Source organism: Lentisalinibacter salinarum (genome assembly GCF_040706555.1).
GTDB lineage: Bacteria > Pseudomonadota > Gammaproteobacteria > Steroidobacterales > Woeseiaceae > Lentisalinibacter > Lentisalinibacter salinarum.
In genome coordinates this window covers 1-56,255 of record NZ_JAPDRH010000003.1, presented here as the reverse complement: position 1 = coordinate 56,255, position 56,255 = coordinate 1, and the positions used below count along the sequence as shown (strand labels likewise).

At 68.5% G+C, this 56,255-nt stretch carries 51 protein-coding genes and 3 tRNA genes (1 of these 54 running past the window's edge); 16 read left to right on the top strand and 38 right to left on the bottom strand.

The genetic code is table 11. The features are described 5' to 3' along the window. Both ACJMKZ_RS10715 and ACJMKZ_RS10710 read right to left on the bottom strand, forming a co-directional pair. Window positions 1–1,494: the 5' portion of an AMP-binding protein gene (locus ACJMKZ_RS10715; protein WP_405233222.1), read on the bottom strand. It extends 51 nt beyond the left edge of the window; the window shows 1,494 of its 1,545 coding nt (coding positions 1–1,494); its start codon is at window positions 1,492–1,494; its stop codon lies beyond the left edge, outside the window. Then, entirely contained in the window at window positions 1,491–2,162 is a 672-nt protein-coding gene (locus ACJMKZ_RS10710) for a thermostable hemolysin (RefSeq protein ID WP_405233221.1), read from the bottom strand. Before ACJMKZ_RS10710 ends, ACJMKZ_RS10715 begins: the two co-directional genes overlap by 4 nt. Window positions 2,163–2,369: 207 nt before the next feature. Between ACJMKZ_RS10710 and ACJMKZ_RS10705 the strand changes: the two genes are divergently transcribed. Together ACJMKZ_RS10705 and ACJMKZ_RS10700 are read left to right on the top strand one after the other, a co-directional pair. After that, window positions 2,370–2,867 (top strand): hypothetical protein, encoded by a 498-nt coding sequence (locus ACJMKZ_RS10705; RefSeq protein WP_405233220.1) that lies wholly within the window; start codon window positions 2,370–2,372, stop codon window positions 2,865–2,867. Beyond that, window positions 2,864–3,352, top strand: a complete 489-nt coding sequence (locus tag ACJMKZ_RS10700) for a hypothetical protein (protein WP_405233219.1) — start codon at window positions 2,864–2,866, stop codon at window positions 3,350–3,352. Before ACJMKZ_RS10705 ends, ACJMKZ_RS10700 begins: the two co-directional genes overlap by 4 nt. On the opposite strand, the gene ACJMKZ_RS10695 is transcribed toward ACJMKZ_RS10700, so the two are convergent. After that, entirely contained in the window at window positions 3,346–3,825 is a 480-nt protein-coding gene (locus ACJMKZ_RS10695; protein WP_405233218.1) for a Crp/Fnr family transcriptional regulator, read from the bottom strand. The two genes, ACJMKZ_RS10700 and ACJMKZ_RS10695, sit on opposite strands and share 7 nt — an antisense overlap. A gap of 155 nt (window positions 3,826–3,980) precedes the next feature. Between ACJMKZ_RS10695 and ACJMKZ_RS10690 the strand changes: the two genes are divergently transcribed. Further along, window positions 3,981–4,652 carry a YceH family protein gene (locus ACJMKZ_RS10690; RefSeq protein ID WP_405233217.1) on the top strand — a complete coding sequence of 224 codons (672 nt, stop codon included), beginning with the start codon at window positions 3,981–3,983 and terminating at the stop codon, window positions 4,650–4,652. 85 nt (window positions 4,653–4,737) lie between these two features. Here ACJMKZ_RS10690 and ACJMKZ_RS10685 read toward each other — a convergent pair. From ACJMKZ_RS10685 to aceB, 12 genes are all read right to left on the bottom strand, one after another. Beyond that, a tRNA-Leu gene (locus ACJMKZ_RS10685) sits at window positions 4,738–4,822 on the bottom strand. Between the two features lie 103 nt (window positions 4,823–4,925). Further along, window positions 4,926–5,246, bottom strand: coding sequence for a hypothetical protein (locus ACJMKZ_RS10680; protein WP_405233216.1), 321 nt, complete (start codon window positions 5,244–5,246; stop codon window positions 4,926–4,928). A gap of 120 nt (window positions 5,247–5,366) precedes the next feature. Continuing rightward, a tRNA-Cys gene (locus tag ACJMKZ_RS10675) sits at window positions 5,367–5,440 on the bottom strand. 111 nt (window positions 5,441–5,551) lie between these two features. Then, window positions 5,552–6,643, bottom strand: a complete 1,092-nt coding sequence (locus ACJMKZ_RS10670) for an AI-2E family transporter (RefSeq protein WP_405233215.1) — start codon at window positions 6,641–6,643, stop codon at window positions 5,552–5,554. A 141-nt stretch (window positions 6,644–6,784) separates the two neighbouring features. Next, a complete protein-coding gene (locus ACJMKZ_RS10665; RefSeq protein WP_405233214.1) occupies window positions 6,785–8,965 on the bottom strand; it encodes a TonB-dependent receptor in 2,181 nt (726 codons plus the stop codon). A 133-nt stretch (window positions 8,966–9,098) separates the two neighbouring features. Next, a tRNA-Gly gene (locus ACJMKZ_RS10660) sits at window positions 9,099–9,174 on the bottom strand. A gap of 58 nt (window positions 9,175–9,232) precedes the next feature. Beyond that, window positions 9,233–9,793, bottom strand: a complete 561-nt coding sequence (gene pgsA / locus ACJMKZ_RS10655) for a CDP-diacylglycerol--glycerol-3-phosphate 3-phosphatidyltransferase (protein WP_405233213.1) — start codon at window positions 9,791–9,793, stop codon at window positions 9,233–9,235. A gap of 16 nt (window positions 9,794–9,809) precedes the next feature. Next, window positions 9,810–11,660, bottom strand: a complete 1,851-nt coding sequence (gene uvrC, locus ACJMKZ_RS10650) for an excinuclease ABC subunit UvrC (RefSeq protein WP_405233212.1) — start codon at window positions 11,658–11,660, stop codon at window positions 9,810–9,812. Window positions 11,661–11,732: 72 nt separating this feature from the next. Further along, entirely contained in the window at window positions 11,733–12,392 is a 660-nt protein-coding gene (locus ACJMKZ_RS10645) for a uracil-DNA glycosylase (protein ID WP_405233211.1), read from the bottom strand. Continuing rightward, complete coding sequence (gene icd / locus ACJMKZ_RS10640) at window positions 12,392–13,738, bottom strand: NADP-dependent isocitrate dehydrogenase (protein ID WP_405233210.1); 1,347 nt, start codon at window positions 13,736–13,738, stop codon at window positions 12,392–12,394. The genes ACJMKZ_RS10645 and icd overlap by 1 nt, the downstream gene beginning before the upstream one ends. Before the next feature lie 73 nt (window positions 13,739–13,811). Further along, entirely contained in the window at window positions 13,812–15,092 is a 1,281-nt protein-coding gene (aceA, locus tag ACJMKZ_RS10635) for an isocitrate lyase (protein ID WP_405233209.1), read from the bottom strand. Between the two features lie 100 nt (window positions 15,093–15,192). Next, a complete protein-coding gene (gene aceB, locus ACJMKZ_RS10630; RefSeq protein ID WP_405233208.1) occupies window positions 15,193–16,800 on the bottom strand; it encodes a malate synthase A in 1,608 nt (535 codons plus the stop codon). A 249-nt stretch (window positions 16,801–17,049) separates the two neighbouring features. Between aceB and ACJMKZ_RS10625 the strand changes: the two genes are divergently transcribed. Further along, window positions 17,050–17,625: a pseudouridine synthase gene (locus ACJMKZ_RS10625; RefSeq protein ID WP_405233207.1), complete on the top strand. Its 576-nt coding sequence runs from the start codon at window positions 17,050–17,052 to the stop codon at window positions 17,623–17,625. A gap of 22 nt (window positions 17,626–17,647) precedes the next feature. Here ACJMKZ_RS10625 and ACJMKZ_RS10620 read toward each other — a convergent pair whose 3' ends face one another. Beyond that, window positions 17,648–19,018: a 3-deoxy-7-phosphoheptulonate synthase class II gene (locus ACJMKZ_RS10620; protein WP_405233206.1), complete on the bottom strand. Its 1,371-nt coding sequence runs from the start codon at window positions 19,016–19,018 to the stop codon at window positions 17,648–17,650. Window positions 19,019–19,284: 266 nt separating this feature from the next. Here ACJMKZ_RS10620 and amaB point away from each other — a divergent pair, with 266 nt between their 5' ends. Continuing rightward, window positions 19,285–20,802 (top strand): L-piperidine-6-carboxylate dehydrogenase, encoded by a 1,518-nt coding sequence (amaB, locus tag ACJMKZ_RS10615; RefSeq protein ID WP_405233205.1) that lies wholly within the window; start codon window positions 19,285–19,287, stop codon window positions 20,800–20,802. 48 nt (window positions 20,803–20,850) lie between these two features. Here the strand turns inward: amaB and ACJMKZ_RS10610 are convergent, their stop codons facing one another. Next, the gene (locus ACJMKZ_RS10610; RefSeq protein WP_405233204.1) at window positions 20,851–21,777 is read right to left on the bottom strand and encodes an MBL fold metallo-hydrolase; all 927 of its coding nucleotides are present in this window, start codon (window positions 21,775–21,777) and stop codon (window positions 20,851–20,853) included. Between the two features lie 13 nt (window positions 21,778–21,790). Further along, window positions 21,791–22,291, bottom strand: coding sequence for an asparaginase domain-containing protein (locus ACJMKZ_RS10605; protein ID WP_405233203.1), 501 nt, complete (start codon window positions 22,289–22,291; stop codon window positions 21,791–21,793). Between the two features lie 99 nt (window positions 22,292–22,390). On the opposite strand from ACJMKZ_RS10605, the gene ACJMKZ_RS10600 reads away from it, so the two are divergent. Both ACJMKZ_RS10600 and ACJMKZ_RS10595 read left to right on the top strand, forming a co-directional pair. Then, window positions 22,391–23,881, top strand: coding sequence for an NfeD family protein (locus tag ACJMKZ_RS10600; RefSeq protein WP_405233202.1), 1,491 nt, complete (start codon window positions 22,391–22,393; stop codon window positions 23,879–23,881). Between the two features lie 24 nt (window positions 23,882–23,905). Then, entirely contained in the window at window positions 23,906–24,676 is a 771-nt protein-coding gene (locus ACJMKZ_RS10595; RefSeq protein WP_405220368.1) for a slipin family protein, read from the top strand. A 181-nt stretch (window positions 24,677–24,857) separates the two neighbouring features. Here ACJMKZ_RS10595 and hrpA read toward each other — a convergent pair whose 3' ends face one another. The 8 genes from hrpA to ACJMKZ_RS10555 form a co-directional block, all read right to left on the bottom strand. Then, window positions 24,858–28,613: an ATP-dependent RNA helicase HrpA gene (gene hrpA / locus ACJMKZ_RS10590; protein ID WP_405233201.1), complete on the bottom strand. Its 3,756-nt coding sequence runs from the start codon at window positions 28,611–28,613 to the stop codon at window positions 24,858–24,860. Continuing rightward, a complete protein-coding gene (locus ACJMKZ_RS10585; RefSeq protein ID WP_405233200.1) occupies window positions 28,610–29,941 on the bottom strand; it encodes an ATP-binding protein in 1,332 nt (443 codons plus the stop codon). The genes hrpA and ACJMKZ_RS10585 overlap by 4 nt, the downstream gene beginning before the upstream one ends. Window positions 29,942–29,999: 58 nt before the next feature. Then, on the bottom strand, window positions 30,000–30,704 hold the full coding sequence (locus ACJMKZ_RS10580) for a response regulator transcription factor (protein WP_405233199.1): 705 nt from the start codon (window positions 30,702–30,704) through the stop codon (window positions 30,000–30,002). 37 nt (window positions 30,705–30,741) lie between these two features. Continuing rightward, window positions 30,742–31,047 (bottom strand): PepSY domain-containing protein, encoded by a 306-nt coding sequence (locus ACJMKZ_RS10575; RefSeq protein ID WP_405233198.1) that lies wholly within the window; start codon window positions 31,045–31,047, stop codon window positions 30,742–30,744. 131 nt (window positions 31,048–31,178) lie between these two features. Continuing rightward, the gene (locus ACJMKZ_RS10570; RefSeq protein WP_405233197.1) at window positions 31,179–31,856 is read right to left on the bottom strand and encodes a glycine zipper 2TM domain-containing protein; all 678 of its coding nucleotides are present in this window, start codon (window positions 31,854–31,856) and stop codon (window positions 31,179–31,181) included. A 182-nt stretch (window positions 31,857–32,038) separates the two neighbouring features. Beyond that, a complete protein-coding gene (gene mazG / locus ACJMKZ_RS10565; RefSeq protein WP_405233196.1) occupies window positions 32,039–32,839 on the bottom strand; it encodes a nucleoside triphosphate pyrophosphohydrolase in 801 nt (266 codons plus the stop codon). Between the two features lie 3 nt (window positions 32,840–32,842). Further along, a complete protein-coding gene (locus ACJMKZ_RS10560; protein ID WP_405233195.1) occupies window positions 32,843–33,484 on the bottom strand; it encodes an NUDIX hydrolase in 642 nt (213 codons plus the stop codon). A 4-nt stretch (window positions 33,485–33,488) separates the two neighbouring features. Then, a complete protein-coding gene (locus ACJMKZ_RS10555; protein ID WP_405233194.1) occupies window positions 33,489–34,877 on the bottom strand; it encodes a class II fumarate hydratase in 1,389 nt (462 codons plus the stop codon). Between the two features lie 149 nt (window positions 34,878–35,026). On the opposite strand from ACJMKZ_RS10555, the gene purB reads away from it, so the two are divergent. From purB to ACJMKZ_RS10515, 8 genes are all read left to right on the top strand, one after another. Then, window positions 35,027–36,394: an adenylosuccinate lyase gene (gene purB / locus ACJMKZ_RS10550; RefSeq protein ID WP_405233193.1), complete on the top strand. Its 1,368-nt coding sequence runs from the start codon at window positions 35,027–35,029 to the stop codon at window positions 36,392–36,394. A 10-nt stretch (window positions 36,395–36,404) separates the two neighbouring features. Then, window positions 36,405–37,562 carry a cupin domain-containing protein gene (locus ACJMKZ_RS10545; RefSeq protein WP_405233192.1) on the top strand — a complete coding sequence of 386 codons (1,158 nt, stop codon included), beginning with the start codon at window positions 36,405–36,407 and terminating at the stop codon, window positions 37,560–37,562. A 128-nt stretch (window positions 37,563–37,690) separates the two neighbouring features. Further along, window positions 37,691–38,191, top strand: a complete 501-nt coding sequence (locus ACJMKZ_RS10540) for a DUF7931 domain-containing protein (RefSeq protein WP_405233191.1) — start codon at window positions 37,691–37,693, stop codon at window positions 38,189–38,191. A 1-nt stretch (window position 38,192) separates the two neighbouring features. Then, entirely contained in the window at window positions 38,193–38,702 is a 510-nt protein-coding gene (locus ACJMKZ_RS10535; protein WP_405233190.1) for an NUDIX hydrolase, read from the top strand. 44 nt (window positions 38,703–38,746) lie between these two features. Continuing rightward, window positions 38,747–39,931 (top strand): tRNA 2-thiouridine(34) synthase MnmA, encoded by a 1,185-nt coding sequence (gene mnmA / locus ACJMKZ_RS10530; RefSeq protein ID WP_405233189.1) that lies wholly within the window; start codon window positions 38,747–38,749, stop codon window positions 39,929–39,931. Between the two features lie 83 nt (window positions 39,932–40,014). Continuing rightward, a complete protein-coding gene (gene acnA / locus ACJMKZ_RS10525; RefSeq protein ID WP_405233188.1) occupies window positions 40,015–42,699 on the top strand; it encodes an aconitate hydratase AcnA in 2,685 nt (894 codons plus the stop codon). An 80-nt stretch (window positions 42,700–42,779) separates the two neighbouring features. Further along, a complete protein-coding gene (locus ACJMKZ_RS10520; protein ID WP_405233187.1) occupies window positions 42,780–43,499 on the top strand; it encodes an SIR2 family NAD-dependent protein deacylase in 720 nt (239 codons plus the stop codon). 19 nt (window positions 43,500–43,518) lie between these two features. Further along, complete coding sequence (locus ACJMKZ_RS10515; protein ID WP_405233186.1) at window positions 43,519–44,520, top strand: DUF2333 family protein; 1,002 nt, start codon at window positions 43,519–43,521, stop codon at window positions 44,518–44,520. On the opposite strand, the gene ACJMKZ_RS10510 is transcribed toward ACJMKZ_RS10515, so the two are convergent. The 4 genes from ACJMKZ_RS10510 to ACJMKZ_RS10495 all read right to left on the bottom strand — a co-directional run bounded on the left by ACJMKZ_RS10510 (window position 44,511) and on the right by ACJMKZ_RS10495 (window position 47,619). Further along, window positions 44,511–45,317 (bottom strand): SGNH/GDSL hydrolase family protein, encoded by an 807-nt coding sequence (locus ACJMKZ_RS10510; RefSeq protein ID WP_405233185.1) that lies wholly within the window; start codon window positions 45,315–45,317, stop codon window positions 44,511–44,513. The genes ACJMKZ_RS10515 and ACJMKZ_RS10510 overlap by 10 nt on opposite strands. After that, complete coding sequence (locus ACJMKZ_RS10505; RefSeq protein ID WP_405233184.1) at window positions 45,314–46,060, bottom strand: M48 family metallopeptidase; 747 nt, start codon at window positions 46,058–46,060, stop codon at window positions 45,314–45,316. Before ACJMKZ_RS10505 ends, ACJMKZ_RS10510 begins: the two co-directional genes overlap by 4 nt. Further along, entirely contained in the window at window positions 46,057–46,782 is a 726-nt protein-coding gene (locus ACJMKZ_RS10500) for a DUF4097 family beta strand repeat-containing protein (RefSeq protein WP_405233183.1), read from the bottom strand. Before ACJMKZ_RS10500 ends, ACJMKZ_RS10505 begins: the two co-directional genes overlap by 4 nt. A 93-nt stretch (window positions 46,783–46,875) precedes the next feature. Next, window positions 46,876–47,619: a hypothetical protein gene (locus tag ACJMKZ_RS10495; RefSeq protein WP_405233182.1), complete on the bottom strand. Its 744-nt coding sequence runs from the start codon at window positions 47,617–47,619 to the stop codon at window positions 46,876–46,878. A 209-nt stretch (window positions 47,620–47,828) separates the two neighbouring features. Here ACJMKZ_RS10495 and ACJMKZ_RS10490 point away from each other — a divergent pair, with 209 nt between their 5' ends. Continuing rightward, a complete protein-coding gene (locus ACJMKZ_RS10490) occupies window positions 47,829–48,638 on the top strand; it encodes a TatD family hydrolase (RefSeq protein ID WP_405233181.1) in 810 nt (269 codons plus the stop codon). Between the two features lie 45 nt (window positions 48,639–48,683). Here ACJMKZ_RS10490 and ACJMKZ_RS10485 read toward each other — a convergent pair whose 3' ends face one another. The 8 genes from ACJMKZ_RS10485 to ACJMKZ_RS10450 all read right to left on the bottom strand — a co-directional run. Next, a complete protein-coding gene (locus ACJMKZ_RS10485; protein WP_405233180.1) occupies window positions 48,684–49,283 on the bottom strand; it encodes a nuclease-related domain-containing protein in 600 nt (199 codons plus the stop codon). Further along, a complete protein-coding gene (thrC, locus tag ACJMKZ_RS10480) occupies window positions 49,280–50,593 on the bottom strand; it encodes a threonine synthase (protein WP_405233179.1) in 1,314 nt (437 codons plus the stop codon). The genes ACJMKZ_RS10485 and thrC overlap by 4 nt, the downstream gene beginning before the upstream one ends. After that, on the bottom strand, window positions 50,590–51,549 hold the full coding sequence (locus ACJMKZ_RS10475) for a homoserine kinase (protein ID WP_405233178.1): 960 nt from the start codon (window positions 51,547–51,549) through the stop codon (window positions 50,590–50,592). Before ACJMKZ_RS10475 ends, thrC begins: the two co-directional genes overlap by 4 nt. Further along, window positions 51,546–54,023 (bottom strand): bifunctional aspartate kinase/homoserine dehydrogenase I, encoded by a 2,478-nt coding sequence (thrA, locus tag ACJMKZ_RS10470; protein ID WP_405233177.1) that lies wholly within the window; start codon window positions 54,021–54,023, stop codon window positions 51,546–51,548. Before thrA ends, ACJMKZ_RS10475 begins: the two co-directional genes overlap by 4 nt. A gap of 162 nt (window positions 54,024–54,185) precedes the next feature. Then, window positions 54,186–54,407: a hypothetical protein gene (locus ACJMKZ_RS10465; RefSeq protein WP_405233176.1), complete on the bottom strand. Its 222-nt coding sequence runs from the start codon at window positions 54,405–54,407 to the stop codon at window positions 54,186–54,188. Window positions 54,408–54,542: 135 nt separating this feature from the next. Then, a complete protein-coding gene (locus ACJMKZ_RS10460) occupies window positions 54,543–55,007 on the bottom strand; it encodes a nuclear transport factor 2 family protein (RefSeq protein WP_405233175.1) in 465 nt (154 codons plus the stop codon). A 28-nt stretch (window positions 55,008–55,035) separates the two neighbouring features. Further along, window positions 55,036–55,548, bottom strand: coding sequence for a C40 family peptidase (locus ACJMKZ_RS10455; protein WP_405233174.1), 513 nt, complete (start codon window positions 55,546–55,548; stop codon window positions 55,036–55,038). Between the two features lie 449 nt (window positions 55,549–55,997). After that, on the bottom strand, window positions 55,998–56,255 hold a 258-nt coding region (locus ACJMKZ_RS10450), incomplete at its 5' end, for a hypothetical protein (protein WP_405233173.1).

Below are 56,255 nucleotides of genomic sequence, written 5' to 3'. Positions count from 1 at the left end.
GGTTAGCCGGCCGCCGTAGCGCCGGATGAGTGCGTCCCTGCGGAGCCGGCCGTTGGCCGTCAGTTCGCCCGTGTCCGGCCGGAACGGTGCGTCGGCCGGCAGCCAGGCCGAGACGCGCGCGTAATCGGGCAGCCGCCGATTCGCGGCATCGATGGCGGCCTGCACGCCCTCGGCGCTCACGGGACCGGCGGGCACGATCACGGCCGCATTGCGGGGCAGCGCTTCGCCCCAGACCAGTGCCTGCGCGATCGCAGGCTCGTGCACCAGTTCGCTCTCGACCCACTCGGGCGAGACGTTGCGGCCGAAGGCGGTGATGAACAGGTTCTTCTTGCGGCCCTGCACGTGCAGGAAGCCCTGGTCGTCCAGCCTGCCCAGATCTCCGGTGGCAATCTCGCCAGTGGCGACCTCGCCGCTGGCGATCGCGGGCTCTTCGTGCCCCGGCGCATCCAGATAGCCCGCCATCACGGCACCCGACACCATGATCTCGCCGTCGGCTGCGATCCTGACCCGCGCATGGGGCAGCGGGCGTCCAGCGCTGCCCGGGCGGCTGTCGCCCGGCGTGTTCAGCGACACCACGGAATGGCACTCGGAGAGGCCGTAACCCTCGTAGGCGGGCAGCCCGTGTGCATGGGCCTGCTCGAGTTCCGCAGGCGCCACACGGCCGCCGCCCACGGCGGCGAAGCGCAGGGGGCAGTCGGTCCAGGGGTCGACCTCGGCCGTCCGGTTCAGTGCGGCCAGCATCTGCGGCAGCAGGATCACGCTCTCGGCGCCGCTCTCGCCGATCGCGCGACGCAAGCGCAGCGGATCGAGACCGCTGGAGCCGCTGAGGCCCACATGCGCCAGCCCCGGCGCATGAATGGCGGCGCCGAGCAGCAGCGGCACGTAGACCCCCGCGATATTCTCGAGCAGGGTCGCCAGCGGCATGACGCAAAGGTGGCGCCGTACCCCAATCTCCCGCAGGCGGCCGGCCAGACTCGATGCGACCGCCTCCATGCCGGACCGGCCGAGGCACACGCCGCGCGGGCTGCCCGTGCTGCCCGAGGTATAGGTCACCTTGGCGATGTCGGTACGGCCGTTCAGGGCCGTATCGCGGCGAATCGAGCGGCGCAGCAGCATCAGGCTACCGGCACCGGCCAGAGGCCGCCGCCGGAAACCGTGCCGGTCGTCGGGCAACCCCTCTCCGCCGGCAGCCAGGACCGCATCGACGCCGGCATCGGTCAGCAGATGGTCCCGCTGAGTCCGCGTAAAGAAGAGCGGGACGGGCACGGCCGTAATTCCGGCCGCCGCCATCGCGAGATCGGCCACGATCCAGTCCGGGCCGTTGTCCGCCATCAGGGCGCAACGCCGGATTCGCGCCGCCCGCAGCTGGGAGGCGAGCGCCGTCACGCGCGCCTCCAGCGCCGCATAGCCCAGCACGCCACCCTCGGAGACCACGGCGGCGGCCAGCGGGCGCTCGGCGGCATGGCGGCCCAGGGCGGCCAGCACCGCGCTCATGCACCGGCCCCTGCGGTGCGGCACGCGGCGTCGACCGGAGTGCACCTGAATCCGGACGGCCGCTGCAGGTCGCCGACGATCACCCGCGGGTCGTGACGATAGTAATCGCCCCACGCGTCCTGGCGCCCGGTCACGCAGGCTTCCCTCGCGGCCGCGAGCTCGCAGCCGGCGAGACCGGCCTTCGCCAGCAGCGAACGCACCGGCCCGGTGGCCGTAAAGCACACCCAGCCGAAACCCTGCTGCAGCAGGAACGGCACCAGCTCTCGAAACAGCGGCACCACCACGTGCCGGCTTTCGACGGCCAGTTGCCCGATCTCCACCACGGCGGTTCGTGGCACCGGATGGCCTGCCACGGCCGCGATGGCCTCCTCCACGGGCCGGGAGAGATAGTCCTCCAGGTACAGCCGCTCCCGCGACGCCGGCCGTAGCCCGATGACGCCCCGGGCACCGTCTTCCCGGCAGGTCACCCGCAGCAGCCAGGGCATGAACTCCTCCACGCGGGCGCCGAAGTGATGAGCGTAGCAATCCCGTATCTCGGCCTCCAGTGCGCCCCTGCCGGGACTGGAAGCGCCGAGCAGATCGAGGCTCACGCCGGAGCGCAGCAGCCGGCCGGCCATCGGCGGCAAAACGTCGCGCATGTCGGTAAGGGGGTGGATCGGTGTCTTCACGCGGCCTCCTCTGCCAGTCGCATCCGTCGGCGTGATGCCGCCGGCTCGGACCGTTAGAGGCCGCGGCGGAGACAAATCCTTCGCACTTTTCGCAAGCTGCTGTCGCAGATGGGATTTTCCGTTCACTGGAAGGCCCTGCGGCGGCCTCGTGCCTGCAGTAAACTGCGTCCTCGGCTTCGGACGTCCCCGACCCAGGGAGGAACACTGATGACGACAGCGAAACGCATCGCCGGCCTCGCTCGCGTGCTGGCTCTCACAGTGCCGGCGGCGGCCGCGATGGCGGCCCCCCAGTCGTGGATGCGCAGCGACAACCCTCAGGGCCTGTACGTGCTGCTCTCCGTCGGGGAGGAATGCGCGATACGGCGCACGGAGGCGGACCTGGCGGTACAGACGGCATTCACCCGTCTCGAGGTGCCCCGGGCGTCCGGCTGGGCTCCCGGCGAGCTGTTCCTGACGGCGGAGGTGGACTGCACCCAGACCACGAATTACCCGGACATCTATCTCTATGTCACCCGCGTGGGCTTCGCCGTGAATTACCAGGAGCAGCCGGCCTACATGATGCAGTACGTCAGGGCCCGGTATGAGAGCTTCGGCATTGACAGCCTCGGCAACATCGACCAGATCCTCACCCAGAGCGTGGAGGCGGCGCTGACGGACTACAAGGCGGCCAACGCCGGACCCGGCGCCAGGGACGAAAGCGGGTGAGCCGCCGGGGCCCGTTCGGGCCGGTTCCGGGGGCTGCGCTGGCCCTGATGCTGGCGGCAGCCGGCGTCGCCGCTGCGCCGTTCGACTACATGCGCAAGAACGAGCCGAACGCCCTGTACTGCATGGCCAGCGTCGGCGACAACTGCCCCCTGGACGACGCCGCGGTACAGGCACTCATCGACGACGTCACGCGCCGCTTCAGCCTCACCCGTCTCGGAACGTCGAGCGACCACGAACCGCTGTTCTACGTCGAACTCTATTGCCACCGGCGGGAGGGCAGCGAGACGGCCTACTCAGTGGAGACGGGATTCGCCGAGTGGGTGGGCGACGACCGCCAGCACCTCATGAAATACGCCTACTACCCCTATCGCTCCGTGGGCTATGGCGGCGCCGTGGATATCAGCGAAACCCTGCGGCGGCGCATCGAGGACGCGCTGGAGGACTACCTCGCGGCCAATTTCCCCGCCGCCGGCGAGACTCAGTAGCGGCCGTGCTGCTTGAAGATGTAGTTGCTGAGTTCGATGAACTCGTAATTCATCCGGCTGAGGGTCTTGTGGGCCGAGCGCACGATGGCGCGCATCACCTTGTAGACGATCCCCGGATGCTCGTCCACGAGGCCCTCGAAAGCGTCGCGTTTCAGACTGAACACGCGGCTGTCGCAGAGCGCACGCAGTCCTACGGTGTGCGGGGCGCCGTCGATGAAACTGAGCTCTCCCGCCTGTTCCCCCTCGCGGAGGATGCCCAGCGTGGCCGTCTCGCCCGCGCCGGCCTGCTTCACCACCTCGAGCTTGCCCTCCAGAAGCACGTGCAGCGAGTCGTCGGTGGCGCCCTCGGTCGTGAGATACTCGCCGTCCCCGAGACTGCGCATCTCCATCAGCGAGGCGAGCGTACTGGCTTCCTCGTCCGTCAGCTCGGCACCCAGCGATGAGTCGAGAATCAGTCTGGCGGCGTTCTCCATCTTTTTTCCTTGCTTGTCCGGTGCGCCCGGGGATGATACGTAATGCGTCGGCGTCTGCGCAGACCCGTACACGATCGCAAAGGCATGCAACCACAGATCAGGCCGGGCGCCTATCCGCGTAAACCGCGACCGGCCACCGGGAGGAACCCGTCACCATGGAAGCCCTGTTCGATACCGTCGAGGCCCGCGTCGTCGGCGCCCTGATGGAGAAAGAGATAACGACGCCGGATCACTATCCGCTGTCGCTGAACGCGCTGACGAATGCCTGCAACCAGAAGAGCAACCGGGACCCGGTGATGAATCTCACCGAGACCGAGGTGCAGGAAGCGCTGGATTCGCTCCATCGCAAGCACCTGGTGCTGGACCGCAGCGGCTTCGGCAGCCGGGTGGTGAAGTTCAAGCAGCGGTTCTGCAACACCGAGTTCAGCGACCTGCACTTCACGCCCGGCGAGACCGCCATCGTCTGCCTCCTGCTCCTGCGTGGGCCGCAGACACCCGGCGAACTGCGTTCCCGCAGCGGACGGCTGCACACCTTCGGCAGTCTCGGCGAGGTCCAGCAATGCCTCGAGTCCCTCGCCGGCCGCGAGGAAGGCGCGCTGGTCGCCGCCCTGCCCCGGGAACCCGGCCGCCGGGAGATCCGCTGGACGCACCTGTTCTGCGGGGAGCCCGCCGCTGCCGAAACCCGGGCTGCCGCTCCGGTGACGCCGTCGCAGCCGGCCGCGGAGAAGGCGGATGCCACGCTGGAACGGATTGAGGCGCTGGAGGAACGGGTGGCCGATCTCGTGGAGCGGCTGGCTCGGCTGGAGCGCCGGGGCGTGGACGACTGACGGTTCTGGATATCCGGAAGGACCCGCGACAAAGCCGGCCCCGATGTGAGACCAGCTCGAGAAAGGCGCTATAACTTATTGTTTCTGGTGCCCGGGGCGAGACTCGAACTCGCACGACCGAAGTCAGCGGATTTTAAGTCCGCAGCGTCTACCAATTCCGCCACCCGGGCGCACCGGCATCAAGAAAGGGCCCGCCGGCAGCACCGCCGGCGGGCACCCGAAAAATTCCAGAGATTCCGGGACCCGGCGTTCAGCCGTTCATCCCGGGTGGCATCAGCCCCCGCCGGGCGGGCTCTGCGCGTCCTGGTAAGCCGGCCTGCGCTGGATGTCCTCCGTCGCCTTCTGGCCGAACTCCGATGCGCCGTCCCAGGCTTCCTGTGTGGCGCAGACCGTCTCGGAGAAGCGCGTCCCCGTCTTGACGATTTCCTTGCAGATCAGCTTCGGCTTGTCGCCCCCGCCGCCGGCCGCCTGGGTATCGCCGGCGGCGGGGTTGTCGGCCTGCGCGACCGTCGCGGCATCGCCACCACCGTTGGCGGCACAGCCTGCCAGCAGCAACGCGGTGGCCAGCGCCAATCCTGATGACTTGATATTCATGTGTTCCTCTCCCTGATGCCGGAGGATGATGTATTCGCACGCACCCTTTTGGAGCATGCTAGCCGAGCCAAACGCAGGTGGCAAACGGACGGAAGGTTTCAGGGAGGAAAGGAAAGTGGGTGGAGGCTAGGGTCGGAATCGAACCGGCGTACACGGCTTTGCAGGCCGCTGCATAACCACTCTGCCACCTAGCCACCGCTTGCCCACGGCCCCGGCGGCGCCGGGGACCCGGACCATACCACACAAGGCCCCGCACGGGCACTGGTTTCTCGGGCCGCGCAGGACCCCGGTCCGCACCCCCGATATTAGGAAATCTCCGCCTCCGCGTGAACAGCCTCCGCCGGCTCTTCCTCTTCGATGACGTGCTGCGCGTCGCGCCCCGAGCCGAGCAGCACCGCCACCCAGCGGGTGTCCTCGTTGGCCTCCAGGCCGATCTTCAGGGTCATGGTGAGCGGCACCGAGAGCAGCATGCCCACCGGGCCGAACACCCAGCCCCAGAACACGATGGACAGCAGCACCACCAGTGGCGAGATGCCCACGCCGTAGCCCATCATCCGCGGCTCGATGACGTTGGCGTAGATCAGATTGATGATCAGGTATCCGATGGCGATTCCCACCGCGGGTCCGAGGCCGAACTGGAGCAGCGCCAACAGCACGGCCGGTATGGCGGCGATGATCGAGCCGATCACCGGAATATAGTTCAGCAGAAAGGCGAGCAGCCCCCAGAGCAGCGGGAAGTCGAGGCCCACGGCCCAGGTCAGGAGCCAGGCCGAGACGCCCGTGGCCACGCTGACGAGCGTCTTGATGCCGAGATAGCGCCCTAGGTTGACCAGGAAGTCGCGGAACGCCGCCATATGCTCTTCGCCGCGGCCGAAGGCGGCCGTGATCTTCACCGGGAAGGTGGAGGCCTCCAGCAGAATGAAGGTCATCGTCAGGAAGATGAGCAGCGTGTTGGTGAGGACGTCCCTGAGCGCGTTCAGCGTATTGGCGGCCATGCCCATGGCCCAGCCGGGGTCGATCATGTCGCCCAGGCTCTCGATGGGCTGGTCGCTGTCGACGCGCGCCGCGACGAATTTCAGGAACCCGTCCATCATCGCGTCCAGGCGGGCCTGGTACGTGGGCAGGGCGGCCGTGAACTCGGCAATGGACGTGCCCACGATCACGCCGAACACGGCGAGAATCAGCATCATCACGACGACGATCAGCAGCACCGCCACCACCGCGGGGATGCGCTGGCGCTGCATGAACAGCAGCGGGCGCACGCTCACCAGCGACAGGAACACGGCCAGCAGGAACGGCACGAGCAGCACCTTCGCCGCCTGCATGGCGAAGATGATGATGATGACCGCCGCCACGCTGATCAGCGTGGTCCGGCCTCTGACCAGCGGTTCACTCACAAGCGTGTCTGCCGCGATGCCCTCTGTGCCGACCGGCGCCGACCTGGGCCGAAGTTGCCCGACCGGACGGGCCGTCGATCTGCCGTCGGCCTAGTGTGCCCGCCGCTTGCGGCCGCCGCAATGCGGCCCGGAGGAAGCGGCTCAGAAACGATAGCGGGCCTCGACGCCGATCATGCGTGGCGGGCTCGGCCAGGCGATGTCCGTGCGCAGGCTCGTGAAACGGCGGGAGACGTAGTACTCGATCCACTCCTCGTCCGTGGCGTTCTCCGCGAAGGCGGTCACGCTCCAGGCGTCGCCACGCAGGCCGAGGCGCAGGTCCACGACGGTGTAGGCGCCCTCCGCGTCCCGGCCGTCGATGCTCCAATAGGTCTTGCCCCGACGGTCGATGTCGACGCGGGCGAAGCCCTGCCAGGGCCCCAGCGGCCAGACGTACTCCCCGCTCAGGTTCAGGGTGTACACGGGTGCGCCGGGCACTTCGTTGCCGATCACGTCCGATGGCGGCACGGTAAGCCCCGGTTCGGCGCCGATGGCCTCGATCTCGCTGTCCACGAAACCGTAGGCGAGCGCCAGCGTCAGGCCGTCCACGGGCCGGATCACCGCCTCCACCTCGCCGCCGAGGATGCGGCTCTCGTCCGCGTTGATCAGCGCCTGTGAGCCGAACGGGTCGAACAGGAACCACTGCTGGTTCTCGTAATCGATGTAGAACGCCGCCACGTTCAGCACGCGGCTGCCGTCGGCGCTGGCGTACTTCAGGCCCAGTTCGTAATTGTCCAGGTGCTCGGAGTCGAAGGACGGAGCGAACTGCACCGCCGGGTCGTTCGCGAGCGTATTGAAACCGCCGGGCCGGAAGCCCTCGGCATAGGTCGCGAACAGGTTCAGGTTCCCGGTTAGCGCATAAGCCAGTTGAAGTTTCGGCTGGAACTCACTGAATTCCTTAATACCATTGGCAAGCGGGTTGTTCGTATCGTTCTCCCGCCTCACGTCGTCGAAGCGCCCGGCCACGGTCAGCTCGAGCCGGTCCGTGAGGTCCATGCTCACCTGGCCGAATACGGCGCGAGTCTCGTACTGCTCGTTCAGGATGGCCGGCGCCTGGGGCACGAAGAAGGCACTCCCGGGGCTCCAGTCGCCGCCGTTCTGGAAGCCGGCGACGTTCAGGAAAGTGGCCAGCGTGCGGTCGCGCTCCTGGTCGCTGTAGTAGGCGCCGACGATCCAGCGCAGGCCTTCCTCCGCGGTCGACACCAGGCGGAGCTCCTGGCTGAACTGGCTCTGGTTGTCGTCGACATCGATGTTCAGGAATTCACGGTCCGTCTGGTCCAGGTCCTGATCGTTGCGTGACTCCAGGTCGTGCCAGCCGGTGATCGAGGTCAGGGTGAAAGCGTCGAAGCCGTAGTCCACCTTGGCGGTGTAGTCGTCGAAACTGACACTCGATACGCCGAGGATATTGGACTGGATGGTGTATGTGGTGTTGTTCAGGGGGAACGGGAATGGATCGCCCGGGAGCCGGTTCTCCTCGGTGTCGGCCGAACCCGGCATGAAGTAGCCGGAGCCGGCCTCCTGGTCCGCGTACTGGTAACGCACGTCCACGCTCAGCCGTTCGTTCGGCTCGATCAGCAGGCGGCCGCGCAGCGACGTGGAGTCCTTGAAGTCCACGTACTGGCCGAGGCCCTCGTTGAGCAACTGGCCGTCCCGGTCATTGTTGTAGACCGCGAGGCGGCCGCGCACCTTGTCGGAGAACAGCGGGCCGGAGACGGCGCCCTGCACGGTGTAGTCGTCGCCCTCGCCCACTCGGGTCTCCACGTAGGCTTCGAGATCGTCGGTGGGGCCCCGGGTGGTGATATTCACGGCCCCCGCGACGGAGTTTCGCCCGTAGAGCGCGCCCTGCGGTCCGCGCAGCACCTCGATCTGCTCCACATCGAACAGATCCTGGGTGGTAACCAGCGAGTTGTTCACGGTGACGCCGTCGACGACGAAGGCGAGCGGCGTTTCACCGATACCCCGCTGCTGTGTGACGCCGCGGATGGTGATGGTGCTCTGGCCCACCTCCTGGTCGTCGGAGAAGCGCAGATTGGGCGTCAGTGCCGCTACGTCGTTCATGCGCTGAATGGAGGCGTCCTCGATGGCCGCCTTGTCGAACACCGTGATCGCATCGGCAATGTCCTGGAGGTTCTCGCTGCGGCGGCGTGCGGTAACGATGACCTCGTCGATCGTGGCGTCGCTCGCGCTAACGCCGTCGGCCTCTTCCTGAGCGGGCAGCGGCCCGGCGGCCATCACGGCGACGAGACAGACGGCAGCGGTGCCGCCAATCCTGCGGGGCGGAGTCATTCTCGAATTGTCCTTTATTCGTCAGTGACTTGATGCGGGCGGAGCCGGCGCTGGCAGATTACCAGATCGGGCCAGCCGGGCGAACCGGCCAGCGCAACGAATCAGGGCCCCGTTGCGGGGCCCTGAAGCTGTCTGGAGCGGGAAACCGGGCTCGAACCGGCGACCTCAACCTTGGCAAGGTTGCGCTCTACCAACTGAGCTATTCCCGCCTAGTCTCGAAGGGACCGCAATTCTAGCGACTCCCGGGGGACTGTCAAGGCACCGCGATCAGCTATTCGCGTTCAGCACCGGCCAGGCCGCCTTGAGGTAGGCATACATGGACCACAGCGTCAGGCCCGCCGCCGCCAGCAGAAACAGGAACCCCGCGTCGTAGACCGGCAGACCGCCGGTATCGAGGTGCCAGACCATGAGGGTCAAGCCGATCATCTGCAGGGTGGTCTTCACCTTGCCCACCATGGAGACGGCCACCGTCGTGCGCTGGCCGAGCCCCGCCATCCACTCCCGCAGGGCGGATACGGTGATCTCGCGGCCGATGATGATGGCGGCCACGAGGGCGAGCGAGATGCGCTGATCCGTCTGCACCAGGAGCACCAGCGCGACGGCGACGATGAGCTTGTCCGCCACCGGGTCCAGGAACTCCCCGAAGGGCGTGATCTGGCCGAGCTTGCGGGCGACGTAGCCGTCCAGCCAGTCTGTGATGGCTGCCAGCATGAAGACCACCGCGGAGGCCGGGCGGCCCCACTCGTACGGCAGGTAGAACAGCACCACGAACAGCGGGATGGCGGCGATGCGTATCCAGGTCAGTGTATTCGCGGTATTCAGTTGCACGGCAGCCCCGTCACCATCAATTCGTCTGCGCCTCGCCGGCCGGTTCCTGCTCGGCGTGGAGTACAGTATAAATGCGCTCGGCCAGTACGCGGCTGATACCGGGTACTTTGGTCAGGTCGTCCATACCGGCGGCGGAAACGCCCTTCAGTCCGCCGAAGTGGCGGAGCAGATCCCTGCGCCGCTTGGGACCGAGCCCCGGAATGTCCTCGAGCACGGAGCCCCGGCGCGCTTTCGCGCGGCGCGCCCGGTGGCCGGTGATGGCGAAACGGTGCGCCTCGTCGCGGATATTCTGTATGAGCAGCAGCGCCGGCGAGCCGGACGGGAGGGTGCGTGGATAGGCCTCCTCCTCCACCCAGAGCTGCTCGCTGCCCGGCCGCCGCGCCCGGCCCTTGGCCACCGCCACCACCTTCAGGAACTCCAGATCCAGATCGGACAGGATCTCCAGTGCCTGGGTGCGCTGGCCCCGGCCGCCGTCGATCAGGACGAGGTCAGGCAGGGGTACCTCGCCCTTTTTCACGCGCTTGTAGCGCCGCTCCAGCACCTCACGCATGGCGGCGTAGTCGTCGCCGGCGGCCGTGCCCCGGATGTTGAACCGGCGATAGTCGGATTTCATCGGCCCCTCGGGCCCGAAGACCACGCAAGAGGCCACCGTGGCCTCGCCGCCGGTATGAGAGATGTCGAAGCACTCGAGGCGCTCCGGCACGTCGTCCAGTGCCAGTGTTTCGGCAAGGGCCTCCAGCTGCCGGCTTACGCCGGCATTGCCGGCGGCGCAGAGATCCGCCCCCTGGCGGGCGTTGGTCGCGGCCATCTGCAGCCAGCGCGCCCGGTCGCCGCGCACCCGGTGGCGGACTTCCACCCGGTGTCCTGCCCGACCGGTCAGGGCCTCGCCCAGCAGGTCGGCGTCCTCCACTGCCCGTTCCACCAGGATCTCCCGCGGCGGCGCCGACTCGAGGTAATACTGGCCGAGAAAGGACGACAGCACCTCGTCGTCGGGCGTATCCGGCGCCACCTTCGGATAGTGGGAGCGGCTGCCCAGCAGGCGGCCGTGGCGGACGAACAGCACGGCCACGCAGACGATGCTGCCCCGCCGGGCCAGCGCCACGGCGTCGACGTCCGTCGCGCTCTCCCGGGAGACCATCTGCTCGGCATCCACCCGCTTCAGGCGTGCGATCTGGTCGCGGAACTGCGCCGCCCGCTCGAATTCCAGTGCCTCGGCGGCCGCCTCCATGCGCTCCACCAGGCTGTCGATCACGGCCTGATTGCGCCCCTCCAGGAACGCGATCGCGTTCTGCACGTCCCGCGCGTAGTCCGCCTCGTCGATGTGGCCGACGCAGGGCGCCGAACAGCGCCGGATCTGATACTGCAGGCACGGCCGCGAGCGGTTGGCGAAGAAGGTATCGGTGCAGTTGCGCAGCAGGAAGAGCTTCTGCAGCTCCCCGAGGGTACGGCGTACGGCGCCCGCGCTGGGATAGGGCCCGAAGTAGCGCCCCCGGGCGCGCCGCGCGCCCCGGTGGAAGGCCAGCCGCGGGTAGGCATGCTCGGTCACGTGGATCCAGGGATAACTCTTGTCGTCCTTCAGGAGCACGTTGTAGCGGGGGCGCTCCCGCTTGATGAGGTTGTGCTCCAGGATGAGTGCCTCGGCCTCGGTGTTGGTGACCGTCACCTCGATATCGCGGATCTCCGCCACCAGCGCCATGGTCTTGGCGTCCTTGGCCTTGCCGCTGAAGTAGCTGCCGACCCGCTTGCGCAGATCTCTGGCCTTGCCCACATAGAGGATCGCGCCATCCCCGTCCAGCATCCGGTAGACGCCGGGCCGGTGGCTCAGGTTCGCGAGGAATCGGCGATGATCGAAGGCGGCCCCGTCCATGATGTCTAGGATAACGGACGGAGCCTGACTATGGCGGGCCGGCGGCGCCCGGGCGTCGTCTGAGCTGCCCTCTCAGCCGCCGACGAGTTCCCGCGCCCGGCCGATGACGGCATGGAACATCTCTTCGGTCAGACGCCGCGTCTGCGTGTTGTAGCGGCTGCAGTGGTAGGAATCCAGCAGGGTCAGCCCGCCCGGCAGCGCGTGTTCCGCACCATGGCCGAAGCCGTTCGCGTTCAGCTTCATGCTGAACGCCTTCAGCACCGCCCGGTGGGCGATGGAGCCCAGCGCCAGCACCACGCCGCCCTCGCCCACCGTGCCGAGTTCGGCCTGCAGATAGGGACTGCACTCGTCCACCTCGGCGGTGGTCGGCTTGTTCTGCGGCGGCAGGCACTTCACGGCGTTGGTAATACGGCAATTCGTGAGCTCCAGCCCGTCGTCGACGAAAACCGACTCGGGCCGGCTGGCGAAGCCGGCGTCGTAGAGCGCCCGGTACAGGAGGATGCCGGCGAAATCGCCGGTGAACGGCCGCCCGCTCCGGTTGGCGCCGTGCATGCCCGGGGCGAGACCCACGATCAGCAGGCTCGCCTCCGGGTCGCCGAACGGCGGCACCGGCAGGGCGTGGTAGTCGGGGCGCTTCTCGCGCACCGCGGCGAGGTGGGCGGCCAGACGCGGACAGCGGGTGCAGTCCGGGTCGTACTGGTCCCGCGATACCTCCGTCTCGGGCACGGCCATCAGTCGTCCATATGCCGAATGACGGCTTCGCCGAAGCCCTTCGTACCCACCAGCGTGGCTCCCGGAATGAGCTGATCGAGCTCCTGCTCCACGTCCTGCTTGCCGTGGGGATGGCTGCCGGCGGGACGCTTCGGTTTGCGGATCGCCTCGCGCAGCCGCGCGAGATCGAAGGTGAGCTCCTTGGCGGCGATGGTGTTCGCCACGCCCTTGATGATGAGGTCGGCCGCCTCGGTCCAGCCCAGGTAGCGGAGCATCATCTCGGCGGAGAGGATGAGCGAGCCCGGGTTCACCCGGTCCTTGCCGGCGAAACCGGGCGCCGTGCCGTGGGTGGCCTCGAACACGCCGACGCCGTCGCCGATGTTGCCCCCGGGGGCGATGCCGATGCCGCCCACCTGGGCCGCGAGGGCATCGGAGATGTAATCCCCATTCAGGTTCAGCGTGGCGATCACGTCGTATTCCTCGGGCCGCAGCAGGATCTGCTGCAGGAAATTATCGGCAATCACGTCCTTGACGATGATCTCGCGCCCGGTCCGCGGATTCGGGAAGGCGTGCCAGGGCCCGCCGTCCTTCGGCTCCGCGCCGAACTCCTCGCGGGCGACTTCGTAGCCCCACTGGCAGAACGCGCCCTCGGTGTACTTCATGATGTTGCCCTTGTGCACCAGGGTCACCGAGCCGAGATCGTTGTCGACGCAGTAGTTGATGGCCTTGCGCACGAGGCGCTCGGAGCCCTCGCGGGAGACCGGCTTGATGCCGATCCCGGAACTCGAGGGGAAGCGGATCTGGGTGGCGCCCAGTTCTTCCTGCAGAAACTTGATCAGCTTCTGCACCTCCTGGGAGCCCGTGGCGTACTCGATGCCCGCGTAGATGTCCTCGGTGTTCTCGCGGAACACCACCATATTCACCAGGTCGGATTCCTTCATCGGCGTGCTGACGCCGGGGAAGTAGCGGATGGGCCGCACGCAGGCGTACAGATCCAGCGTCTGGCGGATGGAGACGTTCAGCGAGCGGATGCCGCCGCCGATGGGCGTGGTCAGGGGGCCCTTGATGGAGACCACGTATTTCTCCAGCGCGTGCAGCGTCTCCTCGGGCAGGAAGTTGGCGCTGTCGTAGACCTCGCTGGCCTTCTTGCCCGCATAGACCTCCATCCAGGCGATGCGGCGCTCGCCGCCGTACGCGCGGCTCACCGCGGCGTCGACCACGTCCTTCATGACCGGCGTCACGTCCCTGCCGATGCCGTCGCCCTCGACGAACGGGATGACGGGCTCGTCCGGCACGTTCAGCCGGAAGTCCCGGTTCATGGTGATGACGTCGCCGCGCTCCGGGATCTGGATCTTCTCGTACTGCATCGTGTGTTCCTCTGGACCCGCAAAGAAAACGGCGCCCCCGGGGGCGCCGTTCCTAGCATACTCCAACGATGGCTCAGCTGGCCTCGTCGAACTGCTCCTCCTCGGTGGAACCGGTCAGCGCCGTGATCGAGGACTCCGCGCTCACCGCCTGAGTGACGGCGTCGAAGTAGCCGGCGCCCACTTCCCGCTGGTGGCGGGTGGCGGTGTAGCCGTCCTTCTCCGAGTCGAATTCCGCCTGCTGCAGCTCAACGTAGGCCGCCATCTGGCGTTCCCGGTAGCCCTTCGCCAGCGTGAACATGCTGTAGTTCAGCGCGTGGAAGCCCGCCAACGTGATGAACTGGAACTTGTAGCCCATGGCCGCGAGTTCCTTCTGGAACTTGGCGATGGTCTTGTCGTCCAGGTTCTTGCGCCAGTTGAACGACGGCGAGCAGTTGTATGCCAGCAGCTGGTCCGGGTACTCCTTGTGCATGGCCTCGGCGAACGCCTTCGCCTGCTCCAGGCTCGGCGTGGACGTCTCGCACCACACCAGGTCGGCGAAAGGCGCGTAAGCCAGCGCCCGGTCGATGGCCTGCTCCAGGCCCGGCTTCACCCGATAGAAGCCCTCGGCGGTGCGCTCGCCGGTGATGAAGCGCTGGTCGCGCTCGTCGATGTCCGAGGTGAGCAGGTTGGCGGCGTCGGCATCCGTGCGGGCCACCACCAGGGTGGGCACGTTGCAGACGTCGGTGGCCAGTCGGGCCGCGGCCAGCTTGCTGACGGCCTCCTGGGTGGGCACGAGTACCTTGCCGCCCATGTGGCCGCATTTCTTCGCCGAGGACAGCTGATCCTCGAAGTGCACGCCGGCCGCGCCTGCATCGATCATCGCCTTCATCAGTTCGAAGGCATTCAGCACGCCGCCGAAGCCAGCTTCGGCGTCGGCGACGATGGGCTGCATCCAGTCGATGGAGTTGTCGCCCTCGGCCTGGTGGATCTGGTCCGCACGCAGCAGCGTGTTGTTGATGCGCCGCACGACGGCCGGCACCGAGTCTGCCGGGTACAGCGACTGGTCGGGATACATCTCGCCGGCCAGGTTGGCGTCACCCGCCACCTGCCAGCCGGACAGATAGATGGCATTCAGGCCGGCCTTCACCTGCTGCATGGCCTGGTTGCCGGTCAGTGCGCCGAGCGCATTCACGAAATCTTTCTCGTGGATGTATTTCCACAGCTTCTCCGCGCCCTGGCGCGCGAGGGAGTATTCCACCTCTACCGTGCCGCGCAGCCGTACGACGTCTTCTGCACTGTAGGGTCGGGTTACGCCTTTCCACCGCGGGTCGCTGTCCCACGATTTCTGAAGCTCCTCGGCTGACATGACACTCATGATTCTCTACTCCTCGCTGACACGCCGTTAGTGGGTTTCGGATGGTACGCGATGGTCACGGCGGGACCATTGGTACTTTGGTCTAATGTAGTGAAAGGGATCAGTCGATCTCCCGGTAGGCCTCCAGCGTCAGGAAGCTCTCGAAGTCGTCCTCGCGGGTGATCTTGTCCATCAGCTCCGCGGCCCTCTCGTAGTTGCCCGCGGCGAATGCCTCCTCGCCGACCTCCTCGCGGATCTTTTCCATCTCCTCCGCCAGCACGGATTCGAACAACTCCAGGGTGACCGGCCGGCCGTCGTCGAGCACGCCGGTCTCGTGGTGCACCCACTGCCAGACCTGGGCGCGGGCGATCTCCGCCGTGGCCGCATCCTCCATGAGGTTGTACAGGGGCACGCAGCCGTTGCCGCCGAGCCACGCCGCCATGTACTGCACGCCCACCGAGATGTTGTTGCGCAGCCCCGTCTCGGTGATGCGCCCCTGGGGCACCTGCAACAGGTCCGCCGCGGTCACCTCAACGTCGTCGCGCTGGCGGTCCACCTGGTTCGGCTGCGGCATGTGGCGGTCGAAGATCTCCATGGCGATCGGCACGAGGCCGGGATGGGCCACCCAGGTGCCGTCGTGGCCGTCGGTGGCCTCGCGCTCCTTGTCGGCCCGCACCTTGGCGATGGCCTCCTCGTTCGCCTCAGGATCGTCCTTGATCGGGATCTGGGCTGCCATGCCGCCGATCGCGAAGGCGCCCCGGCGATGACAGGTCCTGATCACCAGCAGCGAATAGGAGCGCAGGAAGTGGGTGGTCATGCCCACCTCGTTGCGGTCCGGCAGCACGAATTCCGGGAACTTCCGGAATTTCTTGATGAAGCTGAAGATGTAGTCCCAGCGCCCGCAGTTCTGGCCGACGATGTAGTCCTTCAGCGCGTACAGGATCTCGTCCACCTCAAACGCCGCCAGTATCGTCTCGATGAGCACGGTGACCTTGACGGCCCCTTCGTCCACCGCGCCGGCCTTCTCGGCGAAGCGGAACACGTCGGACCAGAGCGCGGCTTCCTTGTGGCTCTCCATCTTCGGCAGATAGAAATACGGCCCGGTGCCCTGATTCTTGAGTTCTTTCGCGTTGTGGAACAGGTACAGGCCGAAGTCCACGAACGCGCCCGGCACCTCCTCGCCGTCCACCTTCAGGTGCTTCTCGAACAGATGCCAGCCACGCGGCCGGACGATCAGGGTGGCGATCTTGTCGCCCAGCTCGTAGTGCTTGCCGTTGGGCGCGTCGAAGCTGATGCTGCGCCGCGCCGCGTCGCGCAGGTTGATCTGCCCCTGGACCACGTTGTACCAGTTGGGCGTCATCGAGTCCTCGCAGTCGGCCATGAACACCTTCGCGCCCGAGTTCAGCGCATTGATGACCATCTTGCGGTCGGTCGGGCCGGTGATCTCCACCCGGCGGTCCTGCAGGTCTGCCGGCGCCTCGGTCACCTTCCATTCGGACTCACGGATCTCGCGGGTCTCCTCGAGGAAATCGGGCATCTCGCCGGCATCGATGCGGGCCTGGCGCTCGTCCCGTGCCTTCAGCAGGCCGTGGACCCGCGGCGTGAACTCCCGGTGCAGGGCGGCGACGAATTGCAGCGCTTCAGGGGTGAGTATCTCGTCGAATCCCTCGTGCATCGTTCCCAACAGTTCGATGCCTTCTCCAGGAGACGTACGCGCGGGGTTACTCATGACTCACTCCAGTCCGGTTGATCACTCAGGCCCCACAGGAATCAAGCGCTTGCGGGGGAATTCCACCCCGGCAGAACTCTGCGTGACCGATTTTATTGCGGTGCATCATGATACCGGCCGCCACCAGTCGCTGCAATCCGGGAAGCTCCCGGATCGCCCCGCTCGGGGCCTTCCCGACCGCGTTACGAGCCGAACCCGGGCCGAGCCCGTCGACTGTTCCCCGGCTCCGGCCGAGGGTATGGTCCCGGCATGCGACTCGTGCTCCTCAACAAGCCCTACCAGGTGCTCTCGGCATTCACCGACAGCCACGGCCGCGACACCCTCGCCGCCTACGTCGGCATTCCGCAGGTGTACCCCGCGGGCCGGCTCGACTACGACAGCGAGGGGCTGCTGGCCCTCACCGACGACGGCCGGCTGCAGGCGGCCATAGCCGATCCCCGCCACAAACTACCGAAGACTTACTACGCCCAGGTCGAGGGTCTGGTCGCCGCGGAGGCCCTCGCCCGCCTGCGCGGCGGGGTCGACATCCGGGGACACAAGGCACGCGCGCTGGAAGCGAGCGCTGTGGACGAACCCGAGTGGCTGTGGCCCCGCGATCCGCCGATCCGCTACCGCCAGAGCGTTCCCGACTCCTGGCTCAGGATCACCATCGACGAGGGACGCAACCGCCAGGTGCGGCGCATGGGCGCTGCAGTAGGCCTGCCGGTGCTTCGACTCATCCGGACCCGCATCGGACCCTGGGAAGTGCACGGCCTGCAGCCCGGCGAATATCGCGAGCTCCCGGCCCGCCAAGCCTGGCACACGCTCCGAAAACCCCACCGGTAGGAGGGCCTTCAGGCCCGACGCGCTAGCCGGCCTTGCGGTGGGACTCCACGGCGTCGCGGAGGCCCGCGATGAGCATCGCCACCTCCATCGCCTGCTCGTAGTTCAGTCGGGGATCCACCTGGGAGCGGTAGGCCCGATTCAGGTCGGCCTCGGCCAGGCCGCGGGCGCCGCCGATGCACTCGGTGACGTTCGCGCCGGTGAGTTCCAGATGCACGCCGCCGAGATAGCTGCCCATCTCCCGATGGATGCGGAATGCGGCCTTCAGCTCCGAGACGATGTTGTCGAAGCGCCGCGTCTTGAAGCCGCCGGACGTGCTCTCGGTGTTGCCGTGCATGGGGTCGCAGACCCAGAGCACCGGGCTGCCGGTGGCGCGGGCGGCCTGGATCAGCGGCGGCAGCCCCTCCTCCACCTGCTTGGCGCCGAGGCGATGGATCAGTGTGAGCCGGCCCGGCTCGTTGTTCGGATTGAGGATGCCGATCAGCTCCTGCAGCCATTCGGCAGTCATGCCGGGGCCGACCTTCACGCCGAGCGGATTCGTGACACCGCGGAAGTACTCGACGTGAGCGCCGTCCACGTTGGCGGTGCGCATGCCGATCCAGGGGAAATGAGTGGTGAGGTCGTACCAGCGGTCCCGCCGCAGCCGGGTCTGGGCCTGCTCGTAGTGGAGGTGCAGCCCCTCGTGGCCGGCATAGATGTCCGCACGCCGGGTGTGATGGATGGGCCGGCCGGCGATGGACTCGAAGAAATCGAGCGAGTGGGAGATGGCATCGGCGATGCGCTGATACTCGGCAGCCATCGTCGAATGGCCCACCCAGTCCAGATCCCAGTTCTCCGGATGATGCAGGTCGGCGAAGCCACCATCGACGAGCGAGCGGACGAAGTTCAGGGTGAGAGCCGCCCGCTCGTAGCCGCGCAGGATCAGCTCCGGATCCGGAATCCGGTCGTCGGCCGTGAATGGACTGCGGTTGATCAGGTCGCCGCGGAAACTCGGCAGGGTCTCCCCGTCCCGGGTCTCTGTGTCGGCGGAACGGGGCTTCGCGTACTGTCCCGCCATGCGTCCGATCCGCACCACCGGCTTCTTCAGGCCGTACAGCATCACCAGCGACATCTGCAGCAGGATCTTCAGCTTCTGCACGATGCTCTCGGAGGTGCAGTCGTCGAAGGTCTCGGCGCAGTCGCCGCCCTGCAGCACGAATGCCTCGCCGCGCTGGGCGCTGGCGATGTGCTGCTTGAGATTGTCCACCTCCCAGGAGGTGACCAGCGGCGGCAGCCAACTCAGCCGGGCTACGGCGTCGTCGAGTGCGTCGCGATCGGGATAGGCCGCCTGCTGGGTCGCCTCGCGGCTCTGCCAGCTGGTGGGGTGCCAGTTCGTCTGTGCGGTGTTTCGGGACATTGCGGCAATATGCCACGGGCCTTGCTGCAAAGCAAAACTTTCAGGGATTCGAATAAGTTACGTACGAAATCGTCGAGCTTTTACTGCGCCCGGGCCGAAATGGCGCCGCAACGCGAGGACGCCCGCCAAGACGGCTCGCCATCGGGGAAACCCTCAGTGGCGGCTTATGCGGTCAGATGGGACAATGCGCCGCATCAATCCCCATCCCTTTCGTTACTTTAGCAAGCCGGCTCGCGGCCTCGCCGGGTCGGCCGGGAGTGAAAGCCATGAAAGATATCCTGAAAAGGCTCGGTCTGGAGGCCGAGAACCACGGGACCTGGTGCGGCGGCAAGGCCATCGAGAAGGACCCGGGACCTCCGATCGAGTCGATAAACCCGACCACGGGCGAGGTGCTCGGCAGCGTGCGGGCCAGCAGTGCGGGCGAATACGACCGACTGATGGTCGCCGCCCGCGAGGCATTCGCGGAGTGGCGCAATACGCCGGCGCCGGTACGCGGCGAAGCCGTGCGGCGCATCGGGCTCGCGCTGCGCGACAACAAGGATGCGCTCGGCAGCCTGGTCAGCCTGGAGAACGGCAAGATCAAGGCGGAGGGCGACGGCGAAGTGCAGGAGATGATCGACATCGCCGACTTCGCCGTGGGCCAGTCGCGCATGCTCTACGGCAAGACGATGCACTCGGAGCGGCCCTCCCACCGCATGTACGAGCAGTGGCATCCGCTGGGCGTGGTCGGGATCGTCACCGCGTTCAATTTCCCGGTGGCCGTCTGGTCCTGGAACGCCCTCATCGCGGCGGTCTGCGGCAACGTCTCGGTCTGGAAGCCTTCACCCAAGACACCGCTCGTCTCGCTGGCGGTGCAGAAGATCTGTAACGAAGTTCTCGCCGACCTCTCCCATCCGCCCATCTTCAACCTGTTCAACGACGGCGGCACCGAACGGGCCGAGGCGTTCGTGGACGACCCACGCGTGGATCTGCTCTCCTTCACCGGCTCCACCGCGGTCGGCCGCAGGGTCGGCGAACGGGTCGCCGCCCGTATGGGTCGCAGCCTGCTGGAACTCGGCGGCAACAACGCCATCATCGTCGACGAATACGCCAACATGGACCTGGCCGTGCCGGCCATCGTCTTCGGCGCCGTCGGCACCGCCGGCCAGCGTTGCACGACCACTCGCCGCGTGCTGGTCCACGACTCTCGCCGCGACGAGCTGAAGGAGCGCCTCATCCGCGCCTACGACCAGGTGCGCATCGGCGATCCGCTGGACGAGAACACGCTGATGGGCCCGCTAATCGACAATCAGGCTGTCACGAACTTCGAGCGGGCCATCGAGGACATCCTGTCCCACCACGGCAAGGTGCTCTACGGCGGCCACCGGCTGGACCGCCCCGGGTTCTACGTGGAGCCGACCTTGGTCATGGCGGAGAACCACTGGCCTATCGTGCAGGCCGAGACCTTCGCGCCCATCCTCTATCTCATCGGCTACGAGGCCCTGGACGAGGCGCTGGCGCTGCACAACGGCGTGGGCCAGGGCCTGTCTTCGGCCATCTTCACGGACAAGCTGCAGCATGCCGAGCGCTTCCTGTCCGCGGGCGGCTCGGACTGCGGCATCGCCAACGTGAATATCGGCACCTCCGGCGCCGAGATCGGTGGCGCCTTCGGCGGCGAGAAGGAGACGGGCGGCGGCCGGGAATCCGGCTCCGACGCCTGGAAGGCCTACATGCGCCGGCAGACGACCACCATCAACTGGGGCACCGAGATGCCGCTGGCACAGGGCATCCGCTTCCGCATCTAGCAGGCGCGGCAGGTCGGCAGCCGGGCGCTGCGCCCGGCTGCCCTCCCCTCATTCCGCGCCGGCGTCCTCCGCCGGGGCCAGCAGTCCGTACAGCAGCCCCACCCACTGGGCGGGTTCGAACATGCCCATCTCGTTATGCACGGCGTCGAAGTCGGCCGTTGGGTTGGCGGCCTGCACCTGCTCCAGCGTCATGCCGTCGCCAATCATCGCCTTCACGGAGTCGCGGACCGTGGCCAGCATGTCCCGGTAGGCACGCAGGTCGTCCCGGGTGGCGATAGGGCCGTGGCCCGGGATGATGACGCTGTCCTCGTCGGCCATCGCCAGCACGGCGCTGGCGGCCTCGATGACGCCGTCGACGGATCCGCCGCTGCTCGCGTCAATGAACGGATACATCTTGTGGAAGAAGGTATCGCCCATGTGGAAGACGTTCGCGCCGTCGAAATAGATGACGCTGTCGCCATCGGTGTGCGCGTGCGGCGTGTGGAACGCGCGGATGGTCTCGCCGTTCAGATGCAGGGTCACCCGGTCGTTGAAGGTGACCACCGGCAGCGCCTCCGGCGGCGAGGCCGGTACCTCCTGGTTGAAGGCCTCCAGGAACTGGTCCTCGCTCATGCGCTCGCGCACGTTGTCGTGGGCCACGATCACCGCGCCGGTCTCGCCGAAGTTCTCGTTGCCGCCGACATGGTCGAAGTGCCAGTGGGTATTGAATACGAACTTCACCGCGTCCTCGGTCAGCCCGGCGATGACCGCCTTGATCTTCGGCGTCAACGGAGCGAACTGGTCGTCGATGAGGAACGTGGCATCCTCGCCCACCGACAGGCCCATGTTGCCGCCACGGCCGGTGAGCATGTAGAGCCCGTCGCCGAGATCCGTGACGCCGATCTCCACGTCGGCCATGTCGTCCTGGGCCTGCACCGGGCCGGCGGCCACGGCAGTCGCAGCGGCGGCAGCCGCCATCATTACTCTCCACTTCATCGGTTCTCTCCTCTCAGCCGGCATCGCGCCGGGTGATGCTTTCGAAACGGTTTTTCTCCCGGTTCTTCACCACCTGGTCGGCGGCGAAGATGGTCCCGCTCATCGCGATGTAGACGCCGGGGCCAAGCGTCTGTGCAGCGGCCGTCGCCATGCCCACGTTGAACACGGCGTCGGTGCTGCGGAAGCGCGCCGGACTCAGCGCGCCGGTGAGCACGATGACCCGATCGCCGAGCCCTTCCAGGGCGAGCGCGGTCTTCACCATGGTGTCGGTGCCGTGGGTGATCACGTAACGCGCGGCCGAGTCGCGCTCGATGTAGTCGCGGATGCGGGCCCGGTCGGCTTCGTCAATATCGAGACTGTCCTTGCGCAGTAACGAGACCACTTCATAATCGATGTCGACCAGCGCCTCACGCAGGATATGCTCGACCTGGGACTCGCCCACCTCGAAGCGGCTGCTGTCGTCGAAGTAGATCTTGTCGATGGTGCCGCCGGTGGTGAGAAACTTGATGAACACGCGTGGGACCCCGTGGTCTGAACAGGAGCCGAAGGTTATAGGCGGCCGCAGCGGGGATCAACGCCGGTCCCGGACTGATATGATGGCGCGGTGAGAAATATGGCCCGAACAAGATTACTCTGGATGCTGTTTGTCGCGCTCGGGCTCGCCGGGCTGGCGGGCCCGCTGGTCTCACAGGAGCAGGGGCCGGGCGGCCGCGCGCTGCAGCTGAACCTGGAAGGCGCCATCGGCGCCGCAACGGCCGACTTCATCACCGGCGGCATCCGCCAGGCCGAGGAGGAAGCGGCCGATCTCGTGATCATCCGCATGGATACGCCGGGCGGGCTGGACAGCTCGATGCGGGACATCATCTCGGCCATCCTGAATGCCGACGTGCCGGTCGCCACCTACGTATCCCCCGCCGGCGCACGCGCCGACAGCGCGGGCACCTACATCCTGTACGCCAGCCACATCGCCGCCATGGCGCCGACCACTCACCTGGGGGCGGCGACGCCCGTGCCCCTGGCCGGCGGCGGCGGCGACCGGCCGCAGCCACCGCTGCCCGGCGGGCAACCCCTGCCGACGGACGGCGGCGACGGCGGCTCCGGGGAAACCCCGCCGGCCGATCAGTCAGCCGAAGACGGCGACGCCGGCGGCAAGGGCCCGGCGGAATCGGAAGACAGCGGGCAGGCGCCGCCGGATCAGTCCGGCGACGCCATGAGCCGCAAGATCCTGAACGACGCCGTGGCCTACATTCGCGGACTCGCGGAACGCCGGGGCCGCAACGCCGAATGGGCGGAGAAGGCAGTGCGCGACGCGGCCACACTCACCTCCAGCGAGGCACTGGAGATGAACGTGATCGACCTCCTCGCCAGCGACACCGCCGACCTGCTCGCGCAGATCGACGGCCGCGAGGTAGAGCTGCCCAGGGGCACGGTGACGCTCGCCACGGGCAACATGCGCATCGAGGCCGTGGAACCCACCTGGCGGCAGAAGCTGCTGTCGGTCATCGCCAGCCCGGAGATCGCGCTGCTGCTGCTCCTCGTCGGCATCTACGGGCTGATCTTCGAGGGCTGGAACCCGGGCGCCATCGTCCCCGGCGTGGTGGGCGCCATCTGCCTGCTGCTGGCCGCCTACGCGCTGCAGGTGATGCCGGTGAACTACGCCGGCCTCGGACTGATCCTGCTCGGCATCGTGCTCATGATCGCCGAGATATTCGTGCCCAGTTTCGGCGCGCTCGGCTTCGGCGGCATCGCCGCATTCGTCATGGGAGCCATCATGATGTTCGACACGGGTGTCCCGGGCTTCGGTATCTCGCCGTGGTTCGTCATCATCGTCGTCGGCGTCTTCGGACTGTTGCTGATGTGGGTCATCGCCTACCTGCTGCGTCTGCGGCGCAAGGGCGCCGTGAGCGGCCAGGAGCAGATCCTGAAGGAGATCGCGGTGGCCCGCGAGGACTTCGCTGATCAGGGCGAGGTCATGCTGGAGGGCGAGATCTGGACGGCGCGCACCGGCGAGCCGGTGAAGAAGGGTCAGAAACTGCGGGTCGAGCGTATCGACGGGCTCGTGCTCGACGTCTCGCCCGCCGAAAACGAACCTGCCACGGACTGAACACGCAAGAGAGGGAATACCATCATGATGCTCTATATCGGAATCGCAGTCGGCCTCGTCCTGCTGTTCCTGTTCAATGCGATCCGCATCCTGCAGGAATACGAGCGCGGCGTCGTCTTCTTCCTCGGTCGCTTCCAGACGGTGAAGGGACCGGGCCTGATCATCCTGATCCCCTTCCTGCAGACGCTGACCAAGGTCGATCTGCGAGTGGTGGTCATGGACGTGCCCACCCAGGACGTCATCTCCCGGGACAACGTCTCCGTGCGGGTGAACGCGGTCATCTATTTCCGCATCGTTGACCCCGAGAAGGCCATCATCCGAGTGGCCAACGTGTTCGAGGCGACCAGCCAGCTGGCCCAGACCACGCTCCGCTCCGTCCTCGGCCAGCACGACCTGGACGACATGCTCGCCGAACGTGACAAGCTGAACTCCGACATCCGCCTGATCCTGGACCAGCACACCGACAACTGGGGCATCAAGGTCGCCAACGTCGAGATCAAGCACGTGGACCTGGACGAGAGCATGATCCGCGCCATCGCCCAGCAGGCCGAGGCCGAGCGCGCCCGGCGCGCCAAGGTCATCAACGCCGAGGGCGAGTTCCAGGCGGCACAGAAACTGGCCGACGCGGCCAAGACTCTGGAGTCCGAACGCCTGGCGATGCAACTTCGCTATCTGCAGACCCTGCGCGAGATCGCCGGCGAGAAATCCTCCACCATCGTCTTCCCCCTGCCTCTCGACCTGATCGGGCCGTTCATGGACAAAGCGAAGGAAATGATGGCCCAGAAGAAAGAATAGGTAGGAGGGCCTTCAGGCCCGATCCGGATTTCTTCTGGCGTTGGCCCACCCGCCGACGGGCCCGTTGCCGAGAGGAATGGCACCAGTCAGAGAGCGTCGCTGACTGGCAGATCCTCCCGGCGGCCACGAGAGAAGGGGACCAGCTGGAAAGAGATCGGGCCTGAAGGCCCTCCTACGTGGGTCAGCGGGTTACGCCCGTGATGCGGTGCCAGAGTTTCTCCAGGCGCTTCGGCGAGATCTTCCCGCGGGTGCCGAGTTGCTGTGCGAACAGGGACACGCGCAGCTCCTCGATGCCCCAGCGGAATTCATCGATCAGAGCGCGCCGCTCGCCGTCGAGGGAAGCGCGGCGCTGCTCGAGTTGCGCGAGACGGCCGAGGCAGACCGCGATCTCCTGCGCATCCGCCCGGTCCCGGTCCGCGCCGGCCGGTAGTTTCGATGCCCGCAGCTCGGCCGCCCGCAGATAGCGCGGCAGACATTCCAACCGTCGTGCCGGCGTGGCGCTCAGGAATCCCGGATAGACCAGTCCTGCGAGCTGGGCGTCGATATCCGCGCGGACATCGTCCAGCCGCTCGGGGAGATCCGCGGCCGCGGCCGCGGCGAGTCGGCGCGCCTCCAGTATCTCGTCGAGCAGTGCCGCCAGCGCCTCGCCAGCGGCAACCAGTTCGCTCCGGCCGGCCTCCAGCAGTGCCTCGTAATCCCCACGGTTGCGCACCGTCGCCCTGCGCTCCCGCGGGAACGCCCGGCCGAACGCGGCTGCGACGAAATCCTCCGCCAGTTCGCCGGCGCCGCCCACGCCGGCCCAGGCGAGCTGCAGCCGGCGATCACCCGTCACCTTGCCGCGTAGCAGTTTCTCCTGCTGGGGCAGCGCGAGGCGCAGCAGCCGCAATACTCCGCCCGCATGGATCGTCGCAGCCTCGGCCTCGTCGCTCGCGTATTCCACCGTCACGCCGTTCTCACCGTCGGCCAGTGCCGGGAAGCGCTCCAGGCGCAGGCCGCCCGATACCTCCGCCTGCACGCCCGGGAGATCGCCGAAATCCCACTCACGGTGCAGCGTCGGCCGGGCCTCGTCCGACGGAGCCGCGGCCGCCGGAGCCGCATTCCCGACTTCGGCGCGCAGGGCTTGCAGATCCCGGCCGGCAGCGATCACCTCGTCGGCCTCGCCCGTGACCTCCAGGCGCAGCCTCAGATGCTCGGGTTCGTCCGCCGTCGCCGCCGGTATCTGATCGGGCGTGATACCGAATTCGCCGGCGAGGAAATCGGCCAGCGCCTGCTCCAGTTCGCCGCTGCCGGGCATTACCAGGTAGCGGGCCGCGAAGTCCGCGGCGGTGTCGGCGATGGGCTGCAGCCGCCGTCGCACCGACTTCGGCAACGAGCGCATGCGCAGCTCCGCGCGCTCCGCGACAAGGGGCGGCAGCGAGCGATCCAGCTCGGCCGGTTCCAGCTGCGCCAGCGCGGGCGCCGGCAGCCTCACCGTGGCGCCGTCGTCGGCTTCGCCGGGACGGAAGCGGTAAATGACAGGCAGCTCCTGGCCCAGCAACTCCACGGTGGCCGGCATCGCCGCGCCGCCGTCGCCCGGGTCGCGAGCGAGGTCCTGTTCCGGGAAGCAGAGTATCTCCGGCTTTCGTTTCGCGGCCTTGCGCAGCCAGCGGCGGAAGCTGCGCAGGTCGACGACCTGTTCCGGGATCTCCCGCTCGTACAGTGCCGCCATCTCTCCGTCGGGGATGAGGAGCGCCCGCCGGGCCTCGCCTTCCCTCTCCCGGATTCGCGCGATGGCCGCCTGATTGTGGCGCCAGAAGCGGTCGCGGTGATTCGCCCTGCCCTGCACCAGTGCCTCGCGGATGAAGATACGCCGCGACTCCGCCGCATCGACGGGCCCGTAATTCACCCGCCGGCCGGCCGCCAGCACCAGGCCGAACAGGGTGACGGTCTCGCCGGCCTCGACCCTGCCGCGGCGCGGGTTCCAGCGCGGCTCCTCGTAGGTGCGCTGGAGAAGGTGGGCAGCCACCTCGAGGATGTTGCCCGGCTCCGTGGCGGCCACCGTGCGGGCGAACAGACGGCTCGTACGCACCAGCTCCATGGCGAACACCCAGCCCGGCGGTTTCCCGTGCAGGCCGGAAGAAGGATGCAGGTGAAAGGCCGTACCGCGTGCGCCGTCATAGCGGGTCGCCTCGTCCCGACGGCCGATATGCCCGAGCAGGCCGGCCAGCAGCGCCTTGTGCAGGGCCTCGCGGTCACCGGCGCCGTGGGCTACCGGCATGCCCGCGTCCCTGCAGAGCCCGGTGAGCTGGGAGTGGATCTCGCCCCATTCGCGCAGCCGGCGCGGCGAGAGGTAGCGCGCCTCGGCCCAACGCTCCGCCTGCCGGCGGCTGGTGCCCCGCCGGGCCGCCCGCCAGGCACGCCACAGGTTGAACAGGGTGACGAAGTCCGAGGCCGGATCCGCGAACTCCTCCTGGGCCGCCCGAGCCTTCGCGCCCTCCTCCGGCGGAAAGAGCCGCGGATCCTGGCCGGCCAGCCCCGCCACGATCACCAGCGCGTCGCGCAGCTCGCCTCGCTCCTCGGCAGCCAGCAGCATGCGGGCGAGTCTGGGGTCCACTGGCAGGCGCGCCATGCGCCGGCCCGCCTCCGTAATCTCCCGCGCGTCATCCACCGCCTCCAGTTCGCCGAGCAGGCGATAGCCGTCCTGGACATAGCGGGCATCCGGCGGATCGATGAACGGGAAGTCTTCCATTTCCCCCAGGCGGGCAGCGGCCATCTGCAGGATGACGCTCGCGAGATTGGTCCGTCGGATCTCCGGATCGGTATACAGCGGCCGCGCGGCGTAATCCTCCTCGTCATAAAGGCGCACGCAGATGCCGGGCGCAATGCGCCCGCAACGGCCGGCCCGCTGATCGGCGCTGGCCTGGCTCACCGGCTCCACCTGCAGCCGCTGGATCTTGCTGCGATAGGAATAGCGGCTGATCCGGGCGAGGCCCGAGTCGATCACGGCCATGATGCGCGGGACGGTGAGCGAGGTCTCCGCCACATTGGTGGCCAGAACGATCCGGCGCCGGCGACCGGGCCGAAAGACCCGGCCCTGGGATGTCTCGGACAGCCGGCCGTAGAGCGGCAGGATCTCCCAGCCCGCCTCGCCCCGGCGGGAACCCAGCCGGGCCCGCTCGAGGGCTTCGGCGGCCTCGCGGATCTCGCGCTCGCCGGGCAGGAACGTGAGGATGTCGCCTTCCGGCAGCTCGCCCATCAGCCGCCGGGCCGCCTCGGTGACCGCATCGGCCAGCTCGGTGTCGCCGGCCGGCGCCTCGTAACGCACCTCCACCGGATAGCCGCGTCCCGAAACCTCGATCACCGGCGCATCGTCGAAGTGACGCGAGAACCGGTCGGGATCTATGGTGGCCGAGGTAATGATCACCTTGAGATCGGGCCGGCGGGGCAGCAGCCGCTTCAGGTAGCCCAGGATGAAGTCGATGTTCAGGCTGCGCTCGTGGGCCTCGTCGATGATCAGCGTGTCGTAGCGGCGCAGATCGCGATCGAAGCCGAGTTCGTTCAGGAGGATGCCGTCGGTCATCAGCTTGACCCGCGTGCCGGGCTCGCTGCGGTCGTCGAAGCGCACCTGGTAGCCGATGCCGCCGCCCAGCGGCAGACGGGTCTCCTCGGCGATGCGCGCGGCCACCGAACGGGCTGCCAGGCGACGCGGCTGGCTGTGGCCGATCATGCCGTCGATGCCGCGGCCGAGCTGCAGGCAGATCTTCGGCAGCTGGGTGGTCTTGCCGCTGCCGGTCTCGCCGCACACGACCACCACCGGATGCTCGCCGACGGCCTCGGCGATCGCCCCCGCCCGGGCGGAGATCGGCAGCGCGTCGGCAAATTCCAGATGGGGCTCGTGTGCCCGGCGTGCCTCCGCCTGCGCCTGTCGCCGGACTCCCCTGCGCGCCGGCCCGCTCATCCCGGCGGCAGGCGCACCGTCACCCTGGCGCCGCCCAGATCCGACCGACCGATTTCGACGCCGCCCCGGTAGGCGTCGGCGAGTTCCACGACCACGCTGAGGCCGATGCCCTGGCCGGGCTTGGTCTCGTCCAGCCGCCGGCCCCTTTCCAGCAGCGAACTCTCGCCGCCGTCGGGGATGCCGGGACCATCGTCCTCCACCGTCAGCACCAGACCCTGCCGCGGCGAGACACCGTCCGCCGCCCGGGTGGCGGTGACGCGCACCCGGCTCTCGCCCCACTTGTGGGCGTTCTCCATCAGGTTGCCGGCGAGTTCCAGCAGGTCGCCCCTGTCACCGTAGAATCTCAGCCCCGGCTCGACCTCCAGCTCGCAGCGCAGCCCGCGGTCCCGGTAGACCTTCTGCAGGCCGTCTGCGAGCTTGCCCAGCTCCGGTTCCACCGGCACCGGCTCCGTGCCCAGGGTGGCGCCGGTGCCCGCCAGAGGTTTGGCGAGCTGGTAGCGCACGATCTCCTCCATGCGGCCCACCTGCTCGGCCAGCGCGTCACGCTCGGCCTCGCCGTCCAGCAGCGAATGCATCGCCGCCAGCGGCGTCTTCAGGCTGTGGGCCAGGTCCTGCAGCGTGCGGCGGTGACGCTCGGCGCGGGCCCGTTCGCTGTCGATCAGCTGGTTGAGGTTGCGGGCCACGCCGGCGAGTTCGGCCGGGTACCCGGCGGACATCGCCGGCCGCTCGCCCGCCTCTATCTCGGTGATCTCGGATTCGATCTGCGCCAGCGGGCGCAGCAGCCAGCGCAGCAGCAACGCCAGCGAGGCCAGCAGCAGCGCCGCGACCAGTCCGAACCAGACCAGCAGCTGGCGCCGGAAGCTCGCCACCTGGGCGTTCAGGGAATCGAGACCCGCCGCCACGTGGACGATGTAGGCATGCACGGTGCCGTCCGGAAACTCCCAGTCGATACCCATGCTGAGCGCGAGCAGCGGCGTGCCGTCAGCCAGTTCGATGCGCCGGAAGCTCCGCTCGCCGGTGGCCGGGGCCGCGCCCCAGGGAATATCGATGCCGATGGCGGAGTCCGAGCGCCAGACCGACCCGTCGCCGCGCCTTACGAGGGCACCGTACAGTCCCGACCCCGGCGAACCGAACAGCGGCTCCGGCAGATCGGCAGGCAGCACCAGCGTGTTCCCATCCGCGGGTTCGGCGGCCGCGAGCAGCATGATCATCCGGCTGTCCAGCAGGTCGCGCTCCGCCTCCAGCGCCGCGCTGCGGAAGGCGGAATCCAGCACGCCGACGATGAGGCCGAAGAACACCAGCAGCAGGAGCGTGCCCGAGACGAGCACGCGGAGTCTCAGGGACTGACCGGGCGAACGCCCGGGCGTCCCGGCCGCGGACCCGGACTCAGTCACTGCCGCCGCTGGACGCCTCGCCGGCGCGCTCCAGGGCGAAGCGATAGCCCCGGCCGCGCAGGGTCTCGATCGGCTTCAGGGTATTGTCCGGATCGAGCTTGCGCCGCAGCCGGCCGACGAACACCTCGATCACGTTGCTGTCGCGCTCGAAGTCCTGATCGTAGAGGCGCTCGGTGAGCTCGGTCTTGGAGACGACCTGTCCCGCCCGCAGCATCAGGTGCTCCAGCAGCTTGTACTCGTGACCCGTGAGTTCGACCGCGCGGCCGTCCACCTTCAGCTCCTGAGCCGCGGTATCCAGGCTGATCGGGCCCGCGACCAGCTCGGAGGAAGCCCAGCCGCCGGCCCGTCTCAGCAGCGCGTTCACCCGCGCGATGATTTCCTCGACGTGGAACGGCTTGGCCACGTAGTCGTCCGCACCGGCGCCGAGTCCGTCCACCTTGTCCTGCCAGCGGTCCCGTGCGGTCAGGATCAGGATGGGGTACGCATGACCTTCCTGACGCAGCGTCGTGATGATCTCCAGGCCGCTCATCTTCGGCAGGCCGAGGTCGACCACGGCCAGGTCCACCGGATACTCCCGGGCGTAGTACAGCCCCTCCTCGCCGTCCTTCGCCGTCTCCACGCCGAAGCCGGCCGAACGCAGCCGGGCCGCGAGGGACTCGCGGATGATCTCCTCGTCCTCGATGATCAGCAGTCGCATAGGGTTTGACCCGTGTCGATGCCGCGGCGGGCCGGCCTCAGCGATCCCCGGCCGGGATCCGCACGGTGCGCACACGGCCCTCGCGGGTGAGCACCTTGATCACGTGGACCCGGCGCCCGTTCTGCTCCCGGGTCTCGGCCTCGAGGATGCGCCCGCCGTACTCCCGTTTCACCCGGGCCACTGCCTCGCTCAGGCTGACCTCGTCCCGTACGGCCGCCATGCCGACGGACTGCGGCGGCAGGACGGATCCAGGACCGACCGCATGAGCCGGCGCGGCGGAGGCCGCCACTCCGAGCACGAGGGCGAACAGGAGCGGCGGTGCGAGGCGGAGAGTCTGCTTCATAAGGTGATTTTCGGCCCTGGAGACGGGCTTTGCAACGGAACACGACACGCGTGGGAAATCCGGCCCGTCACGCCCCGCGGACCGCGGCGCCTTCCCTGGCGCCGAAGCCCGCCGTCCGATCGTGCGCCGACTCAGTAACGCACGGGCTCGACTTCCACCCGCACCCGGATGCGGTCGCCCGGATCGTAGTCCGTGTGGGTGGTGTAGGTCTGACCCCGGTAGCGGTAGGTGACCCGGTAGCCGTCGATCCGCTCTTCGGCGTCTGTGCGGTAGCGGGTCTCGCAGCGGGTGACGGGCCGCGAATGCCGCTCGTACGCACCGTAGTCGTCGTAGCGCTCGTCGTATTCGCGGCCGCGGCCGGCGCGCTCGTTACCGATCGCGGCGCCCACCAGCGTGCCCACCAGGGTCATGGCATCGCGGCCCTTGCCGTCGCCGAACTGACGGCCGATCACGCCGCCGATGATGCCGCCGGCGATGGTGGCGCCGGCTTCGCTGCGGCGCGGTCTGTCGTCGCGATCGTAACGGTCGTAGTCGTCGTAGCGGTCATAGCGCGTCTCCTCCCAGCATTCCCGCACCGGGGTGCGCACCCGCACGTGGCGGACGATGGGGTCGACGTCGACCACCCGGGCATAGTCGTAGCCGGCGCCATGGTCGCGGGCGGGGCGCCAGTCCCGGCCGGGGTCGGCCAGGGCAGGACCCGCCGACAGCAGCGCACCACCGACCAGGGCCGTCGCCATGACAGCCGCCGCGGCCGCAGCGCTGCTGCGTCGGCTGCCGCTGATCCGGCGGACTCGGTTTCGATTGAACATGGCTGACTCCTTCTGCTTCCATGAGCACCCGGGTTGGAAAACCCGTTTCTCCCGGGTGTGGGAAGAAGAATAGGCCGGCCGTGCTGAACGGGTCCTGAACGTCGCGAAACGTGACGATCGTCGCCCGGAGCCGTGCGAGGAGCCGCCCGGCGGGCACCGCGTGCCCGCTCGGTGGCGGGGCCTTACGTTTCCCGAGGTGCGGCCTCCCCGGCCTTGACCGCCTGCCAGAGGTCTTCCAACTCTGCGGCGTCCAGCGCGGCCACCGAAGCGCCCCGCGCAGCCGCCTCGGCCTCCAGCGCCCGGAAGCGCCGCTCGAACTTCCGGTTGGCCGCCGCCGCCGCCGCCTCGGCATCGATGCCCGCATGACGGGCCAGGTTCACCAGCGAGAAGAACAGGTCGCCGATCTCGTCCTCGATGCGCTCCCTCGGGCCTGCCTCGAGTTCCTGGTCCAGTTCCGCCAGTTCCTCGTCGATCTTGCGGCGCACGCCGGCGGCATCCGGCCAGTCGAAGCCGGCGCCGGCGGCCCGGCCCGCCAGCTTCTGGGCCTGTTTTAGCGCCGGCAGGGCCCTGGGAATGCCGTCCAGCAGGCTGACGGCGGCGCCGTGGCGCTCCTCCCGCTCGGCCGCCTTGATGGCCTCCCAGTTGCGCCGCACGCTGGCCTCGTCGGCGGGAGCCCCGTCTCCGAAGATGTGCGGATGGCGCCGCTCGAGCTTGGCGCTGATGGCACCGGCGACGTCCTCGAAATCGAAATCCCCTGCCTCCTCGGCCATGCGGGCGTGGAAGACCACCTGCAGCAGGAGGTCGCCGAGTTCGTCCTTCAGGCCTTCCCTGTCGCCGCGGTGGATGGCGTCGGCCACCTCGTAGGCCTCCTCGATGGTGTAGGGCGCGATCGTGGCGAAGGTCTGGCGTCGGTCCCACTCGCAACCGGTGTCCGGGTGCCGGAGCTGCGCCATGACCTCAAGTAGTTTCGAGATATTTTCCATTATCTATTGTTTTAAATGCTTTTCCAGTTTGTGATGGAGCGTGACCAGCATCGACGCCGTGGCGCCCCAGATACGGTGGCCGCCGTAGTGATACTCGTACACCGGTATCTCGGTGCCCTCGAACTCCCGCCAGGCCCGGTGCAGGTTGTGCGGGTCCATGAGGAAGTCGAGGGGTACCTCGAAGGCCTCCTCCACCTCCGCCGGATCCGGCCGGATCGTGAAGCCCTGGTGGATAAGCCCGACCACCGGCGTGACCGCATAGCCGGTGATGGTGAGATGCGGCTCCAGGTAACCGGCGATGCTGACGTGGCCGCGCGGCAGGCCCACCTCTTCTTCCGCCTCCCGCAGCGCGGCGTCGGTGACGTCCCGGTCCACCGACTCCATGCGGCCGCCGGGGAAGCTGACCTGGCCGGGATGATGGCGCAGGTCCGGTGAACGCCGCGTGAACAGCACGTGGTAGTCCGCGCCCCGGGCGAGCAGCGCGATGAGGACGCCGGCCGGCGTCTTGCGACCCGCGAAGCGCTTGCGCAGTCCCTCCGGCACGTCGCCGTAGGCCGATGGCGGGGTCGCGAGCGTCGGGTCCCGGGGCGCGGTGCTGTCCGCCAGCGCCGCCAGGATGCGCTCGCGCAGCGCGCTGATGCTCATCGCCTCAATGCTTGATGCCGCCCCGGGTCAGGTCGGCCGGGTCGAGCAGCCGGTCCAGTTCCTCGTCCGTGAGATCGGTCATCTCACGGGCCACGTCCTTCACGGGCCGGCCCTCGGCGTAGGCCTTTTTGGCGACGGCCGCGCCCTTTTCGTAGCCGATCACCGGATTCAGCGCGGTCACCAGGATGGGGTTGCGGTCCAGCGCCTCGTTCAGCCGTTCCCGGTTGACGGTGAAGCCGGCCACTGCCCGGTCGGCGAGCACGGTGGCCCCGTTCGCCAGCACCTCGATGCTCTGCAGGAGGTTGTAGGCCACCACCGGCAGCATCACGTTCAGCTGGAAATTGCCGGCCTGCCCGGCCACCGTGATGGTGGCGTCGTTGCCGATGACCTGGGCCGAGAGCATGGCCACCGCCTCCGGGATCACCGGGTTCACCTTGCCGGGCATGATGCTCGAGCCCGGCTGCAGGGCCGGCAGCGCGATCTCGCCGAGGCCGGCCAGCGGCCCGGAGTTCATCCAGCGCAGGTCGTTCGCGATCTTCATGAGGCTCACGGCGACCACCTTCAGCTGCCCCGAGAGCTCCACCGCCGTATCCTGGCAGGACAGCGCCTCGAAGCAGGAGTCGGCGGTGGTGAACGGCACGTCCGTGTGCTCGGCCAGCAACGTGGCCACCTTGGACCCGAACTTCGGATGGGCATTGATGCCGCTGCCGACGGCGGTGCCGCCCTGGGCCAGCGCGCAGAGCCGGGGCATGACGGCGCGGATACGATCGGCGCCGTGCTCCACCTGGGTCTTCCAGGCATCCAGCTCCTGGCCGAGGGTGACCGGCATGGCATCCATGAGGTGGGTGCGGCCGGTCTTCACCACGTCCGCATTCTCTTTTGCCTTGTCGCCGAGCACCTCCGCCAGGTGCTCCAGCGCCGGCAGCAGCTTCTCCGTCACGTCCAGCGCGGCACTCACGTGGATGGCGGTGGGGATGACGTCGTTGGAACTCTGGCCCATGTTGACGTCGTCGTTCGGATGGATGTCCTCCACGCCGTACTGCCGCGCCAGGCGCGAGATCACCTCGTTGGCATTCATGTTCGACGAGGTGCCCGAGCCGGTCTGGAACACGTCCACCGGGAAGTGGGCGTCGTGTTCCCCGTCCGCAACGGCCGCCGCCGCCTTCTGGATGGCCGCCGCCCGCGGGCCGGTGAGCAGGCCCAGTTCGGAGTTGGCCCCCGCCGCCGCCCACTTCACCAGTCCCAGCGCGCGGATGAAGCTGCGCGGCATGGTGAGACCGCTGATCGGGAAGTTGTCCACGGCGCGCTGGGTCTGTGCGCCCCACAGCGCGTCGGCAGGGACCTGGAGTTCGCCCATGCTGTCTTTCTCGGTGCGGAATTTGCTGTCAGTCATCGTCTGGCTCTCGCCTTTTCTGTTACGGAGTGTGTGGGTCCGGCGGCCGCCCGGGGCGGTCCCGGCCGGGTCTAGGGTGGTGTATGATTCGCGCTTTGCCGAGCCAAGTCCAGGCCGCCTCCCGGCGGACAGAAAGCGGCTGACCGAATATGGAACTGACCACGCTGCGCGCCATCTCCCCCGTCGACGGCCGCTATGCCTCGAAGGCGGCGCCGCTGCGTGACGTATTCAGCGAGTTCGGGCTGATCCGCTCCCGGGTGCTGGTGGAAGTCCGCTGGCTGCAGTTCCTGGCCGACGAACCGTCCATCGCCGAGCTGCCGCCCCTGCCCGGCCACCTGAAGGACATGCTGAACCGCATCGTCGACGGCTTTGCCGGCGAGGACGCGGCCCGCATCAAGGCCATCGAGGCCACCACCAACCACGACGTGAAAGCGGTGGAATATTTCCTCGGCGAGCGTCTCGGAGAGGGCGCCGATGCCGCCACCGTGCGGGGCTTCATCCATTTCGGCTGCACCTCCGAGGACGTGAACAACCTGGCCTACGCGCTCATGCTGCGCCACGGCCGCGACGACGTGCTGCTGCCGGCGATGCGCGAGCTCGGTGCCTCCCTCGATGCCATGGCGCGCCAGCACGCCGGCCTCGCCATGCTGTCGCGCACCCATGGCCAGACGGCCAGCCCGACGACGCTGGGCAAGGAGATCGCCAACTTCGCCGAGCGCCTGCGCCTGCAGAGACGCGGTCTGCAGCAGGTGGCGGTCCGGGGCAAGTTCAACGGTGCGGTCGGCAACTTCAACGCCCACGCGGCGGCCTATCCGGAGGCGGACTGGCCGGCGCTGTCCGCGCGCTTCGTCGAGTCGCTCGGCCTCGCGCCGAACGCCTTCACCACCCAGATCGAACCCCACGACTGGATCGCCGAGTACTGCCATGCGCTGAGCCGCTACAACACGGTGCTCACCGACCTGTGCCGGGATGTCTGGGGATACATTTCGCTCGGCTATTTCCGCCAGCGTCGCGTCGAAGGCGAAGTGGGCTCCTCGACGATGCCCCACAAGATCAATCCGATCGACTTCGAGAACGCCGAGGGCAACCTGGGTGTCGCCAACGCGCTGCTCGGCCACTTCGCGGACAAGCTGCCGATCTCCCGCTGGCAGCGGGACCTGACCGACTCCACGGTACTGCGCAACCTCGGGGTGGCGCTGGCGCACAGCCTGATCGCCATCGAGTCGGCGCGCCGGGGGCTCGGCAAGCTGCAGGCCGACCCGGATCGCATCGGCGCCGACCTGGAAGGTGCCTGGGAGGTGCTCGGCGAGGCCGTGCAGACGGTGATGCGCCGCTACGGCGTCGACGAGCCATACGAGAAGCTGAAGGCGCTGACCCGCGGACGACGCATCGACCGCGAAGCCATGGCCGCGTTCATCCGCTCGCTGGAGATCCCCGAGGCCGAGAAGGAGCGGCTGCTCGCGCTGACGCCATCGACTTACACCGGGCTCGCGGAGAGCCTCGCCCGCTCCCGCTGACGGGACAGGCATGACGGTCCCGCCGGCGCTGCAACTGCCCGGCCGCCTGACCCCGGCCAAATTCCTGTCGCGCCATTGGCAGAAGCGTCCGCTGTTCCTGCCCGGCGCCCTGCCCGGCTTCCGCCCGCCGCTCACCGTCGACGAGATCGCGGGGCTGGCGTGCGAGCCCGAGGTGGAGTCCCGGCTGGTCTTCACCGAACGATCGAACGACACCATTCGCTACCGGGCCGAGGCCGGTCCGTTCGAGCCCGAATATCTCGCCGCCCTGCCGGCGTCCGACTGGACGCTGCTGGTCCACGATCTGGACCGTCACCTGCCGGAGCTCCGCCCCTTGCTGCTGGCGCCCCGTTTCCTGCCGGCCTGGCGCATGGGCGACCTGATGGTCAGCGTGGCCGCTCCCGGCGGCTCCGTGGGGCCGCACCGGGACAGCTACGATGTCTTTCTCCTGCAGGGCGAGGGACGCCGGCGCTGGCAGCTGGGCAGCGGCGAACCGTCATCGGCAAGCTCCGGGCTGCGGCTGCTGCAGAATTTCCGCGCGGAGGAGGAGTTCGTCTGCACGCCGGGAGACGCGCTGTACGTGCCCCCCGGGGCGGGCCACCACGGGATCGCCGAGACGCTCTGCACCACCTGGTCCCTGGGACTGCAGGCGCCGCTCCTCCGCGACCTGGCAATGTACCTGGACCTGGACGCCAGCGAGATCGATCCCCGCGGGCGCTACGCCGACCCCGACCTGGCGCCGGAGGAATGCCGGGGCGGGATCATCCATCCGGCCGCGGTCCGCCGCTGCCGCGCCGCCCTGCCCGACGCGGCAGGCGTCGACGACGACGATATCGCCGAGGCCCTCGGCCGTCTGGTCACTGTGCCGAAGCCGGGCCATCGCCCGGAACCGGCAACCCCGGCCGAGATCGCCGCGATCGTGACGGCGGCCGGCGAAGGACGGCCGCTCCGGGCCGCGCCGTCGGCGTGCTTCCGCGGCCGCGAGGGCGCCGTTCTCTGCGCCACCGGTGAGTCCTTCCCGGTGACGGAAGCTGTCTGGCCGCTGGCCTGCCGGCTCGCCGGCGCCGAGGGCGCCGACGGCCTCGTCATAGCCCCGCCGCCGGATGAGGCAGCCGAAAGCCTGCTTACCCTGCTCGCCCGCCACGGCCTGGTCGAGACGCTGCCCGGCTGAGAACCGTTCTCATCACCCCCTCCGAGCCCGAAAACGTGACGCAGTTGGCACGGTCGCCGGCATCCCCCCGCTTAACATCATCCGTCCGACGGGCGACCGGAATCCACCTGCCAGCGGACCTTCCAAGGATGAGCGAAAAGAAGGCGAAAGAGCACGAACGGCGCGTCATCTCCAGCCGGGAGGAGATGCGCCGTGCGGCGATCGATATCGCCAAGACCGCCAATCGCAGCCTCGCCATCTTCACCCACGATCTGGAGCCCGGCATCTACGACGACCTCGACTTCCTGGAGGTCATCAAGCGGCTGATCCTGTCCCGCGCCTATGCTCGGGTGCGCGTACTCATCGCGGACCCTTCCCGCGCCATCAAGAACGGCAACCGCTTCGTCGCGCTCGGCCGCCGGCTCAACAGCTTCATCGAGTTCCGCCACGTGCGCGAGGACTATCGCAATCATCGCGAGGCCTATTGCATCGCCGACGGCGGTGGCATCGTCTACCGGCTGGACGCCTCGCGGTGGGAAGGCATCGTGGACCACAACGTCCCGGCGGTCACCGACATGTACCTGACCACCTTCGACGAAATCTGGCACGCGAGCGAGGTGGAGCACGAGTTCCGCCGGCTCAATATCTGACATGAGCGGCGCACCAGCCGGTATCGAGACCGATCTCACGGTGGCGGCCGTGGTCGAGCGCGAGGGACGCTTCCTCATGGTCGAGGAGCATGCCCACGGCGAGATCGTCTTCAACCAGCCCTCCGGACACCTCGAGCACGGCGAGAGCCTCGAGCAGGCGGTGGTGCGCGAGATGCTGGAGGAAACCGGCCGCGGCTTCATGCCACGGGAACTCATCGGCATGTATCAGTGGCGCCACCCGGACAACGGCCGCCACTACCTGCGCATCGCCTTCACCGGCGCCTGCACCGCCCGCGACCCCTGCCGATCCCTGGACGAAGTCATCGTCCGCACCCACTGGATGAGCCGCAGCGAGATCGCAGCGCGCATCGACCGCGTGCGCTCACCCATGGTGCTGCGCTGCATCGACGACTACCTGGCCGGGGTGCGGCTCGCACCGGGCGATCTCGCACCGTTGCGACCGCTGCCCGAAAACCTGGAAAGGGTCACGCGTATCGCGGCCTCCGTGTGACCCCGCCTCGCCCGCGCAGCGGGCGGCGCGGTAGAATCCTCGACATGACGGAAACGGCACACAAGGGCCGGCGGGTGGTCGTGGGGCTCTCCGGCGGCGTGGACTCCTCGGTGGCGGCACTGTTGCTCCTGCAGCATGGCTACGAGGTGCACGCGCTGCATATGACCAACTGGGAGGAGGACGAGGAGGGCTACTGTAGCGCGGCCGAGGAACTGCAGGACGCACGGCGGGTCTGCGAGCATCTCGGCGTCCCCCTGCACCACGTCAATTTCGCGCCGGAATATCGCGAACGGGTCTTCGAGGACTTCCTCGCCGACTACCGGGCAGGCTACACGCCGAACCCGGACGTCCTGTGCAACCGGGAGATCAAGTTCGGGGTGTTCCGCGAGTATGCGCGGCGCCTGGGGGCGGAGCTGATCGCCACCGGCCATTACGCCCGGGTGGAGCACGGCGAACCGCCGCGGCTGCGGAAGGGCACCGATCCCGGCAAGGACCAGAGCTACTTCCTGCACCAGGTGGCGACGGAGGCTCTTGCCGAGACTCTGTTTCCGCTGGGAGCGCTGGCCAAGGCCGAAGTGCGCCGCCTCGCACGGGACCACGGCCTGCCCACTCACGACAAGCGCGACAGCACGGGCATCTGCTTCATCGGCGAGCGTCCGTTCCGCGAGTTCCTGTCCCGCTACGTCGCTGCGGAACCGGGCCCCATCGTCGACGAGGGCGGGCGCGAGATCGGCCGCCATCAGGGTCTGCCCTACTACACGCCCGGCCAGCGCCAGGGCCTCGGCATCGGCGGACGACGCCAGGCCGGCGATGCGCCCTGGTACGTCGCCGCCCGGGATTTCGCCGCCAATACCCTGGTGGCCGTCCAGGGATCGGATCACCCGCTGCTCTACAGTGAATCCCTGAGCGCGGGCTCGGTGCACTGGATCGGCGGGCCGCCGGCGGAGGTGGCCGACGGCGGCACCCTGACCTGCAGCGCGAAGGTGCGCTACCGCCAGGCCGACCAGGCCTGCCGCGTGCGCCGGGACACCGGGGACGAACTCGAGGTGCGGTTCGATGCACCCCAGCGCGCTGTCGCACCGGGGCAGTTCGTGGTGTTCTACCGGGGCGAGGTCTGCCTCGGCGGCGGGCGCATCCGCGCGGCGCACGGCGAGACCGGCCATCGGGCCCACGGTGAAGCCGAAGACGGGCCGCGCAGGGCCGTCCACGGACGGCGCGCCGCCTCCTGATCCGTTATAATTGCCGGCTCTGGATCAACCACTTTCCAACCGGCTGCCCGTCACACGGCCCTGTTGCACACACCGGAGGATTTATGAAGGACAGCTTCGGCGCTCGTTCGACGCTCGAGGTCGGCGGCAAGCAATACGAGATCTTCAGGCTCGACGCCGTCAGCGAAGGGCACGTCGCCAGACTCCCCTACTCGCTCAAGATCCTGCTCGAGAATCTGCTGCGACACGAAGACGGCCGTGACGTTACCGCAGAGGACATCCGGGCGCTGGCCAACTGGGACCCGAAGGCCGAGCCCAGCCAGGAGATCTCCTTTACCCCGAGCCGCGTGATCCTGCAGGACTTCACCGGCGTGCCGGCGGTGGTGGACCTCGCCGCCATGCGCGACGCGGTGGTCGACCTGGGTGGCAAGGCCGCGGACATCAACCCGCTGTCGCCCGCGGAGCTGGTGATCGACCACTCCGTGCAGGTGGACCGCTACGGCACCGCGAACGCGCTGGACCTGAACAACAAGATCGAGTTCCAGCGCAACAAGGAGCGTTACTCCTTCCTGCGCTGGGGCCAGAGCGCCTTCGACAACTTCAAGGTGGTGCCGCCGAACACGGGCATCGTCCACCAGGTGAACCTGGAGTACCTGGCCCGGGTGGTCTTCGAGAAGGAGGCCGACGGCAAGCTCTCCGCCTACCCGGACACGCTGGTGGGCACCGACTCCCACACCACGATGGTCAACGGCCTGGGCGTGCTCGGCTGGGGCGTCGGCGGCATCGAGGCCGAGGCGGCCATGCTCGGCCAGCCCATCACCATGCTCATCCCGCAGGTGATCGGCTTCAAGCTGTCCGGCCGCCTGCCCGAGGGCACCACCGCCACGGACCTGGTGCTGACGGTGACCGAGATGCTTCGCGAGAAGGGTGTCGTCGGCAAATTCGTCGAGTTCTTCGGCGACGGCCTCGCCCACCTGCCGCTCGCCGACCGCGCCACCATCGGCAACATGTCGCCCGAATTCGGTTCCACCTGCGCCATCTTCCCGATCGACGGCGAGACCGTGCGCTACCTCGAACTGTCCGGCCGAGACCCGGCCCACATCGAGATGATCGAGGCCTACGCGAAGGAACAGGGTCTGTGGCGCGAGGAAGGCGAGCCGGACGGCTATTACACCGACGTGCTCGAACTGGACCTGGGCGACGTGGTGCCCAGCCTGGCCGGCCCGAAGCGGCCCCAGGACCGCATCCCGCTGAAGAACGCGCAGACCCGTTACCGCGAGGTCCTCGGCCCGATGGTCGAAGAGCGCGGCGACAAGGGCAGCGGCGAGGCGAAGGTGAAGATGGAGGGCGAGGAGTTCGAGATGCGCGACGGCGCCGTGCTGATCGCCGCCATCACCAGCTGCACCAACACGTCCAACCCGGCGGTCATGGTGGGCGCCGGCCTGCTGGCCCGCAACGCCCGCGAGCGCGGCCTGACGGTGAAGCCCTGGGTCAAGACCAGCCTCGCCCCCGGTTCCAAGGTGGTCACCGACTACCTGGAGAAGTGCGAGCTGATGGACGACCTGGACGCGCTGGGCTTCTATCTGGTGGGCTACGGCTGCACCACCTGCATCGGCAACTCCGGTCCGCTGAAGGACGAGATACACGAGGCCGTCGAGTCCTCGGGCCTGGTCGGCTGCAGCGTGCTTTCCGGCAACCGCAACTTCGAGGGCCGCATCCACCCGCTGGTGAAGATGAACTTCCTCGCCTCGCCGCCGCTGGTGGTCGCCTACGCGATCGCCGGCACCATGGACGTGGACATCTACGCGGATCCCATCGGCGAGGACGCCGACGGCAAGCCGGTCTACCTGAAGGACATCTGGCCGTCCCAGAAGGAGATTCACGAGATGATCCTGCAGAACATCGACTCCGAGATGTTCCGCTCGAGCTACGCGGAGGTCTTTGCCGGCGACGAGAACTGGAACGGGCTGGACGTGCCGGAGGGCGAGATCTACACCTGGGATGAGGATTCCACCTACGTGAAGAACCCACCCTACTTCGAGGGCATGAGCGCCGAGCCCGCCGATATCGCCGACATCGGCGGCGCCCGGGTGCTGGCCCTGCTCGGCGACTCGGTCACCACCGACCACATCTCGCCGGCCGGCAGCATCGCCAAGGACAGCCCGGCGGCCGAATACCTGCAGGCGCAGGGCGTGGAACCCAAGGACTTCAACTCCTACGGCTCGCGCCGCGGCAATCACGAGGTGATGATGCGCGGCACCTTCGCCAACATCCGGCTGCGCAACAGGCTCGCACCCGGCACCGAGGGCGGCTGGACCCGTCATCAGCCCTCCGGCGACCAGATGAGCATCTACGACGCCTCCCTGCGCTATCGGGAAGACGGCGTGCCGCTGGTGGTCATCGCCGGCAAGGAATACGGCACCGGCTCCTCTCGTGACTGGGCGGCCAAGGGCACCCTGCTGCTGGGCGTGAAGGCCGTCATCGCCGAGAGCTTCGAGCGCATCCACCGCTCCAATCTGATCGGCATGGGCGTGCTGCCCCTGCAGTTCAGGGACGGTGAGAACGCGGAGAGCCTCGGCCTCGACGGCACCGAGACCTACGACATCACCGGGCTGGCCGGGCGTTCCGGCAAGACGGTGAAGGTCACCGCCACGCCGGCCAAGGGCGGGCCGATCGAGTTCGAGGCCATCGTGCGCATCGACACGCCGAAGGAGCAGGACTACTACGCCCACGGCGGCATCCTGCACTACGTCCTGCGCCAGCTCGCCGGCAGCCCGAAGGCGGCCTGATCGGCCTGATAGCGATCGGCGCGTTCCCCGTACAGATCCCCGCAGCGCTCATCCGGGCGCTGCGGGACTCGCGCCACCTCATGGTGCTGTGCGGCTCCGGCGTCTCCGCCGAGAGCGGCGTGCCGACTTTCCGCGACGCGATGACGGGGCTGTGGGAGCGCTACGATCCCATGCAGCTCGCCACGCCGGAGGCCTTTGCCGCCGACCCCGCGCTGGTCTGGCAGTGGTACCAGTGGCGCCGCCGCCTTGTGCATGAGGTGGAACCGAACCCTGCGCACTACGCGCTGGCGGAACTCGAGACACTGCTGCCCCGGCTGACCCTGGTCACCCAGAACGTGGACGGCCTGCATCAGCGGGCGGGCAGCAGCGACGTGGTGGAGTTCCACGGCAACCTGCTGACGGATATCTGCTCCGCCCCGGGCTGCGGCTTTCGCGGCGAGGGCCGGTACGCTGGCAATGGCGGCGACGAGGCGAGCGCACCGCCGTCCTGCCCCGACTGCGGCGCCGGACTGCGCCCCGCGGTCGTCTGGTTCGGCGAAGCCATCCCCGAGGACGCGCTGGATCGGGCGTTCGCGGCGGTGGCCGACTGCGATCTGTTCTTTTCCGTGGGGACCTCGTCGCTGGTCTACCCGGCAGCGGGCCTCGCCGAGCAGGCGCTGGAGGCCGGCGTGCCGGTGGTCGAGATCAACCCGAACCCGACGCCGCTCACCCGTGCCGCGGATCATGTAATCTCGGGGCCGGCGGGAACCGTTCTGCCCGCCGTGGTCGAATCACTGCAGCAAGCGGAACACGAGCACTGAAGGAACAAGGGAAGCGTCAATGGTCCTGGAGAAACTGAAGCCCGGCAACCTGCCGGCCGGTGCGCGCAACGCCGGACTGATCGTCCTCGGCATGGTCCTCGTGCTCATGCTGGGGCTGTCCTGGTACTGGTCGCGCACGCCCGATCTCTTGTGGGTGAATGCCGAGATCGACGGCGAGCCGGCGCCGGTGGGCTATGCCACGGCGGACACGCTGATCCGCGTGGCCGAGACACTGCTGGAGAAGCCCGGCGGCTATATGACCAACGACGTCGCGCCGCCGAGCGTGTTCCTGGACAACATCCCCAACTGGGAATTCGGCGTGCTCACCCAGGTGCGGGACCTGGCGCGGGTGATGCGCAACGACTACAGCCGCTCCCAGTCCCAGTCCACCGAGGACCCTGACCTGGCCGTGGCGGAGCCGAAGTTCTTCTTCGACAACAACTCCTGGATACTCCCCACCACCGAGAGCCAGTACCGGGAGGCCATCGCCGGTTTCTCGAGCTACCGCGACCGGCTCACCGGCGCGGCAACGCCCGAGGCCCGTTTCTTCGCCCGCGCCGACAACCTGCGCGAGTGGCTGGCCCAGATCGAGAAACGTCTCGGCAGTCTGTCCCAGCGCCTCACTGCCAGCGTCGGCCAGAGTCGGGTCAACACCGACACCGCCGGCGAACCCGCGGCGGCCGTGAGCCCGGGCGGCGGCGACGAGGTCATCGTGAAGACGCCCTGGCTGGAACTCGACGACGTGTTCTTCGAGGCCCGCGGCAACGCCTGGGCGCTGATCCATTTCCTGCGGGCCGCGCAGATCGACTTCGGCGACGTGCTGGACGACAAGAACGCCACCGTGAGCCTGCGCCAGATCATCCGCGAACTGGAGGCGAGCCTGGCGCCGATGCGCAGCCCGATGGTGCTGAACGGCGGCGGCTTCGGCATCTTCGCCAACCATTCGCTGGTGATGGCCTCGTACCTCTCGCGGGCCAACGCCGCCGTGATCGATCTCAGGGACCTCCTCGATCAGGGCTGAGGCAGTACTTCAACAATACCGTCCAACGGTTTGTTTTTGATCACTTCCGCGATCTGATTCGCCCAGGTCTCATAGGCCACGTCGGACGGATGGTAGCCGTCGGTGGCCAGATAGCGGCGCTCCCTGGGGAACTCGCCCTCCATTACGATCACGCGGCCCGGCCGGGCCAGAGCCCGCCGGGCGTCGCACAGGGCCAGCCCGCGATGGCCCAGCAGCCAGCGCAGCGGATACGGCAGCAGCCGGAACAGGTGGAACGGCGGCACGGGTGCCACGAAGATCCGCTCGCAGCGCTCGCCGAGCAGCGACAGCACCGATCCCAGGTCCCGCTGCCAGCGCGGGACGCTGCTCAGGCCGCTGATGTCGTTGGCGCCGAGCAGGACCACGGCGACGTCGGCGGCCAGCAGGTCGCGGTGCCGGCGCAACTTCTCCGCGAGGCCCGCCGCGCGGATGCCGTTTTCCCCCACCACCTGCCACCGCACCGGCCGGCCCCGCTCCCGGTGCAGGGCATCCGCCAGCCGGGGCGCCAGGGCCGCCTCCGGCCGGGTGGCGCCAACGCCCACGGCGGTGGACTCGCCGACCACCAGCAGGCGCAGGGGCGTCTCGCCATCGGAATTATCACCGGAGGCATCGCCGGAGCCAGCGTCGGGCTGGACGCCGGCGGCCGTATCGTCGAGCACCGGCGGCAGCCGGACCGCGTTACGCCGGGTCCAGAGCCCCTGCCCGACCGCGATCGGCGCGATCAGCGGCAGCCCCGTCCAGAAGCGGAGCAGATGATGGCGCCGGCTGCCTCGCCTCAATACAGCCCCAGCCAGACGGGCACCTGGGTCCAGGCCTGGCCGAGCTCCCGGTCCAGACGCCGGTAGTCGGGCTCCAGTCGGCCGACCAGCTGCCAGAATCGCCGCGAGTGATTCATGTGCCGGGCGTGGCAGAGCTCGTGGATCAGCAGGTAGCGCACCAGCTCCGGGCGCAGGAACAGCAGGCAGTAGTTCAGGCTGATCGTGCCGCGGCCGGAATGGCTGCCCCAGCAGGTGCGCTGGGCACGGATCTGCAGGCGGCTGTAGCCCAGCCCCGTGATGGCCGAGAGCTGCTCCAGCTGGCGGCCCAGGTGGTCGCGGGCGCGCCCTGCCAGCCATCGCCGCAGGGCATCCACCACCAGGGCGTCGTCGGCCACCGGACCGCTCAGCACGAGGCGATTGCCAAGGTCCCGGCAGCGCACGGTACGCCCCTCACGCGCCCGGTAGTGCACCGGCCAGGTCGTATCCAGCGCCGGCAGGCGGATCTCTTCCGGCGGCGCCGGGTCCTCGGCCGGGTAGCGCACGGCGAACTCCGCGCGTGCCCGGTCGATCCAGGCACGATTTTCGCGCACGAACGCTTCCACGTCCCTGGGCCTCGCACGGCGAGGCGTCACCACCTCCACCCGCCCGCGCGGGAAGACCTTGATGGACATGCGCCGGGCCCGGGCGCTCTCGCGCACGACGAAATCGTCGGCCGGGGCCGACGGCGCCGGCCGGGAGAACAGCGACAGCTGGTCCGGCTTCACTGCAGCGCGGGCTCCGGCCCCGCGAAACGGACGATATCCTCCTCGCCGAGCACGCCTTGCACACCCCCTAACTCGGCTTCCTCGCTCACGTAGACTTCCGCTTCGTCCTCGAATTCCAGCACGCCCTCCACCCGGCTGCCCGGCCCGATGACGATGCGCGGTACACCGGCGCCCATACCGCCCCCGCTGTCGACCCGCAGATTACCCGCGATCACGCTGCTGCCGCTGAGAGTGAGGTTGGCCGACACGGTGGTGACGTCGCCGCCCACCCGCGCATCACGCAGGCGTATGCTGCCGCTGACGGCGCCGACGTCACCACCCACTTCGGCGCCGACGCCGAGCCGGATATCGCCGTTCACGAGTTCGACCGCCCGCTCGACCCGGGCCGACTCACCGAGTGTGACGTCGCCGTTGACCGTATTGATGCTGCGGGCGCTGGCACCGGGACCGAGGGTGACCGCACCGTTTACCGTATTGATGCCGGCGACGGCGGCGTCACGATCCACGTTCACACGGCCGTTCACCGTGGACAGCTCGCCGCTCACCTCGGCGCCCGGGCCCACGTCGATACGGCCGTTGATCACCGCCGCGCCGGAGCTGCGCTCGCCGCCGGGAATCGCGACATCCTTGTTGACCCCCACCTCGCACCCGCCCACGGACAGGGCCAGCAGCAGGGCCAGGACGCAACGACCCGGCGCCGAACGGAAAAAGCGTGTCTGCATGATTCTCTCCCCAGCCCCGGCAAACGGGAAAGGAAGAAACCCTGCGGCAAGTCCGCGCGGGCGTCAAGACGCGGGAGTGCCCTTTCGGGCGGGTTATCTGGCGAATGCGCTCAGTTTCTCGAGCACGGCCCGGGCGCGGCGGTAATCCGGCGCCAGCATGAGCGCGTGCTCCGCGGCATCGCGGGCGGCCAGCACCTCTCCGGCCGCCATGGACAGCTCGGCCCGGACGGCCCCCGTCTCGGCCTCACCCCAGTCCGGTCTGCCCCGGGCGGGCGGCAGGGCCGAGGCGTAGCGCTCGGCCGCACGATCGAGCAATTGCGCCGGCGTGCCCCAGCCCTCCGCCAGCGACGGCTGGCGCATCAGGCTGACCGCCGCAAGCAGCAGGACGCGGGGATTGTCGGGCTCGAGCTCCCGGGCGGCACGCAGGTGGCGGCGCGCCCGCGTCGCCGAGAGCAGCGCCGTCAGGTTACGGGAGGCGTCCAGGGCGGCGCAGGCACCCGCCAGCGCCAGTGCGTCGGCGAATTCCTCCTCCGCTTCTTCTGCCGCGGCCAGGGCCTGCTGCTCGCAGCGCTCCAGGTAGGGGCTGTCCGCCCGCCCCGCCTGCGGGGCCAGTTCGCCCGCCCTGTAGGCCGCATAGGCCGCCTGGTAGTGCAGCAGCGGCTTCAGGTCGCTGCGGGCGCGCTCGTCCGCGAGTTCCGCCGCGAGCCGATCGAGGGTGTCGAAGTCCGTCTCGAACACGGCGAACTGGATGCGCGCGGCCAGGTCGGACAGCTCGTCCATGTCCACGGCCGACTGCGCCGGGGTGGTCAGGACCAGCCCGGCGACGGCAAGGACCATCGTCAGGTGCCGAGTCAGATGCCGAGCCAGATGCCGTCTGAAAGTCGGGATCGCCATCAGGGAAGCCTAACCCGGATCGCAGCTCCGTCCTGTGCGCCAGGTCACTTTCCCGGAGCACCGCCCGCCGCGACCCAAGACTACGGCCGCGCCGACTTGTCTGTCGGCAGGCCTGCCATTAGGGTGTGCCTCCACCGGCAGCGAGGCGGACCATGGACCAGCACGATCTGATCGACATCGGCGCGAATCTCGCCCACGACAGCTTCGACGACGACCGCGAGGCAGTGCTCGAGCGGGCGGCCGCGGCCGGCGTGCGCCGCATCGTCGTGACGGGCAGCAGCGTGGAGAGCAGCGAGCGCGCCGCCGACCTGGCCGCGGCCTGGCCGGGCCGGCTGTTCGCCACCGCCGGCATGCATCCCCACCACGCCGACGACTGGGACGACAGCGTGCGCGACGCCCTGCTCGCCGTCACGGCCCGGCCGGGGGTCGTCTCCATGGGCGAGTGCGGCCTCGACTACTTCCGCAACTACTCCTCCCACGAGAACCAGCGGCGCGCATTTGCCGAACAGCTGGAGGTCGCGGCCCGTGCCCGCCTCCCCGTCTTCCTGCACCAGCGCGACGCCCACGAGGACTTCCTGGAGGTGCTGACCCCGCGGCTGCCGGATCTGTCCCGCGCCGTGGCCCACTGCTTCACCGCGGGCGAGGAGGAGCTGGACGCCTACCTGGAGCTGGGGCTCTACATCGGCATCACGGGCTGGATCTGCGACGAGCGTCGCGGGCTGCACCTGCGGGAACTCGTGCCCCGCATCCCGGCCGACAAGCTGCTGCTGGAGACCGACGCCCCCTACCTGCTGCCTCGCACCATCCGTCCGCGGCCGAAGACCCGGCGCAACGAGCCGGCCTGGCTGCCCTGGGTGCTGGAGACAGTGGCCGAGGCCCGCGCGGTCTCGCCGGAGGAACTCGCCCGCCAGACGACGGCGAATGCGGAGCATTTCTTCGGCCTGCCGGGGGACGACGACTGAGCGACGCCGGCATCCGGCTCTGCGGCGGAGCGCTCCCGGCCGAACTCAGTCGGCGAGTCGCCCCACCCGGGCGCTGACGGCTTCCTGGCGCAAGCGATCCCAATGAGGCATGAACGCCGCCACCTCGCTTCGCTCCCGGTTGCGGTCCACCCGCGGATAGTCCGCCAGCAGCCCGGCCAGGGTCGTGACATGCCGCGGCCGCCCCTTGCTGAAGTCCGCCGCGTCCGGGAATACCACCACGCCCTCCACGGGCACGTCGCCCAGCACCTGTGCGACAGCGGCGATGCGGTCGTAGAGCGTGGGCTGTGGGTTGGCGAAGGTATAGCGGCGGTCGCCGGCCATCACCGTCCAATCGTCCATGCGGTCGCTGGCGAAGACCACGCCGGCCACCTCCTTGGTCTCGACGACCAGGACGCCGCGGCCCGTGAGCAGCGCATAGCCGATCTGGATCTCGCCGTCGTCCGCCTTCGGCACGATGATGTCCGTCAGCATCTCGTGGCTGATACTTGCGAGCTGCCCGGCCGTGGAATGCGCCCGGCGGCGGCGCACGACCAGCAGGACGAGCAGCGCCAACAGCAGGGCGGCGGCGGCTGCGAATACGGCCCAGAGGGCCCACGGCGGCAGGTTGTCGATCACCTCGGTCATCCGTCCCCCTCGAGCGTCCGCCCCAAGGCGGGAAGCGCCGGCTCGATCTCCTCGTAGTGCGCCGGCAGCGCCAGCAGGTCGGCCAGCGCCTCCGGCACCGGCACGGTCGTGCCGATGAGGGGCTCGACCACCTCGGGGAACTTGGCTGCATGGGCCGTGGCCACCGCTATCCAGTGCCGCCCTGTCCGCCGCTCGGCCGGCAGGGTCTCCCACACGTGCATCGCCGTGGCGGTGTGGGGGCACTCGATGAGACCGTAATGCTCGTAGTCCCGGCGGATCTGCTCCCGGATCACGTCGTCTTCCACCACCCGGGCCTCCACGCTGCCACGCAGCCGATCGGCCTCGCCGAACAGGTTTCGCAGCCGCTCCATATTGCTCGGGTCGCCCACGTCCATCGCGGAGGCGAGCGTGCGCACGCTCGCCCGCGGCCGGTACTCGCCCTCCTCCAGGTAATCGGCGATGGTCCGGTTGGCGTTCGTGGCGAAGACGACGTCACCGAGGGGCAGGCCCATGGCGCGCGCCATCACGGCGGCCAGGCCGTTGCCCAGGTTGCCCGTGGGCACGATGACCGACGAGGCCTCGCCACGCTCTCGCCAGTGGGCCAGCGCCGCGTGGGCGTAGTAGACGGTCTGGGGCAGCAGGCGGCCGATGTTGATGCTGTTGGCCGAGCTGAAACGATGACGCTCGCCTAGTTCCGCGTCGGCGAATGCGCCCTTCACCAGCCGCTGGCAGTCGTCGAAGGTGCCGCGCACGGCCACGGAGACCACGTTGTCGCCCCAGCAGGTCAGCTGCTGCTGCTGCCGGGGAGAGACCATGCCGAGCGGGAACAGCACCACCACGCGAAACCCGGGGCGGCGATGGAAAGCGGCCGCGACCGCGCCGCCGGTGTCGCCGGACGTGGCCACCAGGATTGTGACCGGGCGCTCGTCGGCGCACTGCTCGGCCTCGATGCGCTGCAGGCAGGCGGCCAGGAAACGGGCGCCGACGTCCTTGAATGCCGCCGTGGGCCCGTGGAACAGCTCCAGCACCGACAGCGGCGTCGGGGCGGCGTCCACCGAGCGCAGCGGCACGTCGAAGCCGAATGTCTCCCCGAGCACGTCCGGCAGGGCGCCGGCCAGCGCCGAACCCGCGAAAAACGGCGCGAGCAGGATTTCCCCGACCTGCGCCGGCGTCTCCGCGCCGTCGAAATCCTCCGGCGAGAACGCGGGCAGCGTCTCGGGCACATAGAGGCCGCCGTCGGGGGCCAGGCCCGCGACCAGTGCGGCGACGAGACCGGCCGAGCCCCCGGATCGCGTGCTCCTGAATCTCATTCCGTGTATTCCACGAAAGCCCCGGGCGCATCCAGCGGGTTCACCCAGGACTGCGCTTCGATGCCGGCATCGGCGAATGCGGCCACCATCGCCTCGCGCACGGCCTCGCCGTCGCCCTCGCGAGCCCAGGCGAAGACGCTGGGCCCGCTGCCGGACAGCGAACCGCCCAGAGCGCCGGCCGCGAACGCCGCGGCCTTCACCGACTCGAAGCCGGGCACCGCCACGGCACGCTGGGGCTCGATCAGGATGTCGCGCAGGCAATGGGCGATCAGGTCCACGTCGTCGTTGTAGCAGCCCGCAAGGAAGCCGGCCAGGCAGCCGTTCTGCTCGACGGCGCTGCGCAGCAGACACTCGGCGCCGAGCGAGCGGCGCGAATCCGCCGTGTGCACGGTCAGGTCCGGGTGCACCAGCACGCACACCACGCCCGCAGGTACGGGCAGCTGGATCACCCTGGGCAGCAGACGCGCGGGGCACAGGACCAGCCCGCCGAACAGGCTCGGCGCTACGTTGTCCGCGTGCAGCGCCTTGCTCGCGTAGCGCTCGCCCTCCAGCGCATAGCGCAGCAGTTCCGCGTGCCCCAGGGGCTCATCCAGCAGTCCGTTCACGGCCACGGCGGCCGCCACGGCGGACGCCGCCGAGCTGCCCATCCCGGAGCCGAGCGGGATGCCCTTCTCGATGCCGAGTTCCACGCCGCCGTCCGGGCCGAATTCCCGCCACAACGCGGCCGCCGCGATGCCGGCGGTGTTCTCGGCCGCCTCCCGGGACAGCGCCTCGGCCCCGGCGGCCAGCGGGGTCGCCGTGATCTCGGCGATTGTCACCCCGTTGCCGTCCGTCCGCCGGGCGGTCACCCGGTCGCCCACCTGCGCCGCCGCGAGGCCGAGCAGATCGAAACCCACCCCGACGTTGCCGACCGAGGCCGGCGCGAACGCCGTCACCTGCGAGACCGGCCCGCTCATTCCTCGCCGCCCACGTAGGCCGTCAGACGCAGGAGATCCGCGAAGATGCCTGCGGCGGTGACCGCGGGCCCCGCGCCGGGTCCCTGGATCACCAGCGGGTTCGCCGAATAGCGCTCGCTCACGAACTGCACCACGTTATCCGTCAGGTTGATGTTGGCGAACGGGTGGCTGCGGTCCAGCTGCACGAGATCCACGCTCGCGTGACCGTCCCGGTCCAGCCTGCCGACGTAGCGAAGCACCTTGCCGCTCTCACGGGCCTCGTCGAACAGGCGCTGCATCTCGTCGTCGAACTTCGGCAGCTCGCGCAGGAAGTCCTCCACCGAGCCCGACTCGAGCTCCGCCGGCACCAGGCTGCGGATGTCGAGTTCGGAGACGTCGAGCGCGAGCCCCATCTCACGGGCCAGTATGATCACCTTGCGCGCCACGTCCATGCCGGACAGGTCGTCGCGGGGATCCGGCTCCGTGTAGCCGCTGGCCCGCGCCTCGGCGACGATATCGGAGAACGGCCGGCTGCCGTCGAAGGTGTTGAAGAGATAGGCCAGCGTGCCGGAGAAGATGCCTTCCACGTGATCGATGCGGTCGCCGGTCTCGCGCAGGTCCCGCAGCGCCTGGATGACGGGCAGCGCCGCCCCCACCGTGGTCTCGTAGAAATAGTGCGAGCTGCCTTCCCGGGCCGCCTCCTGCAGCTCCCGGTAGTAGTCGTACCCGACGCTGAACGCCTTCTTGTTGGGCGTCACCACGTGGATGCCACGGCGCAACCACTGCGCGTAGCGCGCCGCCACCTTGTCGCTGGCAGTGCAGTCGATCAACACGGAGTGCGGCAGGTGATCGGCATGGATGTGGTCGGCCAGCCGATCCAGATCCGTGTCCTCGCCGTGCTCCGCCAGCGCCGACTGCCAGTCGGTCAGGTCGATGCGCCGCTCGTCCAGCAGCATCTTCGACGAGGTCGCGATCGCCCGGATCCGCAGATCCAGGTTGAACTGCTCGCGCAGCCGACCCGCCTGCTCGGCGATCTGCGCGAGCAGCGTGGAGCCCACCATGCCCGGTCCGATGATGCCGATGGAGATGGTCTTGGCCGAGAGGTAGAAGCCGGAGTGCACGGCGCGAAGTGCACGGGTCGAGTCCTCCTGGCGCACCACCGCCGAGATGTTGCGCTCCGAGGAGCCCTGGGCGATGGCGCTCACGTTGATGCCCGCCCGGCCGAGCGTGTTCAGGAAGCGGCCCGCTACGCCCGGCGTGCCGGACATGCCGTCGCCCACCACCGCCAGGATGCTGCAGGACGGCGTCACCTCCACGCGCTGGATCTGGCCGCTCTCGAGTTCCTCGGCGAAAGCGTCCGACACCACCTCCCGGGCAGTATCCGCCAGCAGCTCGGGCACCGCGAAGCAGATGGAGTGTTCCGAACTGGCCTGGGAGATGAGGATCACCGAGACGTCCGCCTCCCGCAGGGCGCCGAAGATACGGTCCGCGGTGCCGGGCACGCCGATCATCCCCGCGCCCTCCACGTTCACCAGCGCCACGCCGTCGATGGCCGTGATGCCCTTGATCTTGTCCTCGCCGCCGGAGGTGGCCACCACCCGGGTGCCCGGATGATCGGGCGCAAAGGTATTGCGGATCAGGATGGGGATGCTGTTGGCGACCGCCGGCCCCATGGTCTGGGGATGGATGACCTTGGCGCCGAAATAGGCGAGTTCCATCGCCTCGTTGTAGGACAGCGTGTCGATGACCTTGGCCTCGGGCACCCGGTTCGGGTCCCCGCTCATGACGCCGTCGACGTCGGTCCAGATGCTGAGCTCGTCCGCGTCCAGCAGCACCGCAAAGATGGCCGCCGAGAAGTCGCTGCCGTTGCGGCCCAGCGTTGTCTGCAGGCCCTGCTCGTCCTCGGCGATGAAGCCGGTGATCACCAGCACCTCCGGTGTCTCCGGCGGTACCGCTGCCGCGGTGCGCCGCCGCGAGACGTCCCAGATCACGCTCGGGCCGAGTTCGGTCTGATGCACGGTCAGGGCGCGGCGCGCATCCAGCCAGTCCACGGCCGCGCCGTCGAACTCCTGATCCAGGAAGGCGGCCAGCAGCCTGGCGGACCACAGCTCGCCGAACCCGGCGGCCACGTCCCGGCTGCGCTGGTCGGCGCTGCGCACCAGCGCGATGGCCCGCAGCAGGTCGCCTAGGTCGCTCGCATCCTTCTCCCAGGCTGCCAGCACGGGCGCCCGGTTCTCGGGCGAGAGCAACGCCTCTGCCGCTTCCGCGTAGCGCTCGCGTAGCGGCCCGAGCACCTGATCGTGATCGGTGGTGCCCCGCTGGGCCCCCTCCACGAGAGCCAGCAGCGTATCCGTCATGCCCCGCATGGCCGAGACCACCACGCCCAGCGGGCGGGTGGGCTGTCGTTTCAGGATTTCGGCGACCCGACGGAAGCACTCGGCATCCGCCAGGCTGCTACCGCCGAACTTGTGGATTTTCCAGCGCGCGCGTTCCACGGGATTCAGTCCGTCCTAGGGTAGGAGGGGCTTAAGCCCCGATCACGAAATCGGGCCTGAAGGCCCTCCTACGGTCAAAAAGTGCGTAATGATAGCGGCATTGAGGGGCTTTCGTCGCGCCCTGAAGGTATCAGGCGCAACCGTCGCGCGGCAGGCGCCGCGTCAGTCCGACTCGCCCCGGGTGACCGGGTGCACGTCCACGCCGGGCTCAACGGTCTCCTCGAAGACATCCGGCGCTTCCGGCTTGTGCTCGGCGGTGCGCAGGACGACGAGCCGCGGCTGGCGGTTGAAGCCGCCCTGGGGCTCGGCGCGGGCGATGTTGTGGGCGCCGCAGGCCGAGCAGTCGACCACGCAGAGGTCGCGGGACTCCTCCGATGCCGTCATGGCGGCGAGTTCACCGGTGGTGAAGGGGTGGCCGCATTCGAGGCAGGCGGGCTGGTCGGGTTTCTTTTCTTTCTGGCTGATGGCTGTCTTGTTCGGGTCGCGCGGGGCTTCGGCCCAACCCTAACACAAGGCTCATCACTCACGCCTACCGTCCCTGGACCATCCCTGGACCATCCCTGGGCCGTCGCTAGGCCGTCGCCAGGCCGCGCCGAACACGGCATCGATCAGGGCCGTGTCCATGTACTCCGTCACCGCCGCGATCCGGCCGTCGCGGATCCGGAAGACCTGACAGTAGGTGTTGTTGTAGGGAGTCCCGTCGTGAGTCTCCGCCGTGCCACGGGTCTGCGCGACCACCGTGTCGGCTTCGGCGACCACGTGCTCGACCTGCGAGGAGATCCCGGCCTTCAGTTGCCCGAACAAGGACCCGACGAGGTTGTCGAGGAGGGCCTGCTTGCCCTTATACGTCCCGGAGAACTTCGTGGACCCGATGTTCGTCCACGTCACGTCATCGGCCACCAGCGCGAAACAGGCGTCCATATCGCCTCGCGCTCCGGCCTCGTAGAAGTCCAGAACCACCTGCTTGTTCTCGGCTGTTCCCACGCTCTCCCTCCCCGAAGCAGGAGCCCGGCTAATGCAGTCGCCCGCCGCGCAGAAACGCCTGCCGGTAGAAATCCGCCGACAGCGACTCGACCTCGACCGTCCGCCCGGATGACGGCGCATGCGCGAAGCGCCCCTCGCCGACGTAAAGCCCCACATGCTGCATCTTGCCGTCGATCGAGAAGAACAGCAGATCACCGGCGCGGAGCTCATCGCGCGATACCGGCCGCGCTCTCGACCACAGCGCACCCGTCGTGCGTGGCACCGACCTGCCCACCTGTCCGTATGCGTAATGGACGAGCCCGCTGCAGTCGAAGCCCGCGGGTGTCTGCCCGCCGTAGCGGTACGGGGTTCCCACCTGCTGAAGCGCGATCGCCGCGGCACGGTCGCCCACCGTGGCCTGCTGTGAGACCGGACGCGGATTGGTTTCGACATGGTCGGGCGGTAGTTCCACCGGTTGCCAGGCGCAACCGCCGAGCGCAAGAACGCTCGCCAGAGCCATCGCCGGCGCGGCACTCGATCCGATCTGCCCGATTCTTCGCAAGATGAGCTGCCTCCGGTACGCGGGCGATTCAGAATACCCGGATGACGATGCCATGGCGAGTGACGGCAGTCTCAGTTCACGCGCTGGAACCCGGACTTCCGTCAGAGGCTTTTCTTTGTCAATCGTCGAGATACTCCGGTCGCACCGCCATAACGATCCGGAGACACTGGTGAGCTTCCCAGGCACCGTGGCACAGGGGCCGAAATGGCGATCCTCCGCGGATGCGGATACAGCGCGCCTGCATCCGGGACTCGGGCGGACCGAGGCAATCGGCGGGTGTGACTTCAAGCGGATTCCAGGAGACGTTTCCGCGGAAACGTGGTGTTCGTTTTTGGATGGTCCGGTGTGAACGGTAAAGCAGACATGCCGCCTGCCGAAGTACGGGGTGCGCTTATTTCCGCAGTCGGCCACAAGCAGACGCCTTGTTTGCGAAGTGATGTCCTCTGTCTCTAGTCGAGGTCCGAGTTCCGGTGCGGTGGAAACATCGTGGTTAGTTCCAGTAATTGCCCCTGACCCATGTACTTCTCAACCGCGGAAATCATCCTGCGCGGAAATATCGGTTTGATTGCATCGTCCCACTGATGCTTCCCGCCGGGCGTCGCGACAACTGATGAAAACCAGCGCAAGTAGGCTTCGTACGTTTCCCCTTCCAGTTGGGCTGACTCGTGCATTGCAAACACACTTTGGAAAAACAGCGCCTCTTCAGT

Coding starts and splice junctions, on each gene's coding strand:
- ACJMKZ_RS10690 (WP_405233217.1), top strand. CDS start 3,981: ATGGAAGCCCTGTTCGATACCGTCGAGGCCCGCGTCGTCGGCGCCCTG.
- acnA (WP_405233188.1), top strand. CDS start 40,015: ATGAAGGACAGCTTCGGCGCTCGTTCGACGCTCGAGGTCGGCGGCAAG.
- icd (WP_405233210.1), bottom strand. CDS start 13,738: ATGCAGTACGAGAAGATCCAGATCCCGGAGCGCGGCGACGTCATCACC.
- ACJMKZ_RS10485 (WP_405233180.1), bottom strand. CDS start 49,283: ATGACCGAGGTGATCGACAACCTGCCGCCGTGGGCCCTCTGGGCCGTA.
- aceA (WP_405233209.1), bottom strand. CDS start 15,092: ATGAGTGTCATGTCAGCCGAGGAGCTTCAGAAATCGTGGGACAGCGAC.
- amaB (WP_405233205.1), top strand. CDS start 19,285: ATGAAAGATATCCTGAAAAGGCTCGGTCTGGAGGCCGAGAACCACGGG.
- ACJMKZ_RS10540 (WP_405233191.1), top strand. CDS start 37,691: ATGAGCGAAAAGAAGGCGAAAGAGCACGAACGGCGCGTCATCTCCAGC.
- ACJMKZ_RS10620 (WP_405233206.1), bottom strand. CDS start 19,018: ATGTCCCGAAACACCGCACAGACGAACTGGCACCCCACCAGCTGGCAG.
- ACJMKZ_RS10545 (WP_405233192.1), top strand. CDS start 36,405: ATGACGGTCCCGCCGGCGCTGCAACTGCCCGGCCGCCTGACCCCGGCC.
- ACJMKZ_RS10520 (WP_405233187.1), top strand. CDS start 42,780: ATGGTGCTGTGCGGCTCCGGCGTCTCCGCCGAGAGCGGCGTGCCGACT.
- ACJMKZ_RS10665 (WP_405233214.1), bottom strand. CDS start 8,965: ATGACTCCGCCCCGCAGGATTGGCGGCACCGCTGCCGTCTGTCTCGTC.
- ACJMKZ_RS10515 (WP_405233186.1), top strand. CDS start 43,519: ATGGTCCTGGAGAAACTGAAGCCCGGCAACCTGCCGGCCGGTGCGCGC.
- ACJMKZ_RS10475 (WP_405233178.1), bottom strand. CDS start 51,549: ATGAGCGGGCCGGTCTCGCAGGTGACGGCGTTCGCGCCGGCCTCGGTC.
- ACJMKZ_RS10490 (WP_405233181.1), top strand. CDS start 47,829: ATGGACCAGCACGATCTGATCGACATCGGCGCGAATCTCGCCCACGAC.
- ACJMKZ_RS10595 (WP_405220368.1), top strand. CDS start 23,906: ATGATGCTCTATATCGGAATCGCAGTCGGCCTCGTCCTGCTGTTCCTG.
- purB (WP_405233193.1), top strand. CDS start 35,027: ATGGAACTGACCACGCTGCGCGCCATCTCCCCCGTCGACGGCCGCTAT.
- ACJMKZ_RS10555 (WP_405233194.1), bottom strand. CDS start 34,877: ATGACTGACAGCAAATTCCGCACCGAGAAAGACAGCATGGGCGAACTC.
- ACJMKZ_RS10495 (WP_405233182.1), bottom strand. CDS start 47,619: ATGGTCCTTGCCGTCGCCGGGCTGGTCCTGACCACCCCGGCGCAGTCG.
- ACJMKZ_RS10465 (WP_405233176.1), bottom strand. CDS start 54,407: ATGACGGCATCGGAGGAGTCCCGCGACCTCTGCGTGGTCGACTGCTCG.
- ACJMKZ_RS10580 (WP_405233199.1), bottom strand. CDS start 30,704: ATGCGACTGCTGATCATCGAGGACGAGGAGATCATCCGCGAGTCCCTC.
- aceB (WP_405233208.1), bottom strand. CDS start 16,800: ATGAGTAACCCCGCGCGTACGTCTCCTGGAGAAGGCATCGAACTGTTG.
- thrC (WP_405233179.1), bottom strand. CDS start 50,593: ATGAGATTCAGGAGCACGCGATCCGGGGGCTCGGCCGGTCTCGTCGCC.
- ACJMKZ_RS10695 (WP_405233218.1), bottom strand. CDS start 3,825: ATGGAGAACGCCGCCAGACTGATTCTCGACTCATCGCTGGGTGCCGAG.
- uvrC (WP_405233212.1), bottom strand. CDS start 11,660: ATGGACGGGGCCGCCTTCGATCATCGCCGATTCCTCGCGAACCTGAGC.
- hrpA (WP_405233201.1), bottom strand. CDS start 28,613: ATGAGCGGGCCGGCGCGCAGGGGAGTCCGGCGACAGGCGCAGGCGGAG.
- ACJMKZ_RS10625 (WP_405233207.1), top strand. CDS start 17,050: ATGCGACTCGTGCTCCTCAACAAGCCCTACCAGGTGCTCTCGGCATTC.
- ACJMKZ_RS10570 (WP_405233197.1), bottom strand. CDS start 31,856: ATGTTCAATCGAAACCGAGTCCGCCGGATCAGCGGCAGCCGACGCAGC.
- ACJMKZ_RS10560 (WP_405233195.1), bottom strand. CDS start 33,484: ATGAGCATCAGCGCGCTGCGCGAGCGCATCCTGGCGGCGCTGGCGGAC.
- mnmA (WP_405233189.1), top strand. CDS start 38,747: ATGACGGAAACGGCACACAAGGGCCGGCGGGTGGTCGTGGGGCTCTCC.
- ACJMKZ_RS10610 (WP_405233204.1), bottom strand. CDS start 21,777: ATGAAGTGGAGAGTAATGATGGCGGCTGCCGCCGCTGCGACTGCCGTG.
- ACJMKZ_RS10645 (WP_405233211.1), bottom strand. CDS start 12,392: ATGGCCGTGCCCGAGACGGAGGTATCGCGGGACCAGTACGACCCGGAC.
- ACJMKZ_RS10575 (WP_405233198.1), bottom strand. CDS start 31,047: ATGAAGCAGACTCTCCGCCTCGCACCGCCGCTCCTGTTCGCCCTCGTG.
- mazG (WP_405233196.1), bottom strand. CDS start 32,839: ATGGAAAATATCTCGAAACTACTTGAGGTCATGGCGCAGCTCCGGCAC.
- ACJMKZ_RS10705 (WP_405233220.1), top strand. CDS start 2,370: ATGACGACAGCGAAACGCATCGCCGGCCTCGCTCGCGTGCTGGCTCTC.
- ACJMKZ_RS10535 (WP_405233190.1), top strand. CDS start 38,193: ATGAGCGGCGCACCAGCCGGTATCGAGACCGATCTCACGGTGGCGGCC.
- ACJMKZ_RS10500 (WP_405233183.1), bottom strand. CDS start 46,782: ATGCAGACACGCTTTTTCCGTTCGGCGCCGGGTCGTTGCGTCCTGGCC.
- ACJMKZ_RS10600 (WP_405233202.1), top strand. CDS start 22,391: ATGGCCCGAACAAGATTACTCTGGATGCTGTTTGTCGCGCTCGGGCTC.
- ACJMKZ_RS10680 (WP_405233216.1), bottom strand. CDS start 5,246: ATGAATATCAAGTCATCAGGATTGGCGCTGGCCACCGCGTTGCTGCTG.